This is a genomic window from Streptomyces sp. SS7 (assembly GCF_037993025.1).
Lineage (GTDB): Bacteria > Actinomycetota > Actinomycetes > Streptomycetales > Streptomycetaceae > Streptomyces.
The window spans coordinates 7,874,099-7,928,185 of sequence record NZ_CP141223.1; the positions used below are offsets into that span (position 1 = coordinate 7,874,099).

General features: G+C 72.1%; 72 protein-coding genes and 2 pseudogenes (2 of these 74 only partly in view). 66 read left to right on the forward strand and 8 right to left on the reverse strand.

Translation table 11 applies throughout. From position 1 onward, the window contains the following. From pheT to U5640_RS36130, 3 genes are all read left to right on the forward strand, one after another. A protein-coding gene (gene pheT / locus U5640_RS36120) for a phenylalanine--tRNA ligase subunit beta (protein ID WP_340382216.1) crosses the window boundary here: on the forward strand, positions 1 to 2,004 show its 3' portion. It extends 510 nt beyond the left edge of the window; only the last 2,004 of its 2,514 coding nucleotides appear in the window; the start codon falls outside the window, past its left edge; the stop codon is at positions 2,002 to 2,004. 285 nt (positions 2,005 to 2,289) lie between these two features. Continuing rightward, a complete protein-coding gene (locus tag U5640_RS36125; protein ID WP_340382218.1) occupies positions 2,290 to 3,630 on the forward strand; it encodes a transcriptional regulator in 1,341 nt (446 codons plus the stop codon). 66 nt (positions 3,631 to 3,696) lie between these two features. Beyond that, positions 3,697 to 4,233 (forward strand): NUDIX hydrolase, encoded by a 537-nt coding sequence (locus U5640_RS36130; protein ID WP_340382220.1) that lies wholly within the window; start codon positions 3,697 to 3,699, stop codon positions 4,231 to 4,233. 21 nt (positions 4,234 to 4,254) lie between these two features. Here U5640_RS36130 and U5640_RS36135 read toward each other — a convergent pair whose 3' ends face one another. Further along, positions 4,255 to 4,512 (reverse strand): hypothetical protein, encoded by a 258-nt coding sequence (locus U5640_RS36135; RefSeq protein ID WP_340382222.1) that lies wholly within the window; start codon positions 4,510 to 4,512, stop codon positions 4,255 to 4,257. Positions 4,513 to 4,713: 201 nt separating this feature from the next. After that, a complete protein-coding gene (locus tag U5640_RS36140; RefSeq protein WP_067250341.1) occupies positions 4,714 to 5,571 on the reverse strand; it encodes a 3-hydroxybutyryl-CoA dehydrogenase in 858 nt (285 codons plus the stop codon). Positions 5,572 to 5,782: 211 nt separating this feature from the next. Here U5640_RS36140 and U5640_RS36145 point away from each other — a divergent pair, with 211 nt between their 5' ends. Further along, positions 5,783 to 7,027, forward strand: a complete 1,245-nt coding sequence (locus U5640_RS36145; protein WP_340382226.1) for a family 10 glycosylhydrolase — start codon at positions 5,783 to 5,785, stop codon at positions 7,025 to 7,027. Between the two features lie 4 nt (positions 7,028 to 7,031). Here the strand turns inward: U5640_RS36145 and U5640_RS36150 are convergent, their stop codons facing one another. Together U5640_RS36150 and U5640_RS36155 are read right to left on the reverse strand one after the other, a co-directional pair. Next, positions 7,032 to 7,235 (reverse strand): DUF1918 domain-containing protein, encoded by a 204-nt coding sequence (locus U5640_RS36150; RefSeq protein WP_340382228.1) that lies wholly within the window; start codon positions 7,233 to 7,235, stop codon positions 7,032 to 7,034. A 153-nt stretch (positions 7,236 to 7,388) separates the two neighbouring features. After that, on the reverse strand, positions 7,389 to 8,303 hold the full coding sequence (locus U5640_RS36155) for a DMT family transporter (protein ID WP_340382230.1): 915 nt from the start codon (positions 8,301 to 8,303) through the stop codon (positions 7,389 to 7,391). On the opposite strand from U5640_RS36155, the gene U5640_RS36160 reads away from it, so the two are divergent. The 5 genes and pseudogenes from U5640_RS36160 (at position 8,302) to U5640_RS36180 (ending at position 14,812) form a co-directional block, all read left to right on the forward strand. Beyond that, entirely contained in the window at positions 8,302 to 9,753 is a 1,452-nt protein-coding gene (locus U5640_RS36160; protein WP_340382232.1) for a PLP-dependent aminotransferase family protein, read from the forward strand. The genes U5640_RS36155 and U5640_RS36160 overlap by 2 nt on opposite strands. A 27-nt stretch (positions 9,754 to 9,780) precedes the next feature. Beyond that, positions 9,781 to 10,233 carry a GNAT family N-acetyltransferase gene (locus U5640_RS36165; RefSeq protein ID WP_340382234.1) on the forward strand — a complete coding sequence of 151 codons (453 nt, stop codon included), beginning with the start codon at positions 9,781 to 9,783 and terminating at the stop codon, positions 10,231 to 10,233. A gap of 178 nt (positions 10,234 to 10,411) precedes the next feature. Further along, the gene (locus tag U5640_RS36170) at positions 10,412 to 11,005 is read left to right on the forward strand and encodes a histidine phosphatase family protein (protein ID WP_340382236.1); all 594 of its coding nucleotides are present in this window, start codon (positions 10,412 to 10,414) and stop codon (positions 11,003 to 11,005) included. A 260-nt stretch (positions 11,006 to 11,265) separates the two neighbouring features. Beyond that, positions 11,266 to 13,224 (forward strand): annotated as a pseudogene (locus tag U5640_RS36175) (alpha-L-arabinofuranosidase C-terminal domain-containing protein); the annotation flags it as partial. Between the two features lie 40 nt (positions 13,225 to 13,264). Continuing rightward, positions 13,265 to 14,812: a recombinase family protein gene (locus tag U5640_RS36180; protein WP_340382238.1), complete on the forward strand. Its 1,548-nt coding sequence runs from the start codon at positions 13,265 to 13,267 to the stop codon at positions 14,810 to 14,812. Here U5640_RS36180 and U5640_RS36185 read toward each other — a convergent pair. Both U5640_RS36185 and U5640_RS36190 read right to left on the reverse strand, forming a co-directional pair. Further along, the gene (locus tag U5640_RS36185; RefSeq protein ID WP_340382240.1) at positions 14,791 to 15,060 is read right to left on the reverse strand and encodes a hypothetical protein; all 270 of its coding nucleotides are present in this window, start codon (positions 15,058 to 15,060) and stop codon (positions 14,791 to 14,793) included. The two genes, U5640_RS36180 and U5640_RS36185, sit on opposite strands and share 22 nt — an antisense overlap. Before the next feature lie 253 nt (positions 15,061 to 15,313). Beyond that, entirely contained in the window at positions 15,314 to 15,829 is a 516-nt protein-coding gene (locus U5640_RS36190; RefSeq protein ID WP_340382242.1) for a hypothetical protein, read from the reverse strand. A 168-nt stretch (positions 15,830 to 15,997) separates the two neighbouring features. On the opposite strand from U5640_RS36190, the gene U5640_RS36195 reads away from it, so the two are divergent. The 53 genes from U5640_RS36195 (at position 15,998) to U5640_RS36455 (ending at position 48,925) form a co-directional block, all read left to right on the forward strand. After that, positions 15,998 to 16,234, forward strand: coding sequence for a helix-turn-helix transcriptional regulator (locus U5640_RS36195; protein WP_340382244.1), 237 nt, complete (start codon positions 15,998 to 16,000; stop codon positions 16,232 to 16,234). Further along, complete coding sequence (locus U5640_RS36200) at positions 16,231 to 16,404, forward strand: hypothetical protein (protein WP_340382246.1); 174 nt, start codon at positions 16,231 to 16,233, stop codon at positions 16,402 to 16,404. Before U5640_RS36195 ends, U5640_RS36200 begins: the two co-directional genes overlap by 4 nt. Positions 16,405 to 16,495: 91 nt before the next feature. Next, a complete protein-coding gene (locus U5640_RS36205; RefSeq protein ID WP_340382248.1) occupies positions 16,496 to 17,509 on the forward strand; it encodes a hypothetical protein in 1,014 nt (337 codons plus the stop codon). Further along, complete coding sequence (locus U5640_RS36210; protein WP_340382254.1) at positions 17,502 to 17,930, forward strand: hypothetical protein; 429 nt, start codon at positions 17,502 to 17,504, stop codon at positions 17,928 to 17,930. Before U5640_RS36205 ends, U5640_RS36210 begins: the two co-directional genes overlap by 8 nt. Continuing rightward, positions 17,927 to 18,439 (forward strand): hypothetical protein, encoded by a 513-nt coding sequence (locus U5640_RS36215; protein ID WP_340382256.1) that lies wholly within the window; start codon positions 17,927 to 17,929, stop codon positions 18,437 to 18,439. Before U5640_RS36210 ends, U5640_RS36215 begins: the two co-directional genes overlap by 4 nt. Before the next feature lie 277 nt (positions 18,440 to 18,716). Continuing rightward, on the forward strand, positions 18,717 to 18,908 hold the full coding sequence (locus U5640_RS36220; RefSeq protein WP_340382258.1) for a hypothetical protein: 192 nt from the start codon (positions 18,717 to 18,719) through the stop codon (positions 18,906 to 18,908). A gap of 83 nt (positions 18,909 to 18,991) precedes the next feature. Continuing rightward, the gene (locus tag U5640_RS36225) at positions 18,992 to 19,630 is read left to right on the forward strand and encodes a hypothetical protein (protein ID WP_340382260.1); all 639 of its coding nucleotides are present in this window, start codon (positions 18,992 to 18,994) and stop codon (positions 19,628 to 19,630) included. Further along, a complete protein-coding gene (locus U5640_RS36230; RefSeq protein ID WP_340382262.1) occupies positions 19,627 to 20,391 on the forward strand; it encodes a hypothetical protein in 765 nt (254 codons plus the stop codon). Before U5640_RS36225 ends, U5640_RS36230 begins: the two co-directional genes overlap by 4 nt. Next, a complete protein-coding gene (locus U5640_RS36235; protein ID WP_340382264.1) occupies positions 20,388 to 20,597 on the forward strand; it encodes a hypothetical protein in 210 nt (69 codons plus the stop codon). The genes U5640_RS36230 and U5640_RS36235 overlap by 4 nt, the downstream gene beginning before the upstream one ends. Next, complete coding sequence (locus U5640_RS36240) at positions 20,594 to 21,172, forward strand: hypothetical protein (protein WP_340382266.1); 579 nt, start codon at positions 20,594 to 20,596, stop codon at positions 21,170 to 21,172. The genes U5640_RS36235 and U5640_RS36240 overlap by 4 nt, the downstream gene beginning before the upstream one ends. A 215-nt stretch (positions 21,173 to 21,387) precedes the next feature. Next, positions 21,388 to 21,633: a hypothetical protein gene (locus U5640_RS36245; RefSeq protein ID WP_340382268.1), complete on the forward strand. Its 246-nt coding sequence runs from the start codon at positions 21,388 to 21,390 to the stop codon at positions 21,631 to 21,633. Next, entirely contained in the window at positions 21,630 to 22,112 is a 483-nt protein-coding gene (locus U5640_RS36250) for a hypothetical protein (RefSeq protein WP_340382270.1), read from the forward strand. Before U5640_RS36245 ends, U5640_RS36250 begins: the two co-directional genes overlap by 4 nt. Beyond that, positions 22,109 to 22,369 carry a hypothetical protein gene (locus U5640_RS36255; protein WP_340382272.1) on the forward strand — a complete coding sequence of 87 codons (261 nt, stop codon included), beginning with the start codon at positions 22,109 to 22,111 and terminating at the stop codon, positions 22,367 to 22,369. Before U5640_RS36250 ends, U5640_RS36255 begins: the two co-directional genes overlap by 4 nt. A gap of 6 nt (positions 22,370 to 22,375) precedes the next feature. Then, positions 22,376 to 23,917, forward strand: coding sequence for a hypothetical protein (locus tag U5640_RS36260; RefSeq protein WP_340382274.1), 1,542 nt, complete (start codon positions 22,376 to 22,378; stop codon positions 23,915 to 23,917). Between the two features lie 13 nt (positions 23,918 to 23,930). Continuing rightward, on the forward strand, positions 23,931 to 24,284 hold the full coding sequence (locus tag U5640_RS36265; protein ID WP_340382276.1) for a hypothetical protein: 354 nt from the start codon (positions 23,931 to 23,933) through the stop codon (positions 24,282 to 24,284). Beyond that, the gene (locus U5640_RS36270; RefSeq protein WP_340382278.1) at positions 24,272 to 24,913 is read left to right on the forward strand and encodes a hypothetical protein; all 642 of its coding nucleotides are present in this window, start codon (positions 24,272 to 24,274) and stop codon (positions 24,911 to 24,913) included. The genes U5640_RS36265 and U5640_RS36270 overlap by 13 nt, the downstream gene beginning before the upstream one ends. Next, positions 24,910 to 25,137: a hypothetical protein gene (locus tag U5640_RS36275; RefSeq protein WP_340382280.1), complete on the forward strand. Its 228-nt coding sequence runs from the start codon at positions 24,910 to 24,912 to the stop codon at positions 25,135 to 25,137. The genes U5640_RS36270 and U5640_RS36275 overlap by 4 nt, the downstream gene beginning before the upstream one ends. Further along, positions 25,134 to 25,661, forward strand: a complete 528-nt coding sequence (locus U5640_RS36280) for a hypothetical protein (RefSeq protein ID WP_340382282.1) — start codon at positions 25,134 to 25,136, stop codon at positions 25,659 to 25,661. Before U5640_RS36275 ends, U5640_RS36280 begins: the two co-directional genes overlap by 4 nt. 21 nt (positions 25,662 to 25,682) lie before the next feature. Then, positions 25,683 to 25,940 carry a hypothetical protein gene (locus U5640_RS36285; protein WP_340382284.1) on the forward strand — a complete coding sequence of 86 codons (258 nt, stop codon included), beginning with the start codon at positions 25,683 to 25,685 and terminating at the stop codon, positions 25,938 to 25,940. 128 nt (positions 25,941 to 26,068) lie between these two features. Next, positions 26,069 to 26,611, forward strand: a complete 543-nt coding sequence (locus tag U5640_RS36290) for a hypothetical protein (RefSeq protein WP_340382286.1) — start codon at positions 26,069 to 26,071, stop codon at positions 26,609 to 26,611. After that, positions 26,608 to 27,327 carry a hypothetical protein gene (locus U5640_RS36295; RefSeq protein WP_340382288.1) on the forward strand — a complete coding sequence of 240 codons (720 nt, stop codon included), beginning with the start codon at positions 26,608 to 26,610 and terminating at the stop codon, positions 27,325 to 27,327. Before U5640_RS36290 ends, U5640_RS36295 begins: the two co-directional genes overlap by 4 nt. A gap of 163 nt (positions 27,328 to 27,490) precedes the next feature. Next, complete coding sequence (locus U5640_RS36300) at positions 27,491 to 27,733, forward strand: MerR family transcriptional regulator (RefSeq protein ID WP_340382290.1); 243 nt, start codon at positions 27,491 to 27,493, stop codon at positions 27,731 to 27,733. Positions 27,734 to 27,899: 166 nt separating this feature from the next. Then, positions 27,900 to 28,340 (forward strand): hypothetical protein, encoded by a 441-nt coding sequence (locus U5640_RS36305; protein ID WP_340382292.1) that lies wholly within the window; start codon positions 27,900 to 27,902, stop codon positions 28,338 to 28,340. A 376-nt stretch (positions 28,341 to 28,716) separates the two neighbouring features. Beyond that, positions 28,717 to 29,301: a hypothetical protein gene (locus tag U5640_RS36310; RefSeq protein ID WP_340382294.1), complete on the forward strand. Its 585-nt coding sequence runs from the start codon at positions 28,717 to 28,719 to the stop codon at positions 29,299 to 29,301. Positions 29,302 to 29,318: 17 nt separating this feature from the next. Beyond that, complete coding sequence (locus tag U5640_RS36315; RefSeq protein WP_340382296.1) at positions 29,319 to 29,537, forward strand: hypothetical protein; 219 nt, start codon at positions 29,319 to 29,321, stop codon at positions 29,535 to 29,537. Positions 29,538 to 29,728: 191 nt separating this feature from the next. Continuing rightward, complete coding sequence (locus U5640_RS36320; RefSeq protein ID WP_340382297.1) at positions 29,729 to 29,938, forward strand: hypothetical protein; 210 nt, start codon at positions 29,729 to 29,731, stop codon at positions 29,936 to 29,938. Between the two features lie 155 nt (positions 29,939 to 30,093). Then, on the forward strand, positions 30,094 to 30,576 hold the full coding sequence (locus U5640_RS36325) for a phage terminase small subunit P27 family (RefSeq protein WP_340382299.1): 483 nt from the start codon (positions 30,094 to 30,096) through the stop codon (positions 30,574 to 30,576). An 18-nt stretch (positions 30,577 to 30,594) separates the two neighbouring features. Continuing rightward, positions 30,595 to 32,418, forward strand: coding sequence for a terminase TerL endonuclease subunit (locus U5640_RS36330; RefSeq protein ID WP_340382301.1), 1,824 nt, complete (start codon positions 30,595 to 30,597; stop codon positions 32,416 to 32,418). Between the two features lie 10 nt (positions 32,419 to 32,428). Next, a complete protein-coding gene (locus U5640_RS36335; protein WP_340382303.1) occupies positions 32,429 to 32,620 on the forward strand; it encodes a hypothetical protein in 192 nt (63 codons plus the stop codon). Continuing rightward, entirely contained in the window at positions 32,620 to 34,662 is a 2,043-nt protein-coding gene (locus U5640_RS36340; RefSeq protein ID WP_340382305.1) for a phage portal protein, read from the forward strand. Before U5640_RS36335 ends, U5640_RS36340 begins: the two co-directional genes overlap by 1 nt. After that, complete coding sequence (locus tag U5640_RS36345; RefSeq protein WP_340382307.1) at positions 34,659 to 34,859, forward strand: hypothetical protein; 201 nt, start codon at positions 34,659 to 34,661, stop codon at positions 34,857 to 34,859. The genes U5640_RS36340 and U5640_RS36345 overlap by 4 nt, the downstream gene beginning before the upstream one ends. Continuing rightward, positions 34,856 to 35,593, forward strand: a complete 738-nt coding sequence (locus U5640_RS36350; protein ID WP_340382310.1) for a hypothetical protein — start codon at positions 34,856 to 34,858, stop codon at positions 35,591 to 35,593. Before U5640_RS36345 ends, U5640_RS36350 begins: the two co-directional genes overlap by 4 nt. Positions 35,594 to 35,645: 52 nt before the next feature. Then, positions 35,646 to 36,839, forward strand: a complete 1,194-nt coding sequence (locus U5640_RS36355) for a phage major capsid protein (protein ID WP_340382312.1) — start codon at positions 35,646 to 35,648, stop codon at positions 36,837 to 36,839. A gap of 53 nt (positions 36,840 to 36,892) precedes the next feature. Then, positions 36,893 to 37,288, forward strand: a complete 396-nt coding sequence (locus U5640_RS36360) for a hypothetical protein (protein ID WP_340382314.1) — start codon at positions 36,893 to 36,895, stop codon at positions 37,286 to 37,288. 9 nt (positions 37,289 to 37,297) lie between these two features. Further along, a complete protein-coding gene (locus tag U5640_RS36365) occupies positions 37,298 to 37,675 on the forward strand; it encodes a hypothetical protein (RefSeq protein ID WP_340382316.1) in 378 nt (125 codons plus the stop codon). A gap of 21 nt (positions 37,676 to 37,696) precedes the next feature. Beyond that, the gene (locus U5640_RS36370; protein ID WP_340382318.1) at positions 37,697 to 38,293 is read left to right on the forward strand and encodes a hypothetical protein; all 597 of its coding nucleotides are present in this window, start codon (positions 37,697 to 37,699) and stop codon (positions 38,291 to 38,293) included. Continuing rightward, on the forward strand, positions 38,290 to 38,634 hold the full coding sequence (locus tag U5640_RS36375; RefSeq protein WP_340382320.1) for a head-tail adaptor protein: 345 nt from the start codon (positions 38,290 to 38,292) through the stop codon (positions 38,632 to 38,634). Before U5640_RS36370 ends, U5640_RS36375 begins: the two co-directional genes overlap by 4 nt. Continuing rightward, the gene (locus U5640_RS36380; RefSeq protein WP_340382322.1) at positions 38,627 to 38,968 is read left to right on the forward strand and encodes a hypothetical protein; all 342 of its coding nucleotides are present in this window, start codon (positions 38,627 to 38,629) and stop codon (positions 38,966 to 38,968) included. The genes U5640_RS36375 and U5640_RS36380 overlap by 8 nt, the downstream gene beginning before the upstream one ends. After that, positions 38,968 to 39,141: a hypothetical protein gene (locus U5640_RS36385; RefSeq protein WP_340382324.1), complete on the forward strand. Its 174-nt coding sequence runs from the start codon at positions 38,968 to 38,970 to the stop codon at positions 39,139 to 39,141. Before U5640_RS36380 ends, U5640_RS36385 begins: the two co-directional genes overlap by 1 nt. Positions 39,142 to 39,145: 4 nt before the next feature. Continuing rightward, a complete protein-coding gene (locus U5640_RS36390; RefSeq protein WP_340382326.1) occupies positions 39,146 to 39,538 on the forward strand; it encodes an HK97-gp10 family putative phage morphogenesis protein in 393 nt (130 codons plus the stop codon). Beyond that, the gene (locus tag U5640_RS36395; RefSeq protein ID WP_340382328.1) at positions 39,535 to 39,963 is read left to right on the forward strand and encodes a DUF3168 domain-containing protein; all 429 of its coding nucleotides are present in this window, start codon (positions 39,535 to 39,537) and stop codon (positions 39,961 to 39,963) included. The genes U5640_RS36390 and U5640_RS36395 overlap by 4 nt, the downstream gene beginning before the upstream one ends. Positions 39,964 to 40,006: 43 nt before the next feature. Continuing rightward, positions 40,007 to 40,441, forward strand: coding sequence for a phage tail tube protein (locus U5640_RS36400; RefSeq protein WP_340382330.1), 435 nt, complete (start codon positions 40,007 to 40,009; stop codon positions 40,439 to 40,441). A 17-nt stretch (positions 40,442 to 40,458) separates the two neighbouring features. After that, positions 40,459 to 40,869, forward strand: a complete 411-nt coding sequence (locus U5640_RS36405; protein WP_340382332.1) for a hypothetical protein — start codon at positions 40,459 to 40,461, stop codon at positions 40,867 to 40,869. A gap of 14 nt (positions 40,870 to 40,883) precedes the next feature. Continuing rightward, positions 40,884 to 41,177 carry a DUF4035 domain-containing protein gene (locus tag U5640_RS36410; protein WP_340382334.1) on the forward strand — a complete coding sequence of 98 codons (294 nt, stop codon included), beginning with the start codon at positions 40,884 to 40,886 and terminating at the stop codon, positions 41,175 to 41,177. Beyond that, a complete protein-coding gene (locus tag U5640_RS36415) occupies positions 41,155 to 42,747 on the forward strand; it encodes a hypothetical protein (protein WP_340382335.1) in 1,593 nt (530 codons plus the stop codon). Before U5640_RS36410 ends, U5640_RS36415 begins: the two co-directional genes overlap by 23 nt. Positions 42,748 to 42,750: 3 nt before the next feature. Continuing rightward, positions 42,751 to 46,029, forward strand: a complete 3,279-nt coding sequence (locus U5640_RS36420; RefSeq protein ID WP_340382337.1) for a hypothetical protein — start codon at positions 42,751 to 42,753, stop codon at positions 46,027 to 46,029. A gap of 13 nt (positions 46,030 to 46,042) precedes the next feature. Next, the gene (locus U5640_RS36425) at positions 46,043 to 46,492 is read left to right on the forward strand and encodes a hypothetical protein (protein WP_340382339.1); all 450 of its coding nucleotides are present in this window, start codon (positions 46,043 to 46,045) and stop codon (positions 46,490 to 46,492) included. A gap of 15 nt (positions 46,493 to 46,507) precedes the next feature. Beyond that, positions 46,508 to 46,762, forward strand: a complete 255-nt coding sequence (locus U5640_RS36430) for a hypothetical protein (protein WP_340382341.1) — start codon at positions 46,508 to 46,510, stop codon at positions 46,760 to 46,762. A 64-nt stretch (positions 46,763 to 46,826) separates the two neighbouring features. Then, a complete protein-coding gene (locus U5640_RS36435; protein WP_340382343.1) occupies positions 46,827 to 47,018 on the forward strand; it encodes a hypothetical protein in 192 nt (63 codons plus the stop codon). Next, positions 47,015 to 47,905, forward strand: coding sequence for a peptidoglycan-binding protein (locus U5640_RS36440; protein WP_340382345.1), 891 nt, complete (start codon positions 47,015 to 47,017; stop codon positions 47,903 to 47,905). Before U5640_RS36435 ends, U5640_RS36440 begins: the two co-directional genes overlap by 4 nt. A 2-nt stretch (positions 47,906 to 47,907) precedes the next feature. After that, positions 47,908 to 48,273, forward strand: a complete 366-nt coding sequence (locus U5640_RS36445) for a hypothetical protein (protein WP_340382347.1) — start codon at positions 47,908 to 47,910, stop codon at positions 48,271 to 48,273. Between the two features lie 53 nt (positions 48,274 to 48,326). After that, positions 48,327 to 48,524 (forward strand): hypothetical protein, encoded by a 198-nt coding sequence (locus U5640_RS36450; protein WP_340385542.1) that lies wholly within the window; start codon positions 48,327 to 48,329, stop codon positions 48,522 to 48,524. Between the two features lie 158 nt (positions 48,525 to 48,682). After that, positions 48,683 to 48,925, forward strand: a complete 243-nt coding sequence (locus tag U5640_RS36455) for a hypothetical protein (protein WP_340382349.1) — start codon at positions 48,683 to 48,685, stop codon at positions 48,923 to 48,925. Here U5640_RS36455 and U5640_RS36460 read toward each other — a convergent pair. Further along, on the reverse strand, positions 48,922 to 49,968 hold the full coding sequence (locus U5640_RS36460; RefSeq protein WP_340382351.1) for a helix-turn-helix transcriptional regulator: 1,047 nt from the start codon (positions 49,966 to 49,968) through the stop codon (positions 48,922 to 48,924). The two genes, U5640_RS36455 and U5640_RS36460, sit on opposite strands and share 4 nt — an antisense overlap. A 105-nt stretch (positions 49,969 to 50,073) precedes the next feature. On the opposite strand from U5640_RS36460, the gene U5640_RS36465 reads away from it, so the two are divergent. Next, positions 50,074 to 50,658, forward strand: coding sequence for a hypothetical protein (locus U5640_RS36465; RefSeq protein ID WP_340382352.1), 585 nt, complete (start codon positions 50,074 to 50,076; stop codon positions 50,656 to 50,658). Positions 50,659 to 50,859: 201 nt separating this feature from the next. Continuing rightward, a pseudogene (locus U5640_RS36470) lies at positions 50,860 to 51,396 on the forward strand (alpha-L-arabinofuranosidase C-terminal domain-containing protein); the annotation flags it as partial. A gap of 39 nt (positions 51,397 to 51,435) precedes the next feature. On the opposite strand, the gene U5640_RS36475 reads toward U5640_RS36470, so the two are convergent. Continuing rightward, entirely contained in the window at positions 51,436 to 52,113 is a 678-nt protein-coding gene (locus tag U5640_RS36475; protein ID WP_340382354.1) for a hypothetical protein, read from the reverse strand. A 240-nt stretch (positions 52,114 to 52,353) separates the two neighbouring features. Here U5640_RS36475 and U5640_RS36480 point away from each other — a divergent pair, with 240 nt between their 5' ends. After that, complete coding sequence (locus U5640_RS36480) at positions 52,354 to 52,776, forward strand: hypothetical protein (RefSeq protein ID WP_340382356.1); 423 nt, start codon at positions 52,354 to 52,356, stop codon at positions 52,774 to 52,776. Between the two features lie 91 nt (positions 52,777 to 52,867). Further along, positions 52,868 to 54,087, forward strand: partial view of a multicopper oxidase family protein gene (locus tag U5640_RS36485; protein ID WP_340382358.1) — the 5' portion only. It continues 361 nt past the right edge of the window; only the first 1,220 of its 1,581 coding nucleotides appear in the window; the start codon lies at positions 52,868 to 52,870; its stop codon lies off the right edge, out of view.

Genomic DNA, 54,087 nt, shown 5'->3' on the forward strand with positions numbered 1-54,087 from the left:
GTCACCGCCAACCGCGGCGACTGCCTGTCGATCCGCGGCGTGGCCCGCGAGGCCGCCATCGCCTACGGTCTGCCGCTGCGCGACCCGGCCCTGATCGACGTACCGGCCCCGAATGCCTTCGGCTACCCGGTGCGGGTCTCCGAGCCGCTCGCCTGCGACCGCTTCACCGCCCGCACCGTCACCGGCCTGAGCCCCGAGGCGCGCTCCCCGATCTGGCTGAAGCGCCGGCTGCAGAAGGTCGGCATGCGTCCGATCTCGCTCGCCGTCGACGTCACCAACTACGTGATGATGGAGCTGGGCCAGCCGCTGCACGCCTACGACCGCTCGCTGGTCCAGGGCACCATCGGCGTCCGCCGGGCCGGGGAGGGCGAGCAGATCGTCACCCTCGACGGCGTCACCCGCACGCTGCACGCCGAGGACCTGGTCATCACCGACGACCGCGGCCCGATCGGCCTCGCCGGCGTTATGGGCGGCGCCGACACCGAGATCGCCGACCACGACCACCCGGAGAACTCCACGGGCGACGTGGTGATCGAGGCCGCCCACTTCGACGCGGTGTCCATCGCGCGCACGGCCCGCCGCCACAAGCTGTCCTCCGAGGCCTCCCGCCGCTTCGAGCGCGGTGTCGACCCGGCCGCCGCCGCGGCGGCGGCCCAGCGCACGGTCGACCTGCTGGTGCTGCTCGCGGGCGGTACGGCCGACGCGGGGGTCACCGAGGTGGTCACCCCCTCCGGCCCGCACACCATCACGGTCGCGGCGCACCACCCCGACCGGGTCGCGGGTGTCCGCTACGGCCGCGAGACGGTCGTGCGCCGCCTCCAGGAGATCGGCTGCGACGTGTACGGGCAGGACGAGCTGATCGTCACCGTCCCGTCCTGGCGGCCGGACCTCACCGAGATCAACGACCTGGCGGAGGAGGTCATCCGCCTGGAGGGCTACGAGAACCTGCCCTCCACGCTGCCCAAGCCCCCGTCGGGCCGCGGTCTCACGCACCGCCAGCGGCTGCACCGCCGCGTCGGACGCGCCCTGGCCGGCGCCGGCTACGTCGAGGCCCCGAACTACCCGTTCATCGGCGAGGGCGTCTTCGACCAGCTCGGTCTGGCCGCCGACGACCCGGCCCGCCGTGTCGTCAGGCTCACCAACCCGCTCAACGACGAGGAGCCCGCGCTCCGTACGTCGCTGCTGCCGGGCCTGCTGGGCGCCCTGCGCCGCAACGCCGGCCGGGGCAGCCACGACCTCGCGCTGTTCGAGACCGGCCTGGTCTTCCACCCGCGCGAGGGGGCCGGCGTCGCCGGTCACCTCCCGGTCGACCGTCGTCCGACCGACGAGGAACTCGCGGCGCTCGACGCCGTCCTCCCCGAGCAGCCGCGCCATGTCGCCGCCGTCCTCACGGGCGCCCGCGAGCAGGCCGGCTGGTGGGGCGAGGGCCGTACGGCCGACTGGGCCGACGCGGTCGAGGCCGCTCGCACCGTCGCCCGCGAGGCCGGTGCCGAGCTCGTCGTGCGGAGCGGTCAGTACGGCCCGTGGCACCCCGGCCGCTGCGCCGAGTTCACGGTCGTCGCCGACGGCACCGAGCGGGTCGTCGGGCACGCGGGCGAGCTGCACCCCCGGGTGCTGAAGGCGCTGGGCCTGCCCGCCCGCACCTGCGCGATGGAACTGAACCTCGACGTCCTGGAGGCGGTCGGCGACGACACCCCTCAGGCGCCGGGCATCTCCACGTTCCCCGTGGCCACGCAGGACGTCGCCCTCGTCGTCGACTCCTTCGTCCCGCACGCGGACGTCGAGGCGGCGCTGCGCGAGGGGGCGGGTGAACTGCTGGAGGGCATCCGGCTGTTCGACGTGTACGTCAACGACGAGCAGCTGGGTGACGGCAAGAAGTCGCTGGCCTACGCGCTGCGCTTCCGCGCGGGGGACCGGACGCTGACCGTGGACGAGGCTTCGGCCGCGCGGGACGCGGCGGTTGCTCTCGCCGGTGAGCGGACGGGGGCGGTCCTTCGGGGCTGACGTCGTACGCCGGGTGCGGGTGGACTGCGGCTGGTCGCGCGGTTCCCCGCACCCCCGGGTGGGCCGCGCTCCACCGCTTTTCACCCTGATCACGGCGCATCGCCGGGCCGTCGCGTAGTGAGGGGGAGCCGACGACCCGGCGAACCTCTTTCGAGGCGTCTCAGTCAACCGGCCGGGAACTCTCCGCGACAGCGCGCACACAGCACGGATACGCGCACTCCGTTCACACCCCGTGTGAAGACGCACCCACTAGTCTGGGCCGCACCGAGGCACCGGGGGGCACCCATGCAGCCCAACACTCTGCTCGACGCGATCCTGGACGAGGCGGGCATCTCCCACGCGGGCCTCGCCGCCCACGTGAACCAGGCCGGCCGGGCACGCGGACTCGCCCTGCGCTACGAGCACACGGCGGTCGCCCGATGGCTGAAGGGACAGCGCCCGCGCGGTCAGGTGCCCGACCTGATCTGCGAGGTCCTCGCGGGCCGGCTGCACCGGCCGGTCACCCTGGACGACATCGGCCTCGGCGTACCGGGCGAGCCGTCCACCCCGCACACCACCTCGCTGTCCGGCTTCGTCGAGCGGGCCACCGCCCTGTGGCGCTCCGACGAACAGCAGCGCCCCCACCTCCTCGGCGCCCCCGCGATGACCGGGACGCCGGCCGTGATGCCCGTGTGGGAGTGGGAGAACCCGCCCGAGGACGTCGACGTCTCCCGGGGCGGCCGGCACCGCGTCACCTGCGCCGACCTCGAGATGCTGCGGGCGGCCCGCACCCACTACGAGCAGATGTACCGCAAGGCGGGCGGCATCGCCACCCGCAGCCGTATCGTCGGCTTCCTCAACGCCGAGGCCGCGCCGCTGCTGCGCGGCAGCTACACCGACGAGACGGGGCGTCAACTGCACCGGGCGACCGGTGCCTTGGTGGCCGTCGCCGGGATCTGCGCCTACGACTCCGACGCGCACGGCCTCGCCCAGCGCTACTTCCACCAGGCTCTCAGACTCGCCAAGGCCAGCGGGGACCGGGGACTTGGGGCGTACGTCATCGCCCTCCTCGTCAACCAGTCCCTGTTCATGCGGGAGTACCGGCAGGCCGTCGCCTTCGCGGAGGCCGCACTGCGCGCCGCGGGCAGGCACATCACCCCCGCGCTGTCCTCCGACCTCTACGCGATGCAGGCCAAGGCGTACGCCCACCTCGGCGACGGTACGAGCGCGCTGTCGTGCATCCGGCGGGCGGAGACGGCCGCCGATCGCATCCGGCGGGGCGTCGAACCCGACGAGACCGGCTATGTCCAGCCCGGTCTGGTCAATGTGCAGGTGGCGGAGGCGCTGCTCAGCCTCGGGGAGATCGCCGCGGCCGCCGAACACGCCCGGGCCGCCGTCGGCACGCCCGCGCACGACCGGGGCCGGGTGCACCGGCTCGCCATGCTCAGCACGATCGAGCTGCGCCAGGGGCACGCCGACCAGGCCGTGGTCACGGCCGTCCAGATGGCCGAGCAGGCCCGGGGCATGGAGTCCCAGCGGCTGCGCGACCGACTCCGCGCGGTGCGCGAACATCTGGTGCGCAGCGGCTGCTCGGGCACCGCCGAGGCCGCCGAACTCATCGACGGAGCACTGCGCGTACCGCTCTAGACCTCCGGGGCGCTCCACAGTCCCTGCTGCGATATTGCCACTCACTCGACGGAAGGTGGCAGAACCGTGCAGTGGACGAAACAGCACGAACAAACCGTGTATGAAAACCGCTGGTTCAGCGTCAACCTGGCCGATGTGGAGCTGCCGGACGGCCGGCACCTGGACCACTTCCTGATCCGGCTGCGGCCCGTCGCCGTGGCCACGGTGGTCAATGCGGCGAACGAGGTCCTGCTCCTGTGGCGCCACCGCTTCATCACCGACAGCTGGGGCTGGGAACTCGCGGCGGGCGTCGTCGAGGACGGCGAGGACATCGCCCGCGCGGCCGCCAGGGAACTCGAGGAGGAGACCGGCTGGCGGCCGGGGCCCCTGCACCACCTCATGAGCGTGGAACCGTCCAACGGCCTCACCGACGCCGTCCACCACATCTACTGGTCGGACCGGGGCGAGTACGTGGGACACCCCGTGGACGACTTCGAGTCGGACCGGCGGGAGTGGGTCCCCCTGAAGGTCGTACCCGACCTGGTCGCCCGGGGGGAGGTCCCGGCCGCCAACATGGCGGCCGCGTTGATGCTGCTGCACCACCTCAGACTGTCGGGAGAGTAGGGGGCGAAAAGCGGCCGGCGCCTAGCGGGCCAGGGCCTGCCAGAGGGTCACGACGAGCGCGCCCAGCGCGGTGAGCACCGCGAGCGAGGGCAGCGGCCAGCGCGCGTGTTCCAGCGAGACCATACGGGTGTTCAGCTCGTCCAGCTCCTTGGCGGTCTCCTCGGCGCGATGGGTGATCAGGGCCAGCCCGCCCTCGACGCGGGCGTAGGCCACGTCCAGCCGGCGACGTAACTCTGCGAGTTCTCCATGGACGACGGGATGCTCGGGATCGGCGGTCACGTGTCCGCTCCTTTCCGTGGTCGGCTCACATCCCTGCATGTGCATGGTGAGTCAACCCGCCTGGTGGGCCGGTGGGGAGCGTGTGCGCGCGGCATATGCGGGCCCGTCGCGCACACGGTGTGTGAAACACGCGGGCCCGGCACTCCGAGGAGTACCGGGCCCGCGTCGACCACGGTCAGTCATCAGGCTGGTCCGGGTAGGTCAGTACGTGTAGAACCCCGAACCGGTCTTGCGGCCCAGCCGGCCCGCGTCCACCATGCGCGCCAGCAGCGGGGGAGCGGCGTACAGCGGCTCCTTGTACTCGTCGTACATCGACTGCGCGACCGAGGCGACCGTGTCCAGGCCGATCAGGTCGGACAGCTTCAGCGGGCCCATCGGGTGGGCGCAGCCCATCTCCATGCCGTTGTCGATGTCCTCGCGGCTGGCGATGCCCGTCTCGAACATCCGGATCGCGGACAGCAGGTACGGGATCAGCAGGGCGTTGACGACGAAGCCGGAGCGGTCCTGGGCGCGGATCGCGTGCTTGCCCAGCAGCTTCTCGGCGAACAGCTGCGCCCGGCTCAGCGTGCCCTCGGAGGTGGTCAGGGCCGGGATCAGCTCGACCAGCTTCTGCACGGGGGCCGGGTTGAAGAAGTGGATGCCGACGACCTGGTCGGGCCGCGAGGTGGCGACCGCCAGCTTCACCAGCGGGATGGAGGAGGTGTTGGAGGCCAGGATGGCGTCCGGGCGGCTCACCACCTGGTCGAGGACCTGGAAGATCTCCGTCTTGACCTGCTCGTTCTCCACGACGGCCTCGATCACGAGGTCCCGGTCGGCGAACTCGCCGAGGTCCGTGGTGAAGCTCAGCCGCGCCTGCGTCGCGTCCCGCTCCGCCTCGGAGATCTTGCCGCGCTCCGCGGCCTTGGCCAGGGAGCCGAACAGCCGGGTCCGGCCGAACTCCAGGGCCTCGCCGGTGGTCTCGGCGACCTTGACGTCGAGTCCGGCGCGCGCGCAGACCTCGGCGATGCCCGCGCCCATCTGGCCGCAGCCCACGACTCCGACGCGTTCGATGTCCGTCACATCGTCCCCTTCGCTGACTCTCACTGCGGCACCGGCGGTGGCGCCGGCCCCGGGTCGGTTGTCCGTGACAGGTCAGCCGGGTCCCGGTCGGCCTGCTCCGATCGTGCACGTTACTAGCAAGTATCGATGATCGATCACCGGGGGCGGTGCATGCTGTGCGCGGAGACGATCCGTGACCGAGCGGATCCATGGCGTGACAGGGATGGGTGCGATGGGGCGACTGACCCGGAGGGCGTTCGCGCTCGCGGCGCTGTCGGCGTTCACCACGACGGGAGCGGCGGGCTCGGCGGCCCCCGCTCCCGCACCGGGCGGAGCGGGCCGGAGCCGTGCGACGGCCGAGATGCGGGGCATGTGGCTGGCCACGGTGGCGGGCCGCGACTGGCCGTCCAAGCCGGGGCTGACCGCCGCGCAGCAACGCAAGGAGCTGACCGACTGGCTGGACCTGGCGGTGCGCGACCGGCTCAACACGGTGGTCTTCCAGGTCCGGCCCACGGCCGACGCGCTGTGGCCCTCCCCGTACGAGCCCTGGTCGCAGGTCCTCACCGGCACCCAGGGGAAGTCCCCGGGCTGGGACCCGCTCGGCACCGCCGTCACCGAGGCCCACGCCCGCGGCCTCGAACTGCACGCCTGGTTCAACCCGTACCGGGTCGCCACCCACGCCGACCGCTCCCGGCTGGTCGCCTCCCACCCGGTCCGCAAGCACCCGGAGTGGGCGGTGGAGTACGGCGGCAAGCTGTACTACAACCCGGGCCTGCCGGCGGTCCGTGCCTTCGTCCAGGAGGCGATGCTGGACGCGGTGAAGAAGTACCCCGTCGACGCCGTCCACTTCGACGACTACTTCTACCCGTACCCGGTCGCGGGCCAGTCCTTCGACGACGACGAGGCGTACGACGCCTACGGCGGCGCGTTCACCACCCGGGCCGCGTGGCGACGGGACAACGTCAACAAGCTGGTGCAGGAGATGGCCGCCCGGATCAAGGCCGCCCGCCCGGGCACCCAGTTCGGTATCAGCCCGTTCGGGGTGTGGCGCAACGCCTCCACCGACTCACGCGGCTCGGACACCCGCGCCTTCCAGTCGTACGACGAGATCTACGCCGACAGCCGCAAGTGGGTGAAGGAGGGCTGGCTCGACTACGTCGTGCCGCAGCTCTACTGGGAGATCGGCAACTCCGCCGCCGACTACGCCAAGCTGGTGCCCTGGTGGGCGGAGACGGTCAGGGGCAGCCGGACCCGGCTCTACCTCGGCGAGGGCCTGTACAAGGCGGGCGCCTCGGGGCAGCCCGCCGCCTGGTCAGCCAAGGCCGAGCTGAGCAGGCACCTCACGCTGGCGAAGAAGTACCCGCAGGCGCGCGGGCATGTCTTCTTCGCCGCCAAGGACGTACGTACGGACCGGATCGGAGCGATGGCGCGGGTGGTCGCCGACCACTACGGGCAGTCGGCGAACCCCCCGCACTGACGGCCTACCGGCGTTCCTCGGACGTGGTCCGGTGCCTGATCTCGGTGTCCGGGCCGGGTGAGCACACGCCCACGTGCCCGTCGGTGAAGCGGACGCGGAACGGCGGGTTGCCGTCCTGGCCCAGTACTTCGACGATCTCGCCGACCTTGTCGTGTTGGCCGACCACCCTGCCGTGCTGGACAAACTGGTCGCCCGCGGTTGCACGCATCTGCGGGGCCTCCTCGCCGTGTGGAAGGGAGCGGTGGTCCGTGGTGTCGCTTCCCGTGCCTGCCTCCCGGCTCGCCGCCGGGACGGAGCGGACCCGGCCCGGTGCTGTGACCGGAAAGGTTCACCGGCTCGCCGAACCTTTCCGCGCACGGCACTAGCTCCGCGCCCGCTGGGTGACGGCGATGCAGACCAGCACCGCAGCCGCGGTCAGCGGTGCGGCGGGCGTCAGGTGTTCGCCCAGCAGCAGCACCGACCACACCAGTGTGAGCAGCGGCTGCGCCAACTGCAACTGGCTGGCCTTCGGGATGCCGATGGCCGCCATGCCCCGGTACCAGACGACCAGGCCGAGGAACTGCGAGCCGGCCGCCACCCACACCAGCCCGGCCACGCTGTGCGCGGTCAGCGCGACCGGCTCGTGGGCCAGGGCGACGGCGGCGGCGGGCACCCCGAGCGGCAGGCAGAGGACCAGCGCCCAGCCGATCACCTGCCAGCCCGGCATCACCCGGGCCAGCCGGCCGCCCTCCGTGTAGCCGGCCGCGCACACCAGCAGCGCACCGAACAGGTAGAGATCGGCGCCGGACAGCGCCCCGCCGCTCTGCTGCACGGTGAACGCCGCCACCGCGGCGGCCCCCGCGAGCGCCGCCGTCCAGAAGGTGCGCGAGGGCCGGGTTCCCATGCGCAGGGCGGACAGCAGCGCGGTGGTCAGCGGCAGCAGACCGACGACGACGGCGGCATGGGCGGTGGTGGAGGTCCGTAGCGCGAGGGTGGTCAGCAGCGGGAAACCGACCACCACCCCGCCGGCCACCACCGCGAGTCCCGCCCAGTGCCGCCGCTCGGGCACCGGGACGCGCAGCGCCAGCAGACACCCGCCCGCGATCACCGCGGCCAGCACACTGCGCACGGCCACCAGCGACCAGGGGCCGAAGCCCTCCAGTCCCCAGGCCGTCGCGGGGAAGGTGAGGGAGAAGGCGACGACCCCGAGGGCCGCCTGGAGGGTGCCGAGGCCCCGGGTGGGCGAGGTGCTGACCGCTATCGAAGGAGATGCGGTAGCGCTACTCTGTGTCTTCATGCAAGAGCGTAGCAGTGTGGCTGAACTGGCAGATCGCCTCCGAACCGAGTTGGACCGCTACTCTCCCGGCGGAAAGCTCCCCTCCAGCCGGGCGCTGGTCGAACGGTTCCGGGTGAGCCCCGTGACCGTCTCGCGGGCGCTCGCCCAACTGGCCGCCGAGGGACTGGTGGTGACCCGGCCCGGCGCCGGCGCGTTCCGGGCCCGGCCCCGCCCCGCGGCCACCCCGGCCGGGGACACCTCCTGGCAGGAGGTCGCCCTGAGCGCGGACGGCGCCGCCGACCGCGTGCCGCGCTCGGTCGACGCCACGGGCGTCACCGTCTCCCTGGCGGTCCCGCCGCCGGGTGTCGTCGAGTTCAACGGCGGCTATCTGCACCCCTCGCTGCAGCCCGAGCGTGCCCTGTCCGACGCCCTGGCCCGCGCCGGACGCCGGCCCGGCGCCTGGGGGCGGCCCCCGATGGAGGGTCTGCCGGAACTGCGGGAGTGGTTCGCCCGCACCATCGGCGGGGGCGTCGGCGCGGCCGAGGTGCTGGTCAGCGCCGGCGGCCAGGCGGCGCTCACCACCGCTCTGCGCGCCCTCGCCCCGCCCGGCGCGCCGGTCCTCGTCGAGTCCCCGACCTACCCGGGCATGCTCGCCATCGCCCGCTCGGCGGGTCTGCGCCCGGTTCCGGTGCCCGTCGACGCCGACGGCGTGCGACCTGAGCTGCTCGCCGACGCCTTCCGGGCCACCGGCGCCCGGGTGTTCGTCTGCCAGCCGCTGTTCCAGAACCCGACCGGCGCCGTCCTCGCCCCCGCCCGGCGCGGCGAGGTCCTCCGCATCGCACGGGAGGCGGGCGCCTTCGTCGTCGAGGACGACTTCGTGCGCCGGCTCGCCCACGAGGACGCGGGCCCCCTGCCGCGCCCGCTCGCCGCCGACGACCCCGACGGAGTCGTCGTCCACGTCGGCTCGCTCACCAAGGCGACCTCGCCCAGCTTCCGGGTGTGCGCCCTCGCCGCGCGCGGACCGGTGCTGGAACGACTGCGCGCGATCCAGGTCGTCGACACCTTCTTCGTGCCCCGGCCGCTCCAGGAGGCGGCCCTGGAACTCGTCGGCTCGCCCGCCTGGCCGCGCCATCTGCGGACCGTCGCCGCCGAACTCCGCGCCCGCCGGGACGCGATGACCTCGGCACTCCGGCTGCGCCTGCCCGAACTCGCCCTCCCGCACATCCCGTCCGGCGGCTACCACCTGTGGCTGCGGCTGCCCGACGGCGCGGAGGAGAGCGTGTTCACGGCCGCGGCCCTGCGCGCCGGTGTCGCCCTGACCCCCGGCCGCCCGTACTTCAGCGCCGAACCCCCGGCCGCCCACGTCCGGCTGAGCTTCGCGGCCGTCGCGGGCACCCAGGAGATCGCGGAAGGGGTACGACGGCTGCGCGCGGCCTGCGACGAGACGCTTCCGGCAAATCGTTCGACATGAGGCGCGGCGCGCTGTGAGGATCCGGCCATGAACGCCGCCCCACCCCTCGCCGAGGGCTACGAGATCTCCGCCGACCCCGCCCGCATCGACGCCGGGCGCGTCCACCGCTGGCTGTCCACCGACGCGTACTGGGCGCTCGGGCGCGAGCGGGAGCGACAGGACCGGGCGATCGCCGCCTCGCTGAACTTCGGGGTCTACGACCGGGCCACGGGCGAGCAGGTCGCCTACGCGCGCGTGGTCACCGACCTCGCGACCTTCGCCTGGCTGTGCGACGTCTACGTGGACCCGGTGGCGCGCGGCAGGGGCATCGGGACCGCGCTCGTCGCCGCCGTACGCGACCACCTGCTGCCGCACGGACTGCGCCGCATCCTGCTCGCCACGCAGGACGCCCACGGGGTGTACGAGAAGGTCGGCTTCGAGGCGCTGGAGGAGCCGGACCGGTGGATGGCGCTGATCTACGCGAAGCTCGGCCTGGCGTGAGGCCCGCGCGGGGCCTGCGCGGCCGCACCCCGTGCGGGGTCTGCGCCAAGTGCGGCAGGCCTGCGCGAGACTCGTTTTCTCAGGACTTGTCCGGCACCGCCCGACCCGTCGGCAAGAATTCCGGTGCCGGTCGCCCGGCCCCCTTGACCTGCGCAGGTGCTCGGCTCACCATCACCGCATGCCACTACGGGTGACGTTCGTCGCAGCCGCGCGCAGCTCGCCCCTGCTCGCGGAGCGCTTCGAGGACGACCGGCCGCTGGACCAGGCGGGCTGGGACGAGGTGCAGCGGGTGGTCCCCGACCTCCTGCCCCTCGCCGCCGCCGAGCTGCGCTACTGCTCGCCCACGCCCAGCAGCCGGACCACCGGTGACGCCCTCGGCTACGCCCCGCTGGTGCAACTCGCCCTGCGCGACTGTGCCATGGGCCGCTGGCGGGGCCTGACCCTGGGCGAGGCGATGGCCCGTGAGCCGGCCGCCGTCGACGCCTGGCTGGCGGACCCGCTGGCCACTCCGCACGGGGGCGAGTCCCTGCTGGACTTCATCACCCGCGTGGGCGACTGGCTCGACACCCGCCCGCTCGGGGACGGCGACCGGATCGTGGCGGTCGCCGAGCCCGGTGTGATCCGCGCGGCGGTGGTCTACGCGCTCAAGGCGCCGCCGTCGACGTACTGGAACATCGATGTGCGCCCGCTGTCGACGACCACCGTCACCGGCCGGGGCGGGCGCTGGAACCTGCGTCTGGAAGGGGCGTCGGCTCAGCCCACGCGCGCGTAGTCCGCGCTGAGCGGCGGCTCCTCCGCGCGCGGCCCGGCCGGTGGCGCGGAAGGCCCTCCTCGACGGCGTCCGTGCGGCGACGACGAGGGCGTCCGTGCGGCGACGACACACGCGGACGCCCCATTGACGCGCTCATGCCCCATCTCTATGTTGCCGTTCGAAGTGTTGATCAGTGTTCGTTATTTCGAACCGTGCGACTCGGGTGGCGCCCCTCTGATCCGCCACCCCCGCACCCCGACCTCCAGAGCCGCGGAGCGTACATGCCACGCACCACCCGCAACCGTCTGAGACTCGCCCTCGGGGCAAGCGCTTTCCTCCTGGCCGCCGGCGGAGTCCCCGCCCTCCCCGCCCACGCCGCCGACACCACCGACTACACCCTCACCGTCGACCCCGCCGCCAAGGGCGCGAAGATCGACGACACCATGTACGGCGTCTTCTTCGAGGACATCAACCGGGCCGCCGACGGCGGTCTGTACGCCGAACTGGTGCAGAACCGGTCCTTCGAGTACACGACCGTCGACAACCGCTCGTACACCCCGCTGACCTCCTGGACGGTCTCCGGCTCGGCGAACGTCGTGAACGACGACGGCCGGCTCAACGACCGCAACCGCTCCTACCTCTCCCTGGGCGCCGGTTCCTCCGTCACCAACGCCGGCTACAACACCGGGGTGCGCGTCCAGGAGGGCGAGAGGTACGACTTCTCGGTGTGGGCCCGCGCCGCGGCCGGTACGGCGCTCACCGTCTCCCTCCAGGACGCCGACGGCGCCCTCGCCACCGCCCGCCGGGTCGCCGTGCGCACGGGCGGCTGGGCGAAGTACCGGGCCACCTTCACCGCCACCCGCACCAGCAGTACCGGCCGGCTGACCGTGGCGTCCTCGGAGGCGGCCGCGCTCGACATGGTGTCGCTGTTCCCGCGTGACACCTACCGGCACGAGCCCAACGGCCTGCGCAAGGACCTCGCCGAGAAGATCGCCGCCCTGCACCCGGGCTTCGTCCGCTTCCCCGGCGGCTGCCTGGTCAACACCGGCTCCATGCAGGACTACAGCGAGGCCTCGGGCTGGCAGCGCGCCCGCTCCTACCAGTGGAAGGACACCGTCGGCCCGGTCGAGGAACGGGCCACGAACTCCAACTTCTGGGGCTACAACCAGAGTTACGGACTCGGTTACTACGAGTACTTCCGCCTCGCCGAGGACATCGGCGCGATGCCGCTGCCCGTCGTCCCGGCCCTGGTCACCGGCTGCGGCCAGGACAGGGCCGTCGTCGACGACGCGCTGCTCAAGCGGCACGTCCAGGACACCCTCGACCTCATCGAGTTCGCCAACGGCCCGGTGACCTCCACCTGGGGCGGGCTGCGCGCGAGGATGGGCCACCCGAAGCCCTTCCACCTCACCCACATCGAGGTCGGCAACGAGGAGAACCTGCCCAACGAGTTCTTCGCCCGCTTCAAGGAGTTCCGCGCCGCGATCGAGGCCAGGTACCCCGGCATCACGGTGATCTCCAACTCCGGCCCGGACGACGCCGGTTCCACCTTCGACAAGGCCTGGCAGCTGAACCGGGACGCCAAGGTCGCCATGGTCGACGAGCACTACTACAACAGCCCGCAGTGGTTCCTGCAGAACAACGACCGCTACGACTCCTACGACCGCGGCGGCTCGAAGGTCTTCCTCGGCGAGTACGCCTCCTGGGGCAACGCCTTCAAGAACGGCCTCGCCGAAGCCGCGTTCATGACCGGCCTGGAACGCAACGCCGACGTCGTGAAACTCGCCTCCTACGCCCCGCTGTTCGCCAACGAGGACTACGTCCAGTGGAGCCCGGACATGGTGTGGTTCAACAACCACGCCTCCTGGAACTCGGCCAACTACGAGGTCCAGAAGCTGTTCATGACCAACGTCGGCGACCGGGTCGTCCCCTCCACGGCCACCGGCACGCCCTCCCTCCAGGGCCCGATCAGCGGCGCGGTGGGCCTGTCGACGTGGGCGACGACGGCCGCCTACGACGAGGTGAAGGTCACGGACGCGGACGGCGCCACGCTCCTCACCGACGACTTCTCGGGCGACGCCTCGCAGTGGACCCACACCGGCGGCGGCAAGTGGTCCCTCCAGGACGGGCAGTACGTCCAGACCGACGTGGCCGCCGAGAACACCATGGTCTCCGCCGGTGACGTGCGCTGGCACGACTACGACCTGCACGTGAAGGCCACCAAGAAGGCCGGGAAGGACACGCTTTCCTAGGGGTGGCTACTCCGGCCATACTGGCCGGGTGATACGGAACATCGACGGCGCGCAGGTCAGCGCGCGCGAGTACCGGCGTCTGTCGGACGCCAAGGGCGGCACGAGCCTGGACCGGCAGGGCGACAACAACAGCGTCGCCGCGGATACGAACGGCTGGACGCTCGGCGAGCCCTACATCGACGACGGCCTGTCCGCGAGCCGCTACGCGCGCAAGAGGCGCGACGACTTCGAGCGCCTGGTGGGCGATCTCAGTAGCGGTCCCACGGGCCGCGCGAGCGCCTTCGGCGCGGACGTGCTCATGCTGTGGGAGTCCTCCCGAGGATCCCGCAAGGTCGGCGAGTGGGTGTCCTTCATCGAGCTGTGCGAGGAGAAGCAGGTCCTGATCTGGGTCACCACCCATGAGCGGCTCTACGACCCGCGCAACGGCCGGGACCGCAAGTCCCTGCTCGAAGACGCCGTCGACTCGGAGTACGAGTCGTACAAGACCCACACCCGCGTCTCCGGCACCACGGCGTTCGAGGCCCGCAGAGGCCGGCCCCACGGCAAGGCGCCGTACGGGCTGAAGCCGGTCTACGATCCGGCCACCGGTGACCTCGACACCTGGGTCGAAGACCCGCAGACGTCGGGGCCGGTGAAGGAGCTGTTCCGCCTCCTGGAGGAGGGCAACAGCCTCGCAGAGGTCGAGCGGCTGTTCCTCAAGGCCGGATACGCCAACCGTTCCGGCCGCCCGTTCAGCCGGGAGTACCTGAGGATCATGGCCCTCAGGCACGCCTACGCCGGTCTGCGCTACCACAAAGGGCAGGTCCACAACGGGGCATGGGACGGCATCGTGTCCCCAGACCGGTTCTGGACCGTCCGCCGCACGCTGACCGCCGCCTCCCGCAAGACCACACGCGGCGGCCGCGCCCTGCACGAACTCACCGGGAACCTGTGGTGCCCTGAGTGCCAGAGCCCCTGCTGGAACGGCCTCACCCGCCGGCAGCGCGGCCGCGGTCCCACCTACCGGTGCAAGAACGGATGCGTCAGCGTCCAGAAGCAGCCCGTCGACGACTACATCATCGGCACCCGCGACGAGCCCGGAGCCATGATGGAGTACCTGGCACGCCCCGACATCTACCAGCTGCTGGTGGCGCCCGACGTGGACGAGGCCGAGGTGCGCGAGGTCCAGGCCCGGCTGGCCCAGGAGCGGGCCGAACTCGACGAGATGGAGCAGGCGACGGCCAGCACGCTGGCTCAGGTCGAGGTCCTGAGCCGCTCGATCGCCGCCAAGCGCGCCACCGTAAGCGAGCTCGAGGAACGTGAGCGGGAGCTGACGCTGCCCTCCATCGTCCTCAGGTTCATCGGGGCCGGCCGCAACGTGTGGGACGTCTGGGACAAGGCGCCCGTCAGCGCCCGCCGGGAACTGGTACGTACCGTCCTCAGCGAGCGCGGCCTGGGCAAGGTCTACATCCGCCGGGCGCTGAGGAACGGCCCCAACCAGCCCGTCATCGAGCGGCTCGACTTCCGCAACAGCCCGAATCCGGCCACCGAGGCCGCGCCCGAGGACCAGCGCGGTCAGTCGCGGCTGGCCGACTGAGGAAGCCACCGCAGCACTCCGGAGTGGCCCGCCGCGCAGCCCGGCGGACACTGCGTGTGAGATGAACGTTTCTTCGGTGCCGGGACGCCTGCCGTGTGCTGGGGAGCGCGGGCGGCCGGGATGAGCGTCAGGTGCACTTCGGGGTGAGGCTCCGCGGGCTCCTCGTCCTCGCCGAGGAGTTCGAACTGCGCTGCGGCGAGCTGGGCGAGGACCTCGTCAGCACTGCCCTGCGCGTCATCATCGACCACGCGGCCCGGATCCGTCGGTGCCGCTCTGGGACTGCCGGCCTTGGCGCTCCGCCACGGCCGGCGCAGATCGGCCGGCCCAAGAACTGTTACCGAAAGTAGCGCCCCCAGCGCCATCGCTGCGACCACCTGAGCAAGGCTGATCACCCTGAAGACCCCCCAGTCTCATATCGATGACATATGCACTGAGTGATCAGCTTGTTACGGATATGGCTTGAATTGGATAGTGCAATAACGTTTCGTGACTGAAACGTGACTAACCGGCGCGACTGCGGGGCGGCGCGTTCGACCCGTCGGCCGCTGGGGGCCTGCCTCGGCGGCGCTCCTGGATGATCTCCTGCGCCCGCCTGAGTGTCGCGGCCATGTCCGCGGGCGACATCTCGCGCCCCTCGGCGAGCGACGCCAGGATGCCGGCCAGCATCTCCAGCTCGCGCGGCGACATGCCTTCGGGTTCGCCGCTGTAGGCGTCGGGCTGGGTGCGGAGGATCTCCCGAAGGATCTCTGCAGCTTCCGGCCTGCCGGCTTCCTCGAGCCTCTCGGGGGTCACCCCGACTGCGTGCGCCATGTGGGCAAGCGTCTTGTCCGGCGCGCGGACGGGCTTGGGTGGGTTCCTGCGTTCGTATCCGTTCTCGATCTGGCGCCATCGCGCGCCGCTCAATCTGATCGGCAGGAGCGCCGCAGCTTCCTCCGGGCTCAGTCCCCGAGCTTGCCGCGCAACCCGGATCAGGACCGCCTCGGCTGGCGGCTGTAGCTCCTGGCCTGCTGAGCTCACGGTGGCTCCCATTCGGTTAGGTCAACTCCAGCAAACTTCAGTGAACTTTACTGAACTTGCGCAGGTGGCGCGCCAGCGCCGCGAATCGCTCGGGGAAGCTTGCCATCACTTCAAGAAGCCAATCCAAGAGACTTGAAGTTTTCTAAAGTCTTCTAGTAGCTTCTGGCCATGAGTACACGGCTGAACCAAGACCCGGCTCGCCTGCGCCGTAAGCGGGTCGAGGCTGGGCTGACCCAGAAGGACCTGGCGCAGCGCGTGGGGGTCACCAAGGGCCATATGTCGCTGGTCGAGAGTGGTCGTCGGGGTGCCTCCCCGGACCTCCTGAAGCGGCTGGCGGCTGTCCTCGACTGCGCCGTAGCCGACCTGATGCCGCCGGTCCTGAGTCTTTCCGGGAGCGCGGCGTGACGCGGGAGGAGCGGCGGGAGTCGATCCGCCGCCTGGTCTACGCGGCACCGGTGCTGCCGGCCGAGGACATCGACCACGTGCGTCGGCTCCTCCCCGGCCTGCGTCGCCCCGCACCGGCCGCGCCGACGGCCGGTCTGCCCGCGCCGAGCACGGGTACGGCGGCCGCCTGACCACACAGTTCGGGGCCGCGCCCGGCTGGACCCCGGAACGCGACCCCTCGGCGCACCACACCCCAAAGACCAACCCCAGGAGTGGAGAACCGTGACCACAGCATCCCAGAAGAACCCTGGTGCTTTGTCCTCGCAGCCCCCGCACGCCGGGCCGGGGCCCGTCGTGAAGGCCGTGGCCGCGCTGCTCGACGCGGAACTCGACAGGGCCGTCGCTACCGGCAGCGCCGTGACCGGCGAGCGTCTCGCGCAGGTCGAGGCCGACGCCGGAGTCCTGGTCGACCCGCAGTACGCGCAGGACATCGCGGCGGCCGCGCACGCCGAGGACGCCGCGGAGATCGCCGAGCGCGGCCGCCAGGTCGCCCTCCTCGCCGACGAGCAGCGCAAGCTCAACGCGGTACTGCGTCTCCTCGAGGGCCGCCCGGGCACCTACATGCTCCCCGTGGCCGAGATCGCCGCGGCCGCCGAGTACGGCACCACCCCGCTCGACCACTTCCCGATGCCGCTCACCTGGCGCCCCGAGGACGGGGTGGACACCCCGGGCCCGGGCGACACCGGGAGGCGGGCGATCATCCGGGCCCGGTCCGCACACGGGCAGCTCGCCCACCTGGTAGTCGAGGGCGACGACCGCGCCCGCCTCGCCAGCCTGGTCGGCGCCGAGACCGCGCAGGCACAGGCCGCCTGCCCCACCAACGGGTGCGGCACCGACGCCGACTACGACCCCGTCGACATGCACGGCTGGGCGCGCCTCGAAGTCGCCGGCATCGAGGACGACCGCCCCCGCTGGTACTGCTCGCCGACGTGCGTCTCGGACGCGCTCACCCGCGCCGGCGAGGAGCTCGCCGCCGCCGACCGGGTGGCCGCCGGCGACCCCGACGAGCAGGGCTGGGCCACCGCCGTCGACGCGGGCACGGCGCAGGCCCTCGAGGCAGAAGCGCGGACGTACCCGGAGGCGGTCATCGACCACCGCTACGGGGACCCTCTGGCGTACGGGCCGTCCGGCATCCCCTGCGGCTGCGGCAAGCCCGCGCACTCCAGCCTCGTCCCCTGCCAGCCCGACGACGAGACGGCCGACGCCGCAGCCCGATCGGCGGTGTCCGGTGAGTGACAACGCCGTACACACCCCGCTGGAGGCCATCGAGGCCCTGGAGTCGGCCACGTTCCGCATGGGCCAGGCCCTGCGCCAGGTCCTGGCCGAGCACCCCGGCCTGCCGATACGCACCTTCCACCCCTCCGTACGCGTCGACGGCTACCTCGACGAGCAGGCGAGGGCGCGCGCCTCGGTGGAGATCAGCGCCCGCGACGTCAACGGCGTGGAGGCCTGGGCCAAAGCACTCGGCGGTGAGCCCGAGTACCGCACCCACACGGTCCCGAACCGGCCGTTCCTGCACGCCGACCTGACGGTGACGCTCGGCGGGACCGCGGTGCGGATCTACGGCACCCGGCCCCTGACCGACGCAGAGACGGCGGCTCTGCCCGCCGAGCAGCAGGCCGATGCCGACGCAGAAGCGGGCGGTGAGGCGCGGTGACCGCCGTCGAGGGGATGGCCGGTACGGCAGGGAAGAGCACCTGGGGCAGCAGTCTGCTGCCGGTGGGCGATGCCACCCTCGCCGCGCGGCCGCGCGACCACTACGCCGCCGCCGTGCTCGCCGAGCTCGACGAGATCGACTTCACGCCGGACAGGATGGAGACCGGCACCGGCCACGAGCCCGAGGGCGGGCGGGAGCTGTTCTTACGGCTGGAGTGGCTGCCCGGGCACGACGGCCTGGCCGTGCCCGCGGTGCGGGCCGAGGGACTGACGCTGGAGTGGTCGCACATCGCGGGCTGGCTGGTCCGCTCCGGTCCGGACGTGAACGCGCCCAAGGTCGCGCGGATCGCGGACCCGCCGGTCGTCGCGCACCTGGCGGTGCACGCCTCGGTGTGCGGGATCCGCTGCGGCTGCGACAAGCCCGACGGCACCGCCCGCTGGACGGGCGCCGACCGTCTCACCGCAGCCCTGGACGCCTACGACGAGGACGCGGGGGTGACGCTCCGATGATCTGGCTCCTCGCTCTCGTGGCCGTGCTCCTGGCCGTCCTTGTGTTCCTCGGCGTCGACGACACCCGACGGGCACGGCGCCGCGTGCCCGTCGTCCGGCAGCGCCCGCCCCGGGTGCCGTACCTGCCCGAGACCGCCGGCGGCTCGTGGCAGCCGGAGTTCCACCTCAACCGCGGCCGCCGCGTCCGTGCCGCACGTGCCTACGGCCGCTACCGCGTCCAGAGCCCCACCCCGCCGCCCGGCTCGCCGGGCCCTGTCCCCCCGCCGGAGGAGATGCGATGCCGACCCGTCCCGGACTCGTCGCCGACGCCACGACCGCCGTCCTCGCTGCCGTCCTCGCCGACGAACTCCGCCTGGAGGAAGGCGAGCTGAAGAGGATCGCCGCCCGACAGGCCGAGGCCCTGCGCAAGGCCGGCTTCCACGTCACGGTGCCCGCTACCACGCTCGCCGCCGCCCGCCGTACCGCCTGACCGCACCTCACCGAGCCCCGGGTGGGCGGGACGTGCCTGAACCCGTCCCGCCCGCCCGGCCACCAACCACCTGAAGGACCGCAATGCACCGCCCTGCCGTACACCGCCGCGACCCGCGGCTGGAGATCCTCACCGAAGGCATCGAGGACGTCATCCCCGGGGCCACACCGGCGTATCTGACCGTCACGGTCACCGAGACCTTCCCCGGCGCTCCGGGCCCCGACGGCGGGCCCCGGACGAACACCTGGACCGGCACCCCGGAGGGCCTGGCCCAGCGCCAGTTCACCCGCCTGTACGGTCGCCCCCGTACCGGGGAGCCGCGCTCCCCGCTCGCCCAGGCCGAGGACGCCAAGCGCGCCCGGGACATCCTCGGCGAGGTCGGCGCGCTCATGTCGGCCGGTGCCGCGCTGGAGTCCGCGCCCTGGTACCCGTGCCGTCCCGGCGACATCGTCCACCTCCACTACGAGGCCGTGGGTGACGTGCCCCTCATCCCGGCCCGCGGTGAGACGTACATCGTCGGCGACGCCGGCGACGGCCTGATGAGCCTGCGCCTGCTCGCCTCCAGCGCGCCGCCCACCGGCGAGACCGGTGACGGGGAGGCCGGCTGTTTCGCCTCCGAGGCCGCCGACTGCCCCGTCTACGAGATGTGGTTCGAGGCGGGCCCGCACCGGCTGACGATCGTCCGTGACGGCCGCCCCGTCCACATCGGGGGTGCCCGATGAGGTACAACCTCGCGCCGGTGAACGCGCCGTGGTTCGAGCACCTCGCCGACAGCGTCGACGCCCTCGGCGAGGCCGCCCGGGAATGGAAGCTCGCCCACCAGGCGGCCGGGCTCGCGCACGAGCAGACGGACCCGATGCGCCGCATCCTGCACGACGGCAAGGTGACCGGCCAGCCCGGCCCGGAAGCGGTCGGCTTCAACGCCAAGCCGTTCACCCGCACCCCGCACTGTGCCGCTGTGTTCGAGCTGCAGCGCATCTACATGGAAGCCAAGCACCACACGCGCGCCGAGTACGGGCATGCCGCCCTCCTCTACGCGTCGGGCGCGGCCTGGGCGATCCGCGCGGTGCGCGCCGGCGAGCAGCCCGCACGCGTCGTCTTCGGCGTCGAGACCGAGGGCGACAACGGTCAGCGTGAGCTCGTCCCGGACGATCTCCGCCTCGACGCCGGGCTCGACGCCTTCGACGCCGACCGCTACAGCAAGGCGGACAAGCTGAGAGCCGCGTGCGCGCGGCTCACGGAATGCCTCGGCGCGGGCGAGATGGCCGCGGCGATCGGCGACCAGGAGTACGTCAGCGAACGCGACGACGCCGACGCCGCCGAGGCCTGGGCGATCGCCGAGGGCGGCCCAGATGCCGCCTACGCGTACGGCCATCTCCTGCGCGAGGCCCTCGGCTTCGTTCTCCTCGGCCCCCGCGACGCCCACCGCAGGCAGCTCGCCGAGCAGCGCGCCGCCCAGGAGCAGAAAGAGGACCAGGGATGAGCGCCGTCGACCAGGACGCCGCCGGCCGCCCGCGTTTCCCCTACGCCGAGGGTGACGACCCGTACGCCGACTCACCGGACGCCGGGAACGACAGCGCGTGCGACTGCCACGGCGCCTGGCACGCGATGTTCCAGCACTGCGTGGACTGGCCCTGCCCTGGCTGCGAAGACCTCTGCCCGCTCCAGGCGCCGGAGGTGGCGCAGTGACGCGCGCGGACCGGCGCACGCTGGTGCGCCAGCTGCGCGCGGAGGGCCTGAGCCAGCGCGCCATCGCGAAGCGACTGGACATCGGGAAGGACACCGTGCGCCGCGACCTGGAGGCCGACAGCCGCGAGAGCGGGCCGGATGATGCGCCGCAGGATGCGCCGCCGTCGCCGGATGCGCCGCAGGTCAGCGCGGCCGACCCGGCCGGGCCCGCGCCGCAGGATGCGCCGTCCGTTGAGCCGGTCGGCGCCGGTGCGCCGGACAGTCCTGCGCCGGGTGCGCCACTGGCGCAGTTGCCGCGCCGGGTGTCGGCCGAGCGGATCGAGATCGACCCGCGCCGACGGCCGGGACTGAGCCGGGACCTGGCCGTTCTGGCCGCCGCCGGGTTCGACCACGAGGAGGCCATCGACTTCGCGGTGCGCGCGCTGGCCATGGGCTACAAGCAGGGCATCGAGGACGGGGAGATCCGGCCCGGCCGGTTCCTGGTCCTGGGCATGAGAGTCGCCCCGGAGCGCCGGGGCCCGGCCGTCCCGCGTAGGCCCCAGGCCGCCCCGGCCGCCTCCGTAGAGGGGGCCTGAAAGCCGGTCCGGCCGCCGGGCCGCTCACCCCCTACGCCGCTGGCGGCCGGACCACCCCATCCGATCGAACGTCTGTACGGAGGCTCGTCGTGTATCGCATCTGGCTCCTGATCTCCGCCGCCGTCCTGGCCACGGTCCTCGGCTGCGGCCCGACCGCCACGGCGGCCGGACCCGGTCAGGCCGCCGTGGCCACGCCCGCCAAGGGCTGACCGGCCGTGGCCGAGCGGTGGCGGCCGGCCGCCGAGCTCTTCGGCCTCCACGTCGACAGCGGCCGCTACAGGTACGACCGCCTGCACGACCGCCTGCACTGGACCCGGCTGCCGGTGGCGACGTTCACCTGCCGCTGCGGCTACGAGCACAAAGCCGTCGGCGCCGCCGACGTCGCATACCTGACCTCACACCTCGACGAGTTCCACGCCCGGAGCTGTCCCGGGCCCAACCGGAAGGACCCCACCGCATGAAGCCCATACACACCCCCGCCCCGGCCGCACCGGCTCCGGGCGGACCCCGCCCGGCCCGCGCGGCCTCGCCGGTGCCGGTGGTGCGTGAACCGTTCGACCGGCACGCGTGGGAGGCCGAGGTCATCGCCTCGAGCCTGCACCGCGCGACCCGGCACATCGCGTTCGTCCTGGCCCACTTCGCCGGTGACACCGGCTACCTGCCGCCGGGCGGCCCGCAGCACCTGGAGCTGCTGACCGCGGCGACCGGCCACAACGAGCGCAACTGCCGCCTGTCGCTGCAGCAGCTGGAGAACGCCCGGTTCATCTCCCGCCCGCCGGTCGGCTCCTGGAAGGAGCACCGGGTGCGGCCGGTAACGCTGACGATGCCCCCGGACGGCTTCCGCTACCGGCCGCACGGCCAGGACGCCAGCCAGGACCGGCTGGATGGCGCCGGCGCGCGGCGTACGGAGCCCGCCCATCCGGGCCGGGCCGCCTCATGAGCGGCCCCCAGGCGCCCGGGCAGGTCCCGGGGCAGTTACCGCTGCTCCCGGCCGACCCGCCCCGCTGGGGCGGCCCCGCCGCCGTCCCCGCCGGACCCATCAAGACCCGCAACCGCATCGAGTTCGCCGTCCGCTGCGACGGCGAGAGCGGCTGCGGCATGGTCCACCGCCACATCAGCCCCGGTGTACGCACCGCCCCCTGCGGCGCCACCTACACCGTGCGCGACCCCGACGAGCCCGCCGCCGACACGAGTTAGGACCCCGTGACCCACCTGCCCGAGGCCTCCGCCGAGCCCCGCCGCACCCGCGGCGGGGCCGGTGGTGCTGCCCGCGGACAGTGGGTCACCTACCCCCTGCGCCTGGTCCTCGACGCCGACGCCTACGCCGACGCCGACACGAAGGTGTACGGCAAGGTGGCTGCCCTGTCGCGGCGCCGCCTGTGCGAGGCCGGCGTCGACAAGCTCGCGCAGTACACCGGCCTGAGCCCGTCGACCGTGGAGAAGTCGTTGGGCCGCCTGTCGAGGCCCGCGCCGAGCGACGGTGTCACCGAGCTGACCCGCCGCCAGCGCAGCTACGAGGGCACCGGCAAGGGGCGGACGACCGCGCGCACCTGCCGCGCCCTCGACGCCGGCGAGCGGTACGTGTCCGCCCCGGTCCTGGCCGCCGACACCCTGCGCGGCACCCTGCACCGCCTGTACCTCCTCCTGCGCTACACCGAGATCGTCGAGCACCGGCAGCTGACCCTCGCCGAGATGGCGTGGGTGCTGCGCCACCGCACCGGCAAGCGCGCCGGCACCCCGCTCGCCGAGGCCGTCGTCTCCCGGCTCCTCGACGAGCTCGCGGGGCTCGGCTGGATCGCCGTCGACCGGCGCGCCGGGTACCGCGGCCGCCACCTGGTCCAGGTCCTTGACCACCCGGTCCACCCCGTCGAGGAGCCGCAGGCCACTCCCGATGATGAGGGCGGGGCGGCTCCCGATCTTGAGGGCGGGGCGCTCGCGTATAAGGAAGACCAGGCACTGACTGACCTGGAGAACAGTCCGCCCACCGCCGTCTTGGGTATCCGCCGTAGGCGACCTACCCCAGCCAGCGCGCGTGAGCACGACCTGGTCGTGGACACGTTCGGGCGCCGGACCGGCCTCGACCTCACCCCGGCCGCATGGCGCGCCGTGTGGCAGGTCCTCGACCCCGTCCGCGAGGAGCTGACCCGGCTGACCGGCTGGGAGTGGGACCGCGTCGTCGCCGACGTCCTCGCCCAGCTCGCCGACGGACAGCGACCCGAGCGACTCGCCGACCGACTTCAGCGCCGCTGCACCCCCATGCGGGCCCTCGGCCCCGGCTACGAACAGTGGCTCGCCAGCCAGGGCGTACGGCCCGAGGAGCGGTTCCGGTCGTTCTCCCGCTGGCTGCTCGGCGCAGGCCTCATCCGCCGCGGCTGCCAGGACCCCGACTGCGAGAGCGGCACCGTCTGGTCGACCGGCACCGACTGCCCGGTGTGCGTGCTGCGCCGCGAGCAGGACGGCGCCCGGGCCCGCCTCGACGCCGAGCTCGACGAGCGGGAACGTCAGATCGCCGCACACCGCGCCCAGACGCCCGCACAGCGGCCCGGGCCACCGCCACCGGCCACGCGCCCCTCACGCCCCAGGGAAGCGCCCCCGAGCGCCCCCCTGGGCCATGTGGGCGGCCCCGCAGCAGCGGGCGGCTGGAGAGCACTCGTCGCCCGCGAGCGCCCCGAGGCCGCAGCCCGCGCCTACAAGGACCGCTGGACCGGCGACCACGCCCACCACCTCCACCCCGACACCGCCTGAAGGAACCCCGCCCATGTACGACAGCACCAGAGCACGCCGGACCAAGACCGGGTACGGCACCTGCGACGACTGCGGCAGACGCGTCCTGTACGCCCTCACCACCAAGCACCGCAAGATCATCGCCGTCGACCCGCCCGAGGACCTCGGCGGCAACCAGGCGGTCAGCGTCAAGGACACCGTGTACTGGACGCGCCAGCTCACCATGGACCGCCCCCGCGCCGAGGAGCGCGAGGTACTGCGCAAGCCGCACATCGCCAGCTGCCCCGTCGCCCAGGCCCGGGCCCGCGCGGCCGCCGCAGCCCGCCGCCGCACCACCGGCCGCACCACCACCGGTGTCCGCCCCAACCCCACCTGGTGGCGTCGATAACCCACCCGTCCCAGGCCACCCAGGAGCAGATCATCGCCCTCCTGCGCGCCGGCAAGACCCAGCGGCAGATCAAGGCGCAGCTGCACGTCGGCTCGTCCCGCGTCGCGTCCGCCCGCCAGGCCGCCGGCATCACGCCCGCCCCGGCCAGGGCCCGCAAGATCAGCAGCGAGGAGCGCCGGGCCGCCATCGAGGCCCGCTACCCGCGCGTCGCCGCCATGCTCCGGGCGGGCATCAGCCACCGGAAGATCACCGCTGCCACCGGCGCCACCGCGCCCACGATCACCAGCGTCCGGCGCGCCCTGCAGATCCCCGTGCCCCAGTCCTCCAACCCCGCCCGGACCATCCCCGAAGGCCTCGCCCTCCACACCGAGGCGTACGGCGACGGACACGCCCGCTGGAACGGCCCGCACACCCGCGGACAGCCTCAGCTCTGGGCCGAGGGCAGAGTCTTCAGCGCCCGCCGCGAGATCTTCCGCGCCCACCACGGCCGCGCCCCCGAAGGCTACGTACGCGCCACCTGCGAGCAGCCCGGATGCATCGGCGCCGAGCACCTCGCCGACGACCGCCTCCTCGCCGAGGAGCAGCTGGACGCCCAGTTCGAAGCGATCTTCGGGACCGATGCCCCATGACGCCCTACCAGGTCTTCATCGTCTCCGCCGTCGGAGGCCTCGCCGGTGTCCTCGGCGCCGCAGCCCTGGCCGCCGCCTGCTACGGCATCGGCATCGTCACCGTCCGCGCGTTCGATCACCTGTACGAAAAGCGGCAGCAGTGGCGAGACCGCCGCGCCGGCCGCACCGCCCGCCGCGAGTTCGACCGCATCACCGCCCTCTACGACACCGAGGACCCCAGATGATCACTGCCACGGCAACGGCATGCGAGCCCGGCCGCTTCTGCCCCGACCACGCCACCGACCCCGCACTGCTCGCCCTCATGGCGGCCGCCGTCATCGGGATCACCCTGTTCGCGATCGCCGCCGTGCTCCTGGTCTGCGTCTTCGACCAGGCCGGCCGCCGCATCCACCGCCACCTCACCCGCCACCGGCGCGCCGCCCGGCACTACGCCGCCGCCATCAGCCGCGTCCGCACCGGACACACCCGCCTCCCCAACGGCCTGTGCGGCTACTGCTACGTGCACTGGCCGTGCCCCCTGCTGTGCAGACTCGCCGGCCCGCCCTGCGGCCCCGACTGCTCGGACTGGCACGCCCCGCTCCCCGAGCCCATACCGGCCCGCCCGCACCGGGACGTCATGGCGAGCGCCGTCGAGGACTGGTGGCGCGACACCGACCCCACCGAGGACCGGGCCACCGGGCCCGACATCGCCGCGCACGTCGAGATGTACCTCACCAGCAGCGGCTACCACATCACCCCCAACCCCTGACCCCGCCGGAGACGAACGATCATGAGCAACCCCCCGGCGGTGGACGCCCTCCTCGACGCCTACACCGAGCAGCGCCAGGCCCTGCGCCGCGTCCTCGCCCTCATCGCCTGCCACCCCGACCACATCGCCACAGACCCCGCCTTCGCCCTGCGGGCCCTCGACACCCACCCCACCTGCATCGCCGTCTGCCCACCCGGCTGCACCGGCCTGTGCACCGAGACCGCACACCCCGCCCTCATGGCTCGCTACCACGCCCTCGACATCCGCCGCCCCCACTGACCCCGCCTCGCGCGCGCGTACGCGCCTGCGATCGTGCGCGCGCAATCGCAGGCACGCATGCGCGCGCGAGACCCGACCCCTACCCGCCAGTACGAATGGCCGAACCGCCCCGGCCGGAAAGAACGATCATGGCCCCCTGCTGCGCCCGCACCGACGACCACACCCACGACATCCGGATCCGCTCCACCCTCGACCCCCGCACCCGCACCCCCGCCTGCCTCCTCGACTGGGGCCTCGCCGTGCAGACACTCCTCACTCCCGACGTTGTCGTCACCACAGCCCGCGACCTCATGAACGCGGCCACCCACGCCGAGACCGACATCGCCTTCCTCGACTGGTGCCGCACCACCCTCAAGGTCGACGCACAGACCGCCGGCCACATGCTCCTCGACATCCGCACCGCACGCCCCACGCCCACCGGCAAGACCGCCCTGCGCATCGAAGCCGTCGCGGGCATCCGCACCGGCAACCCCCTCGTACATGTCGGCCGTGGCTCCATGAAGGCCGAACTCACCCCCGACGAAGCCCGCACCATGGCCGTCGACTGGACCAAGGTCGCCGTCGCCGCCCAGATCGACGCCCGCCTGCGCTACGCCCTCGGCGAGTGGGACCGTCTCACCGCCGCCGACATCGAACACCTCTTCACCATCCTGCAGAGCGTCGACCGATGACCGCCTGCGGAATCTGCCCGCGCACCGCGCCCGACGGACACCACCTGTGCCCGCTGTGCGCCGACGACATCCGCGGCTGGCTCGCCGAACTCCCCGGCCAGGCCCGCCTCCTCGCCGAGGAACTCACCCCGGCGGCCGCCCCGGGCCAGGGCCGGATCGGCGGCACCGGCCGCGCGCACTCACCCGTCCCCGTCGACCTCCGCGTCCTGGTCCTCCTCGGCCCCGGCCACCCCGGCCCGGTCGGCGCACCCGACGACGACACCGACCGCACCGTCCCGATCGTTCCGTTCCTCGCCGGATGGGCCGGCCACATCGCCTACACCTACCCCGCCGTCCACCGCGACCGCCACGGCACCGAACACACCGGCCCCTGCGAGCAGGCCCAGGCCACCGGCGGCAACAGCATCACCGCCTGGTGCGCCTGGCTCACCGCCTACCTCCCGTACACCCTCACCGTCCCCGCGGCCGCCGAGCTCCACCAGCAGCTCGACGACCTCATCCACCGCGTCCGCCGCCTCACCCACACCGAACCCCGCAGCCACCCCCGCGCCGCACCCTGCCCCGTCTGCGACGACTTCGCCCTCGCCCGCACCGACGGACGATGGGAGATCCACTGCACCGGCTGCGGCCACAACATGACGCCCGACGACTACCAGCAGCACGCCACCCGGTTCCTCAAAGCCGCCCAGGCCACACACCAGGAAACGGCCGCCTGACACCCCTTCGGCGTGTTCCCGCTGGACAAGATCGCCACTTAGCGTCAACCTGGTGCCAACAGCACACGTGTGCCCACGGGTGTGCTGGACAACTGAATAGCGGCAGCCCCCGGACCACACACGTGCCCGCCGGGGGCTGCGTCGCACCCGGGAGGAGGCGACCATGCCCGACCTCTACACCGGCACCCAGGCCGCCGAGCTCGCCACCCGATGGCGGCGCAGCATCAGCGCAGACGCCGCCGCAGTCAGCGTCTCCGCCATCTGCCAATGGGTACGGCGCGGCCACCTCACACCCGCCGGCCTCGACGACCAGGGCCGCCGCCTCTACGCCCTCCCCGACCTCGCCCGCGCCGAGAAGAAGACCCGCAACCGCGCCCTGCGCCTCGTCGGCATCGGCGCCCACTAGCCCCCGCTGCCCGGGACGTACGACCACGGTTCGGTGCGGCCCCCGTCGTACGGACAGCGCCCGGGCAGCGGGCCACAACCCCGTCACAGCACCGTCACAACCCCACCACGGCACTCAACCCCGCCCCATGATGGCCCCTCAGCCTCAACACCCCCGGGGGGACACCGTGAGCCAACAGCCGCACCCAGAGCCGCCCAGACCCGCCGCGCCCGAGCCGCCGAAGAACAACCCCAAGCAAGTCGCCATCGGCTGCGTCATCATCCTCGCCCTCATCGCCGGCGTCATCGGTATCGCCGTAGCGATGATGGACAGCAGCAACGGCGGAGACGGCAAACCCGGCGACCACGCTGCGGCCATCATCTGCGAGGACTTCGTCAAGCAGCGCCTGAAGTCACCCTCCACCGCAGACTTCCCCGGCGTCACCGACGCCGACTACGCCAAGACCACCACCCTCAGCGACACCAAGCCGTGGAAGTACAAGGTCACCGGAGTGGTCGACAGCCAGAACGGCTTCGGCGCCATCGTGCGCTCCGCCTACGTGTGCACCGTGTCCACCAAGGACAACGACACCTGGACCCTCAACGACCTCGACATGACCCAGCGCTGATCCCGCAGCTACCCATTTGAGGCGCCCCGGCGCCGACCGCCAGCGGCCCCGTACCACCCAGGTGCGGGGCCGCACCCATCCCGTACCTCGGAGGACCCCATGGCCCGTACCGCCACAGTCGGCGACGTCGTCCTGGTCGCCGTCGACCCGCTCAAGAACAACGGCGCCCAGACAGCGCCCGCCCTGGTCACCCGTACCTGGTCCGGCACCAGCATCAACGTCCGTGTCATGTACGACCAGGACGTCCCCCGGAGTGGCGCTGCTCCCTGGTCCATGCCGATGTCCTGCCCGACGCCGACCCCGACCACCCCGACCAGGCATGGCGATACCGCTGGACCTGGCCCACCGAGGACACCGACAGCAAGGACGCCTCCGCGTGAGCAGCGAGCCCCCCGGCGAGATCTACATCACCCGCGAGCTCGGCCACGGTGTCACCGTCCGCCACGCCCCGCCCTGTGCCCTCCTCAGCCTCCGCGCGCTCCTGGAGCGGGGCTTCATCAGCCTGCACGCCCCGGACACCGTCAACATCGCCGACCAGGTCCTCTACCGGATCACCGGCTACAGCATCGAGCACCAGGCCCTCACCCTCGAACTCCTGGAGGACTGGCGGGCCACGCCCACCGCGCCCCTGAGCGAGGCCGAGGTCGAGGCCATCAAGACCCGCTGGCGCGAGACGTACGGCAGAGCAGACGCCGCGCACCACGTCGACGTCATCACCCCGGCGGTCCCGGCCGACGAATGGGCCACCGACCACATGCTGCACCTGTTCAACCAGATCGAGCGTCGGCCGACCCCCGCAGCAGATGACGAGGGCCGTCACTGGATGGAAGCACGCAAGACCGGCCTGGCCATCGCTGTGTGCAACTGCGGCTACTCCTCCGGGTGGATCCCCCGCAGCACACTGCCCGGGCGCATGCGCCTGCTCGCAGACCACGGCACACCCGTCCGCACCGAGCCCTGACCGCCCCAGGAGCCCCCATGGCACGCCTACAGATCATCGAGTTCCCCGCTGCCTGCCCCGAGGTCGCCACGCTCGACAGCACCCCGGCCAGCCCGCCGTTCGCGCTGATCCTCGACGACCTGGACGAGCAGACCGCGAACGCCTTGCGGTCCCGCCCCGAGGCCCTCAACGCGTTCGCCAAGCAGTGCGGCGCCCGGGCTGTCGGAGTGTTCCACTTCCCCGTCGACCTCGGCTGACCATGCCTACGCGAGCACCTCGCCCGTGCACGACGACAGGGTGCCCGGGCACGCCCGTACGGGGCTCGGCCAAGTGCGCTGACTGCCTGGGCCGCTCACGCCGTGACCGCCCCTCGGCCACGGCCCAGGGCTATGGGCGCGAGCACCGCGACCGCTTCCGCGCCGGCGTCCTGGCCAAGCACCCGAGCTGTGTGTGCACCGAGGAGGAGCACGGGCACGGCTCGCCCTGCGGTGCGCCCACCGAGCATGCCGACCACCACCCGCTGTCCAAGCGCGAGCTGCAGGCGCGCGGCCTGGACGAGCACAACCCGAACTACGGGCGAGGCCTGTGCCACCCCTGCCACTCCAAGGAGACCGGCCGCAACCAGCCGGCCGGGTGGAACGACGCGCCGCCGTTCTGACGGAGCGTGACGGGGGAGGGGGCCTCAAATTCCTGGGGAGGGGGACGGGGGAACGCGGGGGGGAGCCCGGTGTCGCGCTGACAGGTTTCCGGATCCGCCGTACCGGGACCGCCCGCCGTAACAGATTGTGACTGCCGTGAAGGCTGGAGGTGATCATGGGCAAGCGGGGACCAGCGCCCAAGCCCACGCAGCTGCGCGTGCTGCACGGCGACCGCAAGGACCGGATCAACGCCGACGAGCCGCAGCCGTCCGCCGGCGAGATCGCCGCGCCCGACTGGCTCGGCGACCGCGCCCTGGAGGTCTGGGACGCCTACGCCCCCGACCTCGAGGCGAAGCGGGTGCTGACCGCCTGGGACGTGGAGGCGTTCGCCGCCTGGTGCGACGCGGTCGCCCGCCGGCGCGACGCCGCCGAGCACGTCGACGAGGAGGGCGCCGTCGTCGAGATGCCGGTCTTCAACAAGAACGGCGAGGAGACCGGGACACGCCGCGGGAAGAACCCGTGGCTGCTCGCCCTCGACGCTGCCGATGCCCAGGTCCGCACCTACGGCGCCCGCTTCGGCCTGACCCCGTCCGACCGCGCAGGCCTGAAGATCCCGAACGAGGGCGATGGGCTGGGGGCCGAGCGGCTGCTGTCCTGACCCACCCGTGGAGGCGCCATGTCCCCGGCAGCACCGACACGGCGCCCGGCCCGAGCCAAGACCGCCACCCGCCCGGGCCGCACGACCAGGCGGCGCGTGCTGCGCGTCGACCACAACAAGCGCTGGCGGCCGAACAGCCGGCGCGGTGGGGTGTGCGGGTACACCCTCGACGGCAAGACCTGCAGCAGGCGCGGGGCGCACTACTGCGAGCCGCGCGCCGACAAGGTCGTGAAGTTCTTCGCCGAGCTGCTCATCCACCCCGCCGGCGCGCTCGCCAACACCCGCTTCGAGCTCGCGCCGTGGCAGGAGCACGAGATCATCCGGCCGCTGTTCGGCGAGGTCCACTGGTCGGAGCAGTGGGGCCGCTACGTCCGCCGCTACACCCGCGCGACGATCGTCATGGCCCGCAAGAACGGCAAGTCCGCGCTGCTGTCGGGCATCGCGCTGTACATGCTGTGCGGGGACAGCGAGGAGTCCGCGGAGGTCTACTGCGCGGCCGCCAACACCCGCCAGGCGGGGAAGGTGTTCGAGCCCGCGGTCAAGATGATGCGCAAGTCGCCGATCCTGGCCAAGCGGCTGACGCACATCAAGAACATCCGCCGCCTGGTCGACGAGAAGACGTCCAGCCACTACGAGGCGATCCCGTCCGACGCCGACAACGAGCTCGGCCACTCGCCGCACTGTTTCATCCTCGACGAGGTCCTCAGCCAGCCGGACGCGACGCTGTGGGACGCGATGGTGACTGGGGCCGGCGCGCGGCACCAGCCGCTGATGCTGGCGATCACGACCGAGACGAAGGACGGCACCAGCTTCGGCGCCGACATGATCGACGAGGCCGACCGGGTCATGGAGGACCCGGCCCGGGCTGCGCATCACTTCGCGTTCGTGCGGAAGATGCCGCGGACCGTCGACGACCTTGAGCGGCTGTGGCGGCTGTTCCCCGCGCGGCCCGAGCTGCCCGTGTCGACCGACCCGTGGGACGAGGCGAACTGGGCGTGGCCCAACCCCGCGCTGGGGACGTTCCTGGCGGTCGCGGCCCTGCGGCAGGACGCCGCCGAGGCCCGCAACGATCTGTCCAAAGAGAACGCGTTCCGCCAGTTCCGGCTGAACCAGCGCGTGAGCCAGGTGACGCGCTGGCTGGCCATGGACCTGTGGGACGCGCGGATCGGTGAGGTCGCGCCGACCCCGGACTGGATCCGCGGCCGCCTGAAGGGACAGCGCTGCTGGGGCGGCCTGGACCTCTCCAGCAAGCTCGACCTGACCGCGTTCGCACTCACCTTCCCCGACGGGTCGGTGCTGTGGCGGTTCTGGCTGCCCGAGACCGTCGTCGAGCAGCTCGACGAGCACACCAACGGCCGCGTCTCACAGTGGGTGGCCGAGGGGTGGATCACCGCCACCGAGGGCGACACGATCGACTACGACCGGATCTACGACGACGTCGCCGCCGACCACAAGGCCTTCCGGATCGTCGACATCACCTACGACAAGTGGAGCGGTGAGCCGGTACGGCAGGCGATCGTCAAGCGGACCCGGCTGAAGATGATCGAGTCCGACACCACCTACCTGCGCATGACCGGCCCCATGGGCGAGCTCATGCGCCGGCTGAAGGCCGACGAGCTGCGCCACTTCGGCAACCCCGTCGCCCGGTGGATGGCCGATGTCGTCGAGAAGAAGAGCCCGCGCGACGACCCCGACCGGCAGCGCCCGGTCAAGCCCGACCGCGACAAGACCGGCAAGCGGATCGACGGCATCCCCGCCCTGCTGTTCGCCCTGGACGGCGCCATGCGCGGCATGCCCAAGCCGTCCGTCTACGAATCCCAGGGCATGGCCCTGAACTCCTAGGAGGTGACGGGTGGACCGCTTCGACGTCCTGGTGCTGCTCGGTGTGCTGCTGGTCTGCGCCGGGCTGTGCCTGCTCGCACCGTGGCTCGGCCTGACCGTGGCCGGCGCCCTCGTGCTGGGCGTCGGCCTGGTCGGCGCCGTCGCCCGGGAGAAGGCCGACGTCACGCGCGAGCTCATCAAGACGCAGGGGGGTGAGCGGTAGTGGGGATCGTCCGCTCGGCGCTGCGGGCCGTGGCCCGGGCCACGGCCGGCCCGCTGTCCGGCGTCGCCACCCCGGAGAAGTGGGTGGTCGACTGGTTCTCCGGCGGCACCGCCAACTCCTCCGGGGTGCGCGTCGACCACGAGACCGCCCTGACCTACGCGCCGTTCTTCGCCGGCGTGCGCGTCATCGCCGAGGACCTCGGCCTGCTGCCGTTCTTCCTCTACGAGCGCCTGGCCCGGGGCAAGCAGCGCGCCACCGGGCACCCGCTGTTCCCGCTGCTGCACGACGCCCCCAACGACATGATGACCGCGATGGCCTTCAAGGAGGCCCTGCAAGGCCACGCGCTCACCTGGGGCGGTGGCGCCGCGTACGTCGTCACGCACCCGCGCACGGGCGTGATCGAGGAGCTCTGGCCGCTGCGGCCGGACCGGCTCCACCCGCGCGTGCGGTACATGGGCAACGGGCGCGCGGAGCGCTGGTTCCAGTACCTCGACGACGCCAACGGCATCTACCGCAACCTCGCCCCGGGCGAGGTGTTCTACGTCAACGGCCTGGGCTACGACGGCCTGCGCGGCTACTCCGTCGTCGAGTACGCCGCGAACTCCATCGGGCTGGGCCTGGCCACCGAGCACTACGGCGCGAAGATTTTCAGCAACGGCGCGGCCCCGGCCGGTGTCCTGTCCCACCCCGACAACCTGTCTCCCGAGGCCCGTAAGCGCATGGCCGACGACTGGGACAACATCCACCGCGGCATCGACCGGGCGCACCGTGTGGCGATCCTGGAGGAGGGCGTCACCTGGCAGGCCGTCGGTCTGCCCAACGACGCCAACCAGTTCCTGGAAACCCGCAAGCTCCAGGTCACCGACATCGCCCGCTACCTGCGGCTGCCCCCGCACAAGATCGGCGACCTCGACCGGGCGACTTTCAGCAACATCGAAGAGCAGCAGCTCGACTACGTGTCGTCCGCGCTGGCCGCATGGCTGACCCGGTGGGAGCAGGCCGTGCTCACCCAGCTCCTCCTCCCCGAGGAGCGCGCCCGGTACTTCCCCGAGCACCTGGTCGACGCGCTGCTGCGCGGCAACACCATGGCCCGCTACCAGGCCTACGCCATCGGCCGTCAATGGGGCTGGCTGTCGGCGAACGACGTCCGGGAGAAGGAGAACCTCAACCCGGTCGACGGCGGCGACGCCTACCTGATCCCGCTCAACATGATCCCCGCGGGCGGGCGCGCCGCGCTGCCGGAGCCGGAGCGGGCCGCGCTGCAGCGGGCCCGGCTCATCTCCGGCCGGCGGGGCGCGCGCGTGCGCGCGAACCTCGCCGACGCCTGGGCGCCGAAGATCGCCGAGGCCGACCAGGAGGTGGCCGACCTCGAACGGGAGAAGGTGGGCGAGCTCCTCGACGAGCACCTGCCCGAGGACGGCGGCCGCGGCCACCGCTCGGTGTGGACGTTCGTCAACGCCCTGCGCTCCCTGTACGCCGAGGACGGGCCGATCGGCGAGCGGATGACCGCGCTGTGGCTGCCGCTGTTCACCGCTTTCGCCGCGGACGTCGCCGTCGACGCCGCCGAGGAGGTCGGTCACGAGGACGACGTCGACCTGTCGACGTGGGCGCACGGGTACGTCCTGGGGCACGTCGCCTACCGGCTGGCCACGTCGTTCGGGCAGCTGCGGAAGATCGCCGAGGACGGCGACGGCGACCGCGACCAGGTCGCCGAGGACGTCGCCGCCCGGCTCATCAAGTGGCAGACCGAGCGGCCCGAGCAGACCGCCCGGTGGGAGTCGAGCCAGCTGCCGAACGCGGCCGCGCGCGAGACGTGGAAAGACGCCGGCGTCACCACGCTGAAGTGGGTGACGCAGGGCTCGGCGCACTGCCCGTACTGCACGAAGCTCGACGGCCGCGAGACGGACATCGAAGTCCCGTTCATCGCCAAGGGCGACGAGCTCGACGGCGACGAGGACAACGAGAAGTACGTGGCCAAGCGCAACACCTTCCACCCGCCCATCCACGCCGGCTGTCAGTGCCAGCTGGTGCCGGTCGTATGAGGCCGCTGATCGAGCCGGGCCGCTGCTCGGCCTGCCAGCAGCGCGCCGAGCGCGGCCGCTCGGGCGCCTGGTGGCACGAGCGCGGCGCGTCATGCGGCAGGAACACCGCCCGCTTCGAACCGCTCGACGAGCCGGGCCAGCGGCAGCAGACGCCGCCGCGCGACCGCCAGATCCGAACCCCAGGGAGGGACCGATGAAGGGCCAGCGGCACTACATGCGCGGCTACGTGCTGCGCGCCGACGACAACGGCGGCGACGACACAGCGGGCAAGCCGCTGACGATCGTCGCCGCGACCGAGGGCCGCAAGGGCGACGGCATCAACCTCACGATGAAGGGCGCCGAGCTCGGCCGCTTCGAGGCGAACCCCGTGCTCGGCTACGGGCATTCGTACTGGGGCCGCGACGGCCTGCCGATCGGCCGCTCGGACAAGACGTGGATCGATGGCGAATCGCTGAAGATGAACCTCCTGTTCGACCAGGAGGACGAGTTCGCGCGCAAGGTCGAACGCAAGTACCGCGGCGGGTACATGAACGCCTTCAGCATCGGGTTCGACGTCTGGAACATCGACGACGCCGGCACCCCCGAGGGCTGGGAGCTGTTCGAAGTCTCGGCGGTCCCGCTGCCGATGGACCCCAACGCGGTTGTCGAGTCCGGCCGCGCCGACGAACTCGCCCTGGCCCGCGCCCTGGCCGCGGGCGGCCCGGGCGGCGAGGCCTTCGCCCAGGCCGTCATGGCCCAGCTGATGGGCCCGCACCGTGCGGGTGCCGTCCTGTCCAAGGCGAACAAGTCCCTCGTCCAGAACGCCGTGACCGCGCTCAACGCCCTGCTCGACGCCGCCGGCGGCACGGACGACGAGGCCGACGACGAGGCCCGCGCAGCCGCGGCCGCGCACGAGGCGCGGCTGCTGCGGCTGGCCGGCATCACCCACTGACCCCGCCCCCGCGACCGGGCGGCACACCCACACCCAGGAGGGGACGGAGCACATGACCACCCTGAAGATCCGTGAGCTGAAGGCCAAGCGCACGAAGCTCGGCGCCGACGCCAAGGCGATCATGACGGCGGCGACCGACGCCGGCCGCGCGATGACCGCCGAAGAGAACCAGTCCTTCGACGCTCTGATGGACGAGCGCGACCAGCTTGACGCGACGATCGAGCGGGCCGAGAAGCTGCTGGACGACGACCGCGACCAGCTCGACGACCTGCCCGACGACGCCCAGCGCGGCGACGCGCAGCTGAAGGCGTTCCGCACCTACCTCCTCAACGGGCGCCACGCGCTCAGCGAGCAGCAGGTGCGTGTCCTCAACGCCGGCAGCGACCCTGAGGGCGGGTTCCTGATGGCGCCGCAGCAGTTCGTGCAGCAGCTGCTGCAGAACGTCGACGACATGGTGGCCCTGCGCCGCCTGGGCACGGTGCAGCAGATCACGACCGCCGAGTCCCTGGGCGTGCCGACGCTGGACACCGACCTCACCGATGCGGACTGGACGTCGGAGCTCGCGACCGGCAGCCAGGACGACAGCCTGCGGTTCGGCAAGCGGGAGCTGCGCCCGAACCCGCTCGCGAAGCGGGTGAAGATCTCCCGCACGCTCCTGCGGCGCGCGGCGATGAACCCCGAGACCATCGTGCGGGCGCGGCTGGAGTACAAGTTCGCCATCACGCAGGAGAAGGCGTTCATGACGGGCGACGGCAACAAGAAGCCGCTCGGCCTGTTCACCGCCTCCAACGACGGCATCCCGACGTCGCGGGACGTCGTCACCGGCCTGGCGACCGGCTTCACCGCGGACGGCCTGATCGACGCCAAGTACACGCTCAAGAGCCAGTACTGGAACAAGGCCCGCTGGCTGTTCCACCGCGACGCGATCCGGCTGATCCGCAAGCTCAAGGACGACAACGGCCAGTACGTGTGGCAGCCCGGGCTCGCCGCCGACCGGCCGGACGTCATCCTCGAAGTGCCGTACGAGGTGAACGAGTACGTCCCGAACACCTTCACCAACGGCAACTACGTCGGCATGATCGGCGACTTCTCGTTCTACTGGATCGTCGACGCGCTCTCCATGGACATCCAGCGCCTGGTGGAGCTCTACGCCGAGGCCAACCAGGTCGGGTTCATCGGCCGGCTGGAGACCGACGCCATGCCCGTCATGTCCGAGCCGTTCGTCCGGCTCAAGGCCTCGACCTGATCGGGCACCGCCCCGGAACCCCTGTCGGCACCACCTGATCCGGAAGGAATCTCATGAGCAGGACCGATCTGAAGAGCCACATCAGCGTGGCTCAGTCGCTCGCCCCGGCGAGCCGTACCACCACCGTCAACGGGACCGGCGTCGACCTCACCGGGTTCGACGCCGCGACCGTCGTCCTCGATCTCGGCGCGATCGGCGGCACCACGCCGTCGTTCACCTTCGAGGTCCAGGAGTCCAGCGACAACAGCAGCTTCACCGCCGTGGCGGCCGCCGACCTCGACAGCGGCCAGCCCGCCGCCGTCACGGCCGGCGGCGCCGTCGTCGAGGTCGGCTACCGCGGCATCAAGCGCTACCTGCGCGCCGCGATCACCGCGGCGACCGGCACCACCCCGACCCTGCTGTGCTCGGCCACCGTCGTCCGCGGCAAGCCGCGCAAGCTGCCCGCCTAGGAGCCACTGATGCGCATCACGATGAAGTCGCTGTCCGCCCACCCGGACGGCACGCTGGAGAACGGCAAGACCTACGAGGTCCCCGGCCAGTGCAGCCGCGCCCGCGCGCGGGAACTCCTCGAGGGCGGCTACGCCGTCCGCGCCGACGAGGACCTGGCGGCCGCCGACCCCGACCCCGTGCCGGACGGCGACGGCGACAAGCCGCTGGAGAAGCGGACCGTCGAGCAGCTGCGCGTGTACGCGGCCGACCACGGGATCGACCTCGGCGACGCCGCGAAGAAGGCCGAGATCCTCGACGCGATCACGACCGAGCTCGCACGCCGCGAGGCCGACGCAGACGACGACGGCGACGGCGACGGCGACGGCGACGGCGACGGCGGGGCGTGAGCCCAGGGAAGGGGTGGAGCCGTGGCATACGCCGTTGCTGAGGAACTGCGGCTGCTGCTGCGGCTCCCGCCCTTCACCGCCGACCAGGAGGCCACCGCAGTGCTGCTCCTGGACCTCGCCGAGGGCGTGATCGACGACGAGACCGGCCAGGCCCTGGAGCAGTCCACCGACACCGTCGTCCTCGACAGCCCGACCCGGCAGGACCCGTGGCCGGACGTGCCGGGCACCGGCTCACACAAGCTGGTCCTGCCGCGCTGGCCCGTCACGGCCGTCACCTCGGTGACGATCCTGAACGACAGCGGCACCGACGAGGACCTGGTCCAGGGCGCCGACCACGATTACACGTGGTCGGCGGCCGGCATCCTCACCCGCGTCAACGGGTGGTGGCCCACCCACGACCGGTCCGTCCAGGTCCTCTACACCGCAGGCTTCGACCCCCTGCCCAAGGTGCTGAAGGGCATCGCGCTGCGGCTGGCGGCTGGCGCCTGGGCCAACCCGCTGCTCGCCAGCAGCGAGAGCCTGGGCGACCACTCCATCGCGTTCTCCGCCGACGCCCTCGGCATGGTCCTCTCCGGGGCCGACAGGAAGGCCCTGGGCCGCTACAAGGCGCGCACGTGATCGGCCACTGGCTGAACCGCCAGCTTGAGGTGTGGCGGCCCCAGACGGCCGACGACGGGCACGGCGGCGAGACCACCGCCCTGGCCCTGCAGCCCGGCCCGGTCGCCGCCAAGGTCGACCAGCCCGGCGCCTCCGAGGGCGGCACCGGCGCGGCCACCGCCGGCGAGAACACCCACGACATCTACCTGATGCCCGGCGCCGACGTCCGCCGCCTCGACGAGCTGCGCGACCCGGCCACCGGCGAGGCCTGGACGGTGCGGCACGTCGTCGCCCCGTCCTCCACCCGCTACCGCAAGGCGCAGTCCCTGCTCATCCAGACCGAAGGGGAGCCCGATGGCTGACCTCACCACCACCAAGATCTCCGTGGCCACCGGGCTCGTCGACGTCGCCGCGGCGGCGACGGCCGCGAACGCCGGCGGCGACACCGCCCTCGTCGGACCGAACCGCTTCCTCTACGTCAACAACGGCAGCGGCTCGTCCGTCACGGTCACGCTCACCACCCCGGGCACGGTGTCCGGGCTGGCGATCGCCGACCCCACCTACGCCGTGGCAGCGGGCAAGCACGCGATCATCCCCCTGACCAACGTCTTCCGCGGGGCGCTCGGCCGGGTGGCGGTCGCCTACAGCGCCGCCACCTCCGTCACGGTCCGCCCGTTCGAACTGGCCACCAGCTGATGGCGGCCGACCCGGTCGAGCCGCAGCGCCCGTACGTGGGCGCCGAGGCGCACGAGTGCAAGCAGCGCGCCGAGGACGCACGGCTACCCCTCAACGAGCGCCAGGTGTGGGCGATGCTCGCCGTCGCCGCCGAGCTGCGCATCATCCGCAAGCACCTACGACGCGGGGGGTGACACCGTGGCCCGCAGGGGACGAGCGCACGTCACGATCACCGGGATCGCCCGGCTGCGCGAGCGGCTGCAGGACCTGCCCGACGAGATCAAGCAGGCCCTCGCCAAGGGCGTGAAGGAGTCCGCGGAGGCCGTACGCGACGACGTCCAGCGCCTGGTCCCGGTCGACCAGAGCGGCCGCGACAGCCACCACCTGAAGGACACCGTTGACATCCGCTACCGGGAGGAGGGCCTGGTCGCGGACGTCGGGTGGTTCAACCCCGACGACTACTACGCGGTCTTCCTGGAGTACGGCACCCGCAGCCGGCCGGCGCAACCGTCGCTGCACCCGGCCCTGGAAGCCGAGCGCCCGCGTTACCGGGCGCGCCTGAGCGACGAGGTGCGGAAGGTCCTGCGATGACAGCACCCGTGCCGGGCCTGGCCGCCCTGCCCGTACGTGACGCGGTCCTGGCCGCGCTGACTGCGGACGAGACCCTGATGGGCCTCGTCCAAGGGGTGAAGGACTTCGTGCGCGAGGACGAGCCGTATCCCTACATCCACCTCGGCGAGTCGGTTGAGACGCCGGCGAACGCCCACGACCGCTTCGGCAGCGAGGTCCTGCAGACGCTGCACATCTGGTCGAAGTACCGCGGCTACGCCGAGGCCCTGACGATCGCCGCCCGGGTGCTGCAGGTCCTCGACCACCATCCGTTGACCGTCGACGGCTACGTGTGGACGTGGACGCGGTTCGTGTCGCAGCAGACCCTCACCGACCCCGAGCCCCCGGGCGACATCCGGCATGTGCCGATGTCGTTCCGTATCGGCACCGAGGTCGCTCCCACCTGACCACCCATCCCGGCCCCGGGCCGGAGAAGCCAAGGAGGACGCCATGGCCGGGCTCGACGCATTCGGCACGCAGTTCAAGAGGGACTCCACGGGCAGCGGCTCGTTCCTGACCATCGCCAACGTCGAAGACATCTCCGGGCCGTCGAGGTCGCGCGAGGCCATCGAGGTCACCGCCCACGACTCCCCCGACAAGTACCGGGAGTTCACCAAGGGCCTCAAGGACGGCGGCGAGGTCGAGATCACCATCAACTACGACCCGTCCGCGACAAGCCACCAGGCCCTGGACGACGACTTCGAGGAAGACGGCCTGCGCGACTACCAGGTGGTGGTGCTGCCCGGCACCACCAACGAGTGGACGTGGCAGTTCACGGGGCTCATCACCGACGTCGGGGACGAGTTCCCCCACGACGACAAGATGGAACGCAAGGTCACCTTCAAGATCAGCGGCAAGCCGACGCTGACCGCGACCGGCGCCTGACGGGGAGGGACAGGGCGATGGCACTTCTGGGCAAGCAGCAGATCAACGCGGCCGTGGACCGCAAGTGGGAGGACCTCGACGTTCCCGAGTGGGGCGGCGAGGTCCGGCTCATGGCACTGTCGGCGGCCGACCGGGGCTACATCGAGGCAGGTTCGGTCGTTGCCAACGGCCAGACGCCGCAGCTCAAGGTCGAGTCCCTCAAGGCGTACCGCGAGAAGCTCGTCGGCATGTCCATGGTCGATGAGAACTTCGAGCGCCTCTACACCAACAAGGAGATCGCGGCGGGCGAGCTGGGCAAGAAGGACGGGGCCGTCATCGAGCGGCTTGCGGCCAAGGTGCAGGAGCTTTCGGGCATGGGCCGGTTCGCGGTGAAGGACGCCGAGGGAAACTCCGGCGCCGCCCAGAGCGGCTCTTCCGCTTCCGGCTAGCGGAGCATCTCGGGATGACGGTGGCCGACCTGGAGTCGCGGCTGGATTCGGCCGAGCTGACCGAGTGGATGGCGTTCGAGAGGATCACCGGCCCGCTCGGCCGACGCCGGGGCGACATCCAGGCGGCGACCATCGCGGCCACCATCGCCAACGCCAACCGGGGCAAGGGCGGCCGGAGATTCACCGTGTCGGACTTCCTGGTGCCCTACGGCGTCGAGAAGAAGAGCCCGGAACAGATGCTGGCGGCGATCCGCGGCATCAACCGTTCGATGGGAGGTGAGGAGCGTGGCGGACGAGGTGAGGATTGAGATCGCCGCGGACATGGGCAACACGTCCGCGACGATCGACGACGCGGCCGGCAGCCTGGGCACGCTGGAGGACGCGGCGTCCTCCGCCGACGGCGCCCTCGGCGACGCGGACAGCCAGGCCGGCGGTCTGACCGGCAGTATGGAAAAGGTCGGCATCGGGGCGCTCGGGGCGTCCGCCGCGTTCGCCAGCATGGGCGACATCGTTGACGGCGCTGTCGACCTGTGGAACACGGGAGAGCGCCGGGCCGACGACCTGGCGCGGGCCCAGAACGACGTCGCCCAGGCAGCCCTCGACGTCAAGCAGGCCAACGAGGACATGAAGCAGTCCCAGATCGACGCCAACCAGGCACAGCTGGACGGGGTCCAGTCCGGGATCGATCTCAAGCAGGCCCTGCTCGACCAGAAGAGTGCGCAGCAGGACTACAACGATGCGGTCAAGGAGTTCGGGCCGAACTCGCTGGAGGCCCAGCAGGCCGCTATCGACCTGGAGCAGGCGGACGCCGACGCGACGCAGGCCAAGATCGATGGCAAGCAGGCCACCGAGGACTACAACCAGGCCCAGATCGACGGCAAGCAGGCGACGATCGACGCCAGTAACGCGCAGCTGGACCTCAACGAGGCCCAGCGTAACGTCGTCGGCGCCGGCGTGATGGGTTCCTGGCTCGGCGTCATCTCGCAGGTCGGCAGTGCTCTGTTCGGTCTGGTCGGGACCTTCGCCCTGTTCGGTGCCGAGACCCTCGCCACCGCCGCGACCGCCGTCGCGTCGGCCGTCGCCACCGCCGCGGCGTGGGTGGGCAGCTGGATCGCCATGGCCGCCTCCGCCACCATCAGCGCCATCACCATGGCGGCCGCGTGGCTGATCTCCATCTGGCCCATCGCCCTGATCGTCGCCGCCGTCATCGCCCTGGCCGCGGTCATCATCGCCAACTGGGACACCATCAAGGCGTGGACCATCAAGATCTTCAACGCGGTCTGGTCCTGGCTGAAGGGCCTGTGGGACACCGTCGTCTCCGGGATCAGGACGGCCATCGGCTTCATTGCCGACATCTTCTTCCGCTTCGCGCCGCTCGGGATCATCATCGCGAACTGGGGCGGCATCACCGGCTGGATCAGCCGGACATGGAACACGGCCGTCGACCACGTGTCCGGCGCCGTACGCCGCATCGGAGGCTTCCTCAGTGGCATGTGGGGCGGCATCACCACCGGCCTGCGCTCAGCCCTCAACGGAGCCATCGGGCTGATCAACAGCGCCATCGGCGGAATCAACAGCCTGATCTCGGGCGCCAACCGGGTACCGGGCGTGAACATCCCGCACGTCCCCTACATCCCCTACCTCGCCTCCGGCGGCATCACCACCGGCCCGACCCTGGCCATGATCGGCGAGGGCTCCGAGCAGGAGGCCGTGCTGCCGCTGTCCAAGCTGCAGGGGCTGCTCGACCGGACGGCCGGCGGCGGCCGCCTGCAGATCGGGTTCGACGACCCCGGCGGCGACGACTTCCTGACCTGGCTGCAGGAGAAGATCCGCGTACGCCTGGGCGGCGACGTCACCCGTCTCGGAACGGAGGGATGACCCATGGCCGACTGGCCGCTGCAGCTGACCGGCGAGATCCTCGTGGACGGCCTCTGGCAGCCCGTCTCCCTCCGCCAGGATCCCATCATCACCATCACCCGCGGCATGACCTCCGAGGGCGCCCAGGCCCGCCCGTCCAGCGCCACGGTGGTCCTCGACAACCGCAGCAAGGCGTACAGCCCCCGCAACCCCCGCAGCGAGCTCTACGGCAAGCTGGGCGGGTACACCCCGTTCCGGCTGCGCGTCGACGACGTCCCCACCGCCCCGGCCGCCGAGCTCACCGACACGTTCACCCGTACGGTCAGCAACGGCTGGGGGACGTCCGACTCAGGGGACGACTGGGTCATCTACGACCCCAACGCCGTGTCGCCGCCGTCCTCGGACTACTCCGTCGGCTCGGGCGCCGGCCTGATCAACCTGAACGTCCTCAACTCCTCGCGCTACATCCGCAACGAGGACGTCTCGATGGCGGACTTCGACGCCACGTTCGCCGTGACGACGGACCAGCGGGCGCAGAGCAGCAACACCGAGCTGGCGGTGTTCGCCTCCTTCGTCGGGCGCCTGGACCCCGTCGCCCACACCTACTACCTGTACAACGTGGGTTTCCGCACGGACACCGGCCTGCCCGGCAACCAGGGCCTGCGGATCGCCGTCAACATCGTCAAGGTCGTCAACGCCACCTCGGTGTTCCTCCAGGTCCAGAAGAGCGTGCCGGGCCTGACCTACACCCCCGGCACCCCCGTACGCGTGCGCGTGCAGGCGGTCGGCTCGGACCTGCGGATGCGGGTCTGGGCCGACGGCAAGAGCGAGCCCGCCGGCTGGCACGCCCAGGCCTGGGACGACGGCATCACCACCGGCCAGGTCGGGGTCCGCGCGCAGAACACCGCGACCAGCACCACCATGCCCTTCAACGTCCGCTTCGACGACCTGACCGTGGCCGCACCGGTCACCGACACCGGCGCGGTGCGCCTGGCCGGGGAGATCGCCGCGTGGAAGCCGCAGCGCGACCGGTCCGGGGCGAACGTGTTCACCGCGATCGAGCCGGCCGGGCTGCTGCGCCGCCTGGGCACCGGGCAGCCCGCCCTGAGGTCGCTGATGCGCCGGCACATCCCGCCGCTCTACCCCTTGTCGTACTACCCGTTCGAGGAGGGGGCGCAGGGCGACACCCGGGTGGCCGACGCCACCCTGGGCGCCGGCGTGGGCGCGCTGGCAGTGCGGGGCATGACGTTCGGCCAGGAGTCCACGCTGCTGGGCAGTGGCCCGCTGCCCGTCCTCACGGAGACCGCGGGCATGTCCACCCCCGGCACCGCGATCCCCGCGGAGTCGACCGGGTCATGGGCCATCGACATGATGGTCCGGCTGACCACCTCCGGGTACCCCACCGATGCGGCCGAGCACACCATCCTGCGCTGGCTCACCGCCGGGTCGACCGCGCAGATCTACGTGCTGTCGGTGCTCCTGGACGCCGGGGCCCACCGGATGCGGCTGCGGGTCTACGACGCCACCGACACTCAGCTGACCTCCGCGTCGGTCACCAGTGAGACCGCCGTCGCGGCCGGAGCCCCCGGGTTCCTCGACGGCTGGCGCCGACTCGAGGTTCAGGCCGTCCAGAACGGCACCGCCACCGACATTCAGTTCCGGTGGGAGGACACCACCGGGGCCGGCTACTTCACCACCGTCAGCCTCGCCGCGACCAGCACGGGCCGTATCTCGCGCGTCGTGACCAGCTTCGGATCCGGGGTCAAGGGGATGGCCATCGGCCACCTGACCACGTGGGGCGTGGTCACCGAGACCGCCTACTTCCACACCGGCCTCGACGGCCTCGGGCTGGGCAGCGGCTCGGCCATGGACGGCTGGCGCGGTGAGACCGCCCGCAACTTCCTCGACCGCCTCGCCGCCCAGCAAGGCGTCCCGCTGGAGATCACCGGCCGTGGCGGTGAGCGCCTCGGCCCGTACCCGCCGGGCACCTTCCTCAGCATCCTGCAAGCCGCGGCCACCACCGAGATGGGCCTGCTCACCGACCGGCGCGACGCGCTCGCCCTGAAGTACCAGACCCGCGAGAGCCTCTACAACAAGCCGGCCGCCCTCGTCCTCGACTTCGCCAGCGGGCAGATCTTCGACCCGTTCGACCCCGAGGACGACGACCAGGCCGTCCGCAACCAGATCACCGCCCGACGCCGGCAGGGATCCGAGGCCACCGCCACCCTCGACACAGGCAAGCTGTCTGTCCAGCCACCGCCCGATGGACTCGGCGTGGTCGACACCGCGCCCGAGGTCATCGTCGACAGCGACGACCAGCTGCCCAGCCAGGCCGGATGGCGCCTGCACGTCGCGACCGTCGACGAGATGCGCGTCACCAAGCTGACGCTGAAGATGGGCAACCCGCGCATGCGGGCCCTCGTGAACAGCGTGCTGCTCCTCGATGTCGGATCCCGCGTCCAGATCATCAACACGCCCGACGAGTACGGCCCGGACGGTTTCGATCTGCTGGTCCTCGGCTACACCGAGACCTTCGCCACCGGCCGCTGGGACATCACCCTCAACTGCACGCCCTACCAGCCCTACAAGGTGGCCGGCCGCGCGTACTACGAGGACTTCGAGGACACCACCTTCGTGCTGCCGTACGCCAGCGGCGGCACCGCGGCCTGGACCAGGTCCACCGCGCACTTCAACAGCGGCACCACCTCGCTGCGGTCCGGGACGATCACCAACAACCAGACGTCAGACGCGATCTTCACGCTCCCGCCCGGGGCCCGGGAGCTGCGCTTTTGGTACTGGACGTCCAGCGAGGCCTCCGGCGTCGGGTTCGAGGGGGACCGCCTCCTGGTCCTCGTCGACGGCACGCAGGTGCTCCGGGCGCAGGGCACCACCGGGTGGACCCAGGCGATCGTCGACGTCACCGGCAAGAGTCAGCTGATCTTCCGGTACATCAAGGACAACAGCGCGAGCTCGGGCGAGGACGCGGTCCACGTCGACGACATCAGCGTCACCGGCCTGGCACCACCGCGCCGGGGCAGCGCCGGGTCACGGCTCGCCGCCGGCGTCACCGCCACGGCGACCGCCCTGAGCGTCGAAACCACCCTCGGCCCCCTGTGGACCACCGACCCGGTCCACTTTCCCTTCGACGCGAGCCTCGGCGGCGAGGTCGTACGCGTCACTGCGATCACCGGGGCCACCTCCCCGCAGGCCTTCACCGTCGTACGGGCCGTCAATGGCGTCAGCAAGGCGCAGACGGCCCTCACCGCGGTCAGCCTGAACGAGCCCGCCGTCCGCGCCCTCTGAAACGGAGGCCCTTGTGCCCGATCTCCTGGCCGGATCACCCATCACCGCCCTGGACACGCCCCCCTCCGTCACGTCGGTACAGGGCACGACCGTCACCACCACCTCCGCCACGTTCACCACCAGCGGCGCGGACTGCGCCGTCGTGTTCACCGCCCCCACCACCGGCCGCGTGAAGATCTTCACCACCGCACGCATGATCAACTCCGCTGCCAGCGGCACCCTGATCGCCCCCGAGACCCGCACCGGCTCCACCATCGGCTCCGGAACCGTCGTCGAGGCCGCCTCCGCCGGCAACGGCCCCTCCCACTACGGCGCATCCTTCGCCCGCGGCACCGTCATGCACCTCCTCACCGGCCTCACCCCCGGCGCCGTCTACAACACCCGGCTGCTCATGAGCACATCGAGTGCCTCCGACACCGCGTCCTTCGCCAACCGCGAGCTCAGCATCGAGCCCGCCACCTGACCCCGGGAGCAGCGCATGCCCTATGTCGTCGAGCGACGTCAGTCCATCCAGTACGACGGCACCAACGGCGCCCACATCTGCGGCCCGTGGAGTGACAGCGGCCTGACCCTGATATCCGACGACGGCGAAACCCTCGTCGTCGCCGCCACCGAGCAGCTCGAATACCAGGCCACCGTCCATGTCGGCGGCTGGATCATCGCCAGCCCGCCCGGCTGGGTCACCTCCACCGCCGCCGAGCGGTACGCCGAACGCTGGCTCGAACTGCCCTGACCCTTCGCCCCGACCAGCCCCGAGCCGCCCCGGCCCGGGGCTTTCTGCTGCCCAGGGAGGGCCCATGGCACAGCACACGATCCCGCCCGACCTCGGGCAACGCACCTACGCCGCCTACAGCGAGGCGATCACCACCCGCACCGACGGGCGATCCCCGATGACCGCGTGGGAGGACCTCGGCGACGAGATCCAAGCCGGCTGGACGGCCGCCGGCCGGGCCGCCTTCACCGCAGCACTGACCGGAGGTACCCGATGAGCAACCCGCTCTCCGCCGACGCCCTCGTGGCCGCGCTCAAGGCCGAGGGCGTCACCGTCGTCGAGCACGCCGGATGGCGCACCCACAACCGCAACCACAAGGGCCCCTGGGGACCGGTCAACGGCGTGATCATCCACCACACCGTCACCTCCGGCACGCAGGCCTCCGTGGACATCTGCTTCAACGGCTACACCGCCCTGCCCGGGCCGCTGTGCCACGGCGTGATCACCAAGGACGGCAAGGTCTACCTGGTCGGCAACGGCCGCGCCAACCACGCCGGCAGCGGCGACGGCGACGTCCTCAAGGCCGTCGTGGCCGAGCGGGCGACGCTGCCCGCGCCGAACGAGCAGAACACCGACGGCAACGTCCACTTCTACGGCTTCGAGTGCGTCAACCTCGGCGACGGCAAGGACCCCTGGCCCGACGTCCAGCTGGACGCCATGGTCCGCGCGGCCGCCGCGCTGTGCAGGGCGCACGGCTGGACCGCCCAGTCGGTCATCGGCCACAAGGAGTGGACCGCCACCAAGGTCGACCCCAAGGGATTCGCCATGAGCGACTTCCGCGCCCGGGTCGCGGCCCGTCTCGGCGAGAAGCCTGACGGCTCGGTCCCGTCGGTCCCGTCGGCGCCGGCGTATCAGCCGTTCCCCGGCGCCGACTGGTTCAAGAAGCAGCCGCGCTCGGCGATCGTCACTGCGATGGGCCGGCGGCTGGTCGCGGTGGGCTGCTCGGCGTACGCCAGCGGCCCTGGCCCGCAGTGGACCGAGGCCGACCGGACGTCCTACGCCAGGTGGCAGCGCAAGCTCGGGTACTCCGGCTCCGCCGCCGACGGCTGGCCCGGGCCCGCGTCCTGGGCCGCGCTCAAGGTCCCGTACGTCAAGGAGGTCTGACTGTGGCAAGCAGCCTGTTCGTGTCCTCCATGCGCACGCTGGTGCCGCTGGGTGCCGCGCTGCTGGTGTCCTGGTCCGGGCGGCTGGGGATCCCGGTCGACAGCGAGGCCGCGGCGGCCGCCGTCGCGCTGGGCTTCGCCGGCGCCTACTACCTGACGTTCCGCGGGCTCGAGGCCCTCGCGGAGCACATGGCGTGGCGTCCCCTGCGGGTGGCCGCCGGGATGCTGCTGGGGTGGGCGCGGCCGCCGGCGTACGCGAAGGAACTCGTCGTGCCGCTGCGGCTCCAGGTCGACCGGGAGCATCTCGATGCCGAGACCCGCGCGGCGTGGGAGACGTACCAGCGGGTACTGAAGGGCGGCTCGGGGTGACGCCCCAGGAGTCCACTGCGGTGGCCGTGGAGTTGGAGCGGCTGCGGGGCACGATGGAGGCCGGGTTCGCGCGGGTCGACGGCTCGCTCGCGCTCCTCGTCCAGCGCAGTGACCAGACCGACCGGCGGCTGACCGATCATGAGGAGCGGCTCGACGCGATCGAACGGAACCGGTGGCCCGCCGCCTCCGTGGGCGTGCTGACCGGCGTCGTCGGCGCCGCTACCGGCCTGCTCGCCCTACTCACACGCTGAACCACACGCGCCCCCTGTACGGCCCCTCACGGGCCGTACAGGGGGGCGCTTCGTCGTTCCCCGGCGTGGCTGTCCGCGCGCGCCGTTATGCTGCCCGTATCGCCCCCGAGGCCCGACACCCGGGGGCGTCTTACTGTCGGGAGTAGAGGGGCGTTGCCGTGGCCACCCGTTACCTGGTGAAGTACCGAGTCCTGCCGCCCGGTGTGGGCCCGGACGACTACGAGCCCGGCGACCTGCCGCTGCGCGAGGAGCAGTTCGAGCTGTCCGACCCGGAGCCCGCGGGCGAGGCCGCCGGGCAGGCGCTGCACTACGGCCCGCATCACCACGAGGTCGAGGCTGCTGTGTGCGAGCGCCTGGCCGAGGGCGAGAGGCCGCTCATCCTGCGCTACGACAAGGTCTAGGCGCGCCGCTCGGCGTCCTCGAGCCGTGCCCGGTAGTAGGCGTGGTCGCGTGGGTATCCGGCGAGGGCGGGGAGCGCCTGGCGGAAGCCGTCGGCCGCGTCCTGCCACCGCTGGCAGGCGTAGGCGGCATCGGCGACCTGCAGCTGGGAGCGGGTGGCGTCGAGCCAGTACAGCCAGCCTGGCCGCTCCTCCTCGCCGGGGGCCCGCAGGGCGAGGGTGTGTGCCTCCTCGGCGAGCCGTACCGCACGGTCTCGCTCGCCGAGCTGCGCGGCCGCCATGGCCTCCTGGTGGACAGCCACCGCCTCCGCCGCGGGCGAGAGCGCGCGTGGCCCGGCGTAGCGGGCGGCTTCGGCGGTGCGCAGGGCGCGTACCGGGTCGCCGTGGGTGAGGCTGTAGTAGGCGCGGACGCGCTGCGCCCAGGACGCCATGTCTGCGTGGCCGCCGTCGACGGCCCAGCCGTGCGCCAGATCGATCCACGCGAGGGCAGGGCCGCGGCGCTGTTCCTGCCAGGCCACCCAGGACAGCCAGTGTGCGTGCTCGGCGGCGAGCAGCATGAGCCGGTCGGCGGCCGCGCCGGCGGCGTGGGGGATGAGTTCGGTGACGCTGCCGAGCTGGGAGCGGACGATGGGCCACAGGTCGCGGCCGCCGATCGCGTCTTCCGCGCGCCGGTGCTTGGCGAGGACCAGGCCGATCCAGTCGGCTGTGCGCAGGTCCGTGCGGCCGGTGTGGTGGGCGTGGGCGATCCGGTCGCGCAGCTCTGCGGACGGGGACCATTCCGGCTCCCTGCCCTGGCTGCGCACACCTCCCAGTTCGATGGGCACCTCGAGTCCTCTCACGACCCGGGCGACGACGTCTTCACTGACCACCCGCAGCCGGCCTCTTTCGAGGCGGGACACGTAGCCCTGTGTCATCCCGACGAGTTCGCCGAAGCGCTGCTGAGAGATGCCCGCCAGGGCCCGGTACCGGCGGATGAGCGTGGGCCAGTCACGGGCCGCCCACGCTGCGCGGAGGCGGCCGTCGGCCCAGAGTTCCCGACCACTCATGCCGTGACCATACGACCACGGTATGTCAGGTTGGTATGGGATCGGTGATTCTTCCTCCCGACGATGGGCGCTCAGCCGTACCGAGTCGGGTCGGAAGGAAAGCGCATGTCGTATCCCCGGGGCCTGTCCCCCGTCCAGACGGAACCCGGTGTGCTGGTGCACCCGGGCGCCGACCGTCAGCTGGCCACCGAGCACTGGCTGCTGTCCACGCTCACCGACAGGAAGCGGGCCGCCGCCCGCATGGAGTGGCGGGAGAAGGGGGCGACGCTGCTGCCCATGGGCACGCTGATGTCCGCCGTACGGCTGCCCGCGCGCCTGGTCCTCGCCGCGACCGGCGGGATGTTCCCCTCCGGCGAGGTCGACCGGATCCTCGCCGCGGCCCTGGACGGCGGGCCGGTCATCTGCGACCCGGGCAACACCAGCTTCTACGCCCTGGTACCTGCCAGCGTCCCCCGCACGTGGACCGACGCCCTCGAGGACTGGCGTCCCCTGGACGTCGACTGCCTCGGCCGGGGCAGCGGCCTGGTGGTGCCGCGCCTGAACCTGACCCGCTACCAGGGCAACCGGTTCATGTACTGGTCGGTGCCCATGTCGTCGGCGGCCACACTGTGCCCGCCGCTCAGGGTGGCCCGGCTGATCGCCGCCGGCGTCCACGAGCTCGGCGAGGAGGCCACCGGTGTCCAGGGTTAACTGGCGGGCCGTCGTCTACCTGACCGTGCTGCTGGCGACGGCCGGGACGCTCGCCTGGTTCATCGCGACCTGCGGCTGCCAGCGCACGTAGGCGCCCGCTGCCCGTACGGGCCCCATGACGGCCCTGTCCGTCCGCAACGGAGTAGCGGACGGGCAGGGCCTTCCCATGCCCCCAGTCGCGCCCCTTAAGGAAACGTCAGGAAGGAGGGCTTCCTCGTCGCCTTCGGCGTCCAGGACACCGGCAACTACTACTGGTGGAACCTGGGCGGCTGGAACAACACCACGACCGCCGTCGAGCAGGCCGTGGACGGCGGCAAGTCCACCCTGATCTCCAAGGCGGGGACCATCGAGACCGGCCGCGCCTACGACATCGACGTCAAGGTACGCGGCCGCCGGGTCACCCTCTACCTCGACGGCCAGGAGTGGGGCAGCTTCACCGACGACAAGCCGGCCGAGCCGTTCCGCCAGGTCGTCACCAAGGACCGCAAGACCGGTGACCTGATCGTCAAGGTCGTCAACGCCCAGTCCGCCGACGCCCGCACGGCGATCGACCTCGGCGGCGCGAAGGTCCGCGCCACGGCCCGGGTGACGACCCTGACCGCCGCCCCGAACGCGGTCAACACGGAGACGGCGACCCCGGTCGCCCCGGTGACGGCCACCTTCACCGGCGTCGCCGACCGGTTCACGTACACCTTCCCGGCGAACTCGATCACCTTCCTGAGGATCAGGCAGAGGTAGCCGGTCGGAGCGGGCGTGGACGGCCGCCGTCCACGCCCGTCAGGCGCCCTTGCGCCGGAACCATCCCCGCTTCGGCGGCTGCGGCGGAGTCTGCGGGGCCGGCTGCGGGACCGGCTGCGGAGGCACCGGCCCACCGAACGGCGGCAGAGCCCTGAAGCCGTCGTCGAGCGTCACCGTCGGCGCGATCCGCCGCAGTGTCGCCCGCACCAGGGTGAGCGGATGGCCGGGGAACCGCGCGTCCCACTCCTCGTCGTCCGCCACATGGGACGGCAGGCCGCCGACCTCGCCGTCCACGTAGGGGTGCGCCCGGAAATAGGCGTCCAAGCCCACCTCGGCCATGATCATCGACTCCCGCAGCCCCGTCGTCCCCTCTTCGGCGGCCTGCACCTTCACCACGGCGCTGCAGGCCGCCCTGGGGACGGTGAGGCTGCCGACGAAGGCCTGCCCCGACCGGCCGCCCAGCGGGACCTTCACCAGCTGGCACACGGCCGGCAGGCCGCCCACCGTGGCGGGCACCGCCTCGACCAGGCCGCCACCCGCGCCCGCCGCGACCTGTGCCAGTCCGGCTCGGAGGCGCGCGAGTTCGTGCAGGGGGGCCGGGAGGTCGGGAACCACCGGGAAGAAATGGACGGAAACGGCCACCCCCGAGTCGTCCTCCCACGCCCCCGGCCCGTACTCGGTGAAGCCGGTGAGATCCAGACCGGTTATCGGCGTCATGGCCATCACTGTGTGTCCCCTCCTGGGCGAGTCCCTCTGCCGCACCTGCGGACGCACGAACGGCGGACGCCGGTTCCGTCGGTGACCGAGAACTCCGTCCCCGTGCGGCATTTACCCCCAGGGGGTATATAGTCAGCGTTCGACGGCTTCGGGTGACGGGAGGCGGAGCAGGTGGGGGAACGGGTCGGGCGACGCCGCACACCGGCATTCCCCCGAAGCGCACTCCGCGCGGCGCTCGGCGTGCTGACGGCCCTGTGCGCCGCGCTCGCCGTCCTCGTCCACCATGACGTGACCGCGATGACCGCGATGACCTCCCAACGGGCTGCGGCGCCCCTGTCCATGCCCGGGATGGTGACGGCGGCGACGGCCGGCCACGAAGGCCACCCCTTCACCTCGTCGCCGGACACCTCCCCCTCCCGTTCCGACAGGCCGTCGGCGGCGCCGGCCACCCCGGCCGTATCCGCGGACCACTCCCTGTGCTGCTCGGGCGGCGCCCAGCACTGCGGGGCCGCAAGCGTCGAGACGGTCACACTCTCCCCGCCGGCGGAGACGTCCCCAGGGAGCGCCGCGATGCGTCCGTTTCCCTCTTGCGGCCCCATGACCACCCGATCCACCGAACGGGCCCCGCCCGACCTCTCCGTCCTCTCCCGGCTGCGCATCTAGGCCGCGGTTCCCGGCATGCCCGGGACCCGCCCGCACCCATGGCGTCACGCCCGTACGCGACGCCGCGCACTCGGAGAAGAGGAACCCGACCGTGAACAGCATCAACCGCCGCTCCCTCCTGCTCGCAGGTCTCGGCACCGCGGGCGCCGGCGCGCTCGCCGCCTGCAGCAGCGCCTCGCCGAACGCTCCTGCCCTGGTCAGCCCGACGGGCTCGGCCGTCACCCGCGCCGAGAAGAGGCGCCGCGGCACCGGGACCGAGCGCAAGGTCACCCTGACCGCAGCCCCCGTCACGCTCGACCTCGGCGGCGTCAAGGCCAGGACCTGGGCCTACGACGGCCGGGCTCCCGGCAAGGAGATCCGCATCCCGGCCGGGGACACCCTCGTCGCCGAACTCTCCAACCAGCTCCCGAACGGCACCCCCACGTCCGTCCACTGGCACGGCCTGGCCCTGCGCGACGACATGGACGGCGTGCCCATGGTCACCCAGGGCGACGTGCGCGCGGGCCGCACCTTCACCTACCGCTTCGTCGCGGCGGACCCCGGCACGTACTGGTTCCACCCGCACTCCGGAGTCCAGCTCGACCGTGGCCTCTACGCACCGCTGATCGTCGAGGACCCCAGGGAGCCGCTCTCCTACGACGACGAGTGGGTGATCGTCCTCGACGACTGGCTCGACGGTGTCACCGGCACCCCTGACGAGGCACTCTCCGAACTCCGCCAGGGCATGGGCGGCATGGACATGGGCGGCATGGACATGGGCGGCATGAGCATGAGTGACATGCGCATGGGCGCCAGCGCCTCACCCTCCGCGTCCGCCCCCGGCATGTCGATGGGGAGGTTCATGCTCATGGGCGCCACCAGCGACCTCCTCGGCGGCGACGCGGGTGACGTGAGGTACCCGTTTCACCTCATCAACGGCAGGGTCGCGGCCGACCCGGACGTGTACACCGGCAAGCCGGGCCGGCGCGTGCGGCTGCGTTTCGTCAACGCCGCCGGCGACACCGCGTACCGGGTGGCGCTCGGCGGACACACGATGACCGTCACCCACACCGACGGCTGGCCCGTCGCACACCGGCAGACCGACGCCCTGCTCATCGGCATGGGGGAGCGCTACGACGTTCTCGTCGCCCTCGGCGACGGCGTCTTCCCGCTCGTCGCGCTCGCGGAGGGCAAGAACGCGACCGCCATGGCCCTGGTGCGTACGGGAACCGGCAGGACGCCGTCCACGACCGTCCGCCCGAAGGAACTGGACGGCCCGGTCCTCACCGCGTCCGCTCTGAAGGCCGCCGACGGGGTGCGGCTGTCCGCCCG

Coding starts and splice junctions, on each gene's coding strand:
- U5640_RS36125 (WP_340382218.1), top strand. CDS start 2,290: ATGCAGCCCAACACTCTGCTCGACGCGATCCTGGACGAGGCGGGCATC.
- U5640_RS36145 (WP_340382226.1), top strand. CDS start 5,783: ATGGGGCGACTGACCCGGAGGGCGTTCGCGCTCGCGGCGCTGTCGGCG.
- U5640_RS36150 (WP_340382228.1), bottom strand. CDS start 7,235: ATGCGTGCAACCGCGGGCGACCAGTTTGTCCAGCACGGCAGGGTGGTC.
- U5640_RS36160 (WP_340382232.1), top strand. CDS start 8,302: ATGCAAGAGCGTAGCAGTGTGGCTGAACTGGCAGATCGCCTCCGAACC.
- U5640_RS36155 (WP_340382230.1), bottom strand. CDS start 8,303: ATGAAGACACAGAGTAGCGCTACCGCATCTCCTTCGATAGCGGTCAGC.
- U5640_RS36165 (WP_340382234.1), top strand. CDS start 9,781: ATGAACGCCGCCCCACCCCTCGCCGAGGGCTACGAGATCTCCGCCGAC.
- U5640_RS36170 (WP_340382236.1), top strand. CDS start 10,412: ATGCCACTACGGGTGACGTTCGTCGCAGCCGCGCGCAGCTCGCCCCTG.
- U5640_RS36195 (WP_340382244.1), top strand. CDS start 15,998: ATGAGTACACGGCTGAACCAAGACCCGGCTCGCCTGCGCCGTAAGCGG.
- U5640_RS36220 (WP_340382258.1), top strand. CDS start 18,717: ATGCCGACCCGTCCCGGACTCGTCGCCGACGCCACGACCGCCGTCCTC.
- U5640_RS36225 (WP_340382260.1), top strand. CDS start 18,992: ATGCACCGCCCTGCCGTACACCGCCGCGACCCGCGGCTGGAGATCCTC.
- U5640_RS36230 (WP_340382262.1), top strand. CDS start 19,627: ATGAGGTACAACCTCGCGCCGGTGAACGCGCCGTGGTTCGAGCACCTC.
- U5640_RS36235 (WP_340382264.1), top strand. CDS start 20,388: ATGAGCGCCGTCGACCAGGACGCCGCCGGCCGCCCGCGTTTCCCCTAC.
- U5640_RS36250 (WP_340382270.1), top strand. CDS start 21,630: ATGAAGCCCATACACACCCCCGCCCCGGCCGCACCGGCTCCGGGCGGA.
- U5640_RS36255 (WP_340382272.1), top strand. CDS start 22,109: ATGAGCGGCCCCCAGGCGCCCGGGCAGGTCCCGGGGCAGTTACCGCTG.
- U5640_RS36265 (WP_340382276.1), top strand. CDS start 23,931: ATGTACGACAGCACCAGAGCACGCCGGACCAAGACCGGGTACGGCACC.
- U5640_RS36275 (WP_340382280.1), top strand. CDS start 24,910: ATGACGCCCTACCAGGTCTTCATCGTCTCCGCCGTCGGAGGCCTCGCC.
- U5640_RS36280 (WP_340382282.1), top strand. CDS start 25,134: ATGATCACTGCCACGGCAACGGCATGCGAGCCCGGCCGCTTCTGCCCC.
- U5640_RS36285 (WP_340382284.1), top strand. CDS start 25,683: ATGAGCAACCCCCCGGCGGTGGACGCCCTCCTCGACGCCTACACCGAG.
- U5640_RS36290 (WP_340382286.1), top strand. CDS start 26,069: ATGGCCCCCTGCTGCGCCCGCACCGACGACCACACCCACGACATCCGG.
- U5640_RS36295 (WP_340382288.1), top strand. CDS start 26,608: ATGACCGCCTGCGGAATCTGCCCGCGCACCGCGCCCGACGGACACCAC.
- U5640_RS36300 (WP_340382290.1), top strand. CDS start 27,491: ATGCCCGACCTCTACACCGGCACCCAGGCCGCCGAGCTCGCCACCCGA.
- U5640_RS36315 (WP_340382296.1), top strand. CDS start 29,319: ATGGCACGCCTACAGATCATCGAGTTCCCCGCTGCCTGCCCCGAGGTC.
- U5640_RS36325 (WP_340382299.1), top strand. CDS start 30,094: ATGGGCAAGCGGGGACCAGCGCCCAAGCCCACGCAGCTGCGCGTGCTG.
- U5640_RS36330 (WP_340382301.1), top strand. CDS start 30,595: ATGTCCCCGGCAGCACCGACACGGCGCCCGGCCCGAGCCAAGACCGCC.
- U5640_RS36345 (WP_340382307.1), top strand. CDS start 34,659: ATGAGGCCGCTGATCGAGCCGGGCCGCTGCTCGGCCTGCCAGCAGCGC.
- U5640_RS36350 (WP_340382310.1), top strand. CDS start 34,856: ATGAAGGGCCAGCGGCACTACATGCGCGGCTACGTGCTGCGCGCCGAC.
- U5640_RS36355 (WP_340382312.1), top strand. CDS start 35,646: ATGACCACCCTGAAGATCCGTGAGCTGAAGGCCAAGCGCACGAAGCTC.
- U5640_RS36360 (WP_340382314.1), top strand. CDS start 36,893: ATGAGCAGGACCGATCTGAAGAGCCACATCAGCGTGGCTCAGTCGCTC.
- U5640_RS36365 (WP_340382316.1), top strand. CDS start 37,298: ATGCGCATCACGATGAAGTCGCTGTCCGCCCACCCGGACGGCACGCTG.
- U5640_RS36380 (WP_340382322.1), top strand. CDS start 38,627: ATGGCTGACCTCACCACCACCAAGATCTCCGTGGCCACCGGGCTCGTC.
- U5640_RS36385 (WP_340382324.1), top strand. CDS start 38,968: ATGGCGGCCGACCCGGTCGAGCCGCAGCGCCCGTACGTGGGCGCCGAG.
- U5640_RS36395 (WP_340382328.1), top strand. CDS start 39,535: ATGACAGCACCCGTGCCGGGCCTGGCCGCCCTGCCCGTACGTGACGCG.
- U5640_RS36400 (WP_340382330.1), top strand. CDS start 40,007: ATGGCCGGGCTCGACGCATTCGGCACGCAGTTCAAGAGGGACTCCACG.
- U5640_RS36405 (WP_340382332.1), top strand. CDS start 40,459: ATGGCACTTCTGGGCAAGCAGCAGATCAACGCGGCCGTGGACCGCAAG.
- U5640_RS36410 (WP_340382334.1), top strand. CDS start 40,884: ATGACGGTGGCCGACCTGGAGTCGCGGCTGGATTCGGCCGAGCTGACC.
- U5640_RS36420 (WP_340382337.1), top strand. CDS start 42,751: ATGGCCGACTGGCCGCTGCAGCTGACCGGCGAGATCCTCGTGGACGGC.
- U5640_RS36430 (WP_340382341.1), top strand. CDS start 46,508: ATGCCCTATGTCGTCGAGCGACGTCAGTCCATCCAGTACGACGGCACC.
- U5640_RS36435 (WP_340382343.1), top strand. CDS start 46,827: ATGGCACAGCACACGATCCCGCCCGACCTCGGGCAACGCACCTACGCC.
- U5640_RS36440 (WP_340382345.1), top strand. CDS start 47,015: ATGAGCAACCCGCTCTCCGCCGACGCCCTCGTGGCCGCGCTCAAGGCC.
- U5640_RS36450 (WP_340385542.1), top strand. CDS start 48,327: ATGGAGGCCGGGTTCGCGCGGGTCGACGGCTCGCTCGCGCTCCTCGTC.
- U5640_RS36460 (WP_340382351.1), bottom strand. CDS start 49,968: ATGAGTGGTCGGGAACTCTGGGCCGACGGCCGCCTCCGCGCAGCGTGG.
- U5640_RS36465 (WP_340382352.1), top strand. CDS start 50,074: ATGTCGTATCCCCGGGGCCTGTCCCCCGTCCAGACGGAACCCGGTGTG.
- U5640_RS36475 (WP_340382354.1), bottom strand. CDS start 52,113: ATGACGCCGATAACCGGTCTGGATCTCACCGGCTTCACCGAGTACGGG.